Raw genomic sequence first — 57,671 nt, forward strand, 5'->3', positions numbered from 1 at the left:
CTCATCAGGAGGATCGGTCAACCGATCCTTATCTGATCTACGTTGCGCCTAATGACGGGGCGTTTTCGTTTTAGCCTTTACTCACAGCCCCGTTAAACCAAGGTTCCAGGCGGCGATAGCTGTGACTGCCGACATAGATAGTCAAGGCCGACAATATTCCTCCCAGCAGGGTCGAGGTTAATACATCGACACTCCAGTGCATTCCCAGCAACATACGGCTCAGCCCCATCAACAGCGCCCAGCAGATAAGCAGCGCCGGAAGCCAGAGATTGTTGTGCCTTAGCAGAAAGAAACTGCTGCACATAGTCAGGGTCACGGCAAATATGGTATGGCCGGAGGGAAAGGAGAACCCTGTTTCTATCTGCCAGTGGCGCTGGATCTGTGTCGAGATCGGCATATCCAGCGGTGATACCCCGGGAAGAACCTGGGCCAACAGCTCCCTGCGGGCATATTTGTCTATGCTGTAGAACTCCTTGATATCCAGATGCTGCTGGTGGGACAGCCATTCGATATAGGGCCGTGATTCGGCAAATACCAGCTTGAGCTGTTCATTGAGCAACAAACACAGCACCAAGCCCAGCGAAGTGCAGAACATCATCTTCAGCCAGCTGCCCTTTGGCAGGATAAAAAAGCTGATGGCAAACACCAACAACACAGTGCTTACGCCCCAGGGCGCTGAACCGGACACGGTTAACCAGTACCAAAACTGAGCGGCGGCGCTATCGAGGTTAAGCCAAGGGAAGAGTGGCTCTGACAGGGAAAACAGCGCCAGCGGCAAGCTGAGCAGAAACAGCCAACAAATGGCCAGTGAGGTCAAAGGGACGGCCGCATACTTCATTAATACACCCTTATCGGAACGGACAAACCGCCATTGTGCCAGAGAAAGGAAGTGCAGCAAGTACTATTCAGTGTTTGGTTAAGCTGAGTGTCATGTTGCGCTAAACAGGGGCCGAAGTTGTTTTCTGCTACCTAGGCGTGGTGGCAATGAGGGCAACGATTGATGATACTGATTAAAAACGGCTACAGAGTACCCAGAGTTTCTGATATGGCATTGTCTTGATATAGCCAATGTGACTGAAAGTTGAGTATAAAAAAGCCCCTGCGAGAGGGGCTTTCCAAGAATTCAAATACCAAGTGGATTACTTGATTTTGGCTTCTTTGTAGATAACGTGCTGACGAACTACGGGATCAAACTTTTTGATCTCCATCTTTTCAGGCATGTTACGCTTGTTCTTGTCGGTAGTGTAGAAGTGACCAGTCTTGGCGCTTGAAACCAGCTTGATCTTCTCACGATTTCCTTTAGCTTTAGCCATTTTCTATTACACCTTCTCGCCACGGGCACGAAGTTCAGCAACAACGACTTCGATACCTTTCTTGTCGATAATGCGCATACCCTTGGTAGAAACGCGCAATTGTACGAAACGCTTTTCGTCTTCTAACCAGAAACGGTGGTTCTGCAGGTTAGGTAAAAAACGACGACGAGTTGCGTTTTTTGCGTGCGAACGGTTGTTACCAACCATTGGTCGCTTGCCAGTAACTTGGCATACTCTTGACATGTCAATCTTCTCCAAAAAACAATTTTAACGCTCGAGCATTAATGTGCCTCGTATGGCCGTCGCCCGAGGCACAAAGAGGGCGCATGTTATACAGGATAACTGAGGAAAGATCAAGCGATGGATCAAACTATCCATCCGCGTTCTGCGAAGGAAACTATCTCGCAATCCCCTACAACCATATGATCCAGAAGCGAAACATCTATGGTTGCGAGCGCACATTTCAACCGCTCAGTAATTCGCCTGTCAGCCTGGCTGGGCTCAGCCACGCCGGACGGGTGATTATGGCAAACTATGACCGCCGCGGCCTGTTTTTCCAGCACCAGTCTAACCACCTCTCGCGGATAGACGGATGCAGAGTCCAGGGTGCCATGGAATAATTCCACGAATTGGATTACTCGGTGCTGGCTGTCCAGCAACAGAATCGCAAACACCTCGGTGGCACGGTCTGCTAATTGTCTCATTAAATAGTCGCGAGTCAAATCCGGATTTGTCAAAACCGGCCCTCTTTGCAGCTTTTCCCGGGAAATTCGCCTCGAAAGTTCGGCGGCGGCCTGCAATTGGGTATATTTCACCGGTCCCATTCCCGGAATTCGGGCAACTTGATTCAGCGGTGCCACCAAAAGTTGCCGCAGTGAGCCGAATGCCGCGAGCAAATCTCTGGCCAATTCGACCGCACTCTGTCCCGCCAGGCCGTTACGCAGCAAGACCGCCAGTAACTCGGCATCACTCAGGCTCTTGGCTCCCTGCTGCAGCAACTTTTCCCTTGGGCCCTCTCCTGTAGGCCAGTCTCTGATACCCATCCTTGGCTCCCGTCCCTGTGCCCTATACTTTGTTTCAATTATGGTCGAGATTTTTGAAGCTGCATCCTGCCAAGTCGGGGGAGCTTTGTGATATCTTAGCCGCCAATTACCATCAGTTGATTGTCTCTATGAGCCTGAAGCATAAAAAAATCCTCTTGGGGATTGGCGGTGGCATTGCCGCCTACAAGAGTGCCGATCTGGTGCGGCGCCTGCAGGACAGAGGTGCCGAAGTCAGGGTCGTCATGAGCCAGAGCGCCATGGAATTCATTACTCCGCTGACCTTGCAGGCGTTATCCGGCCATCCTGTGGCCTCAGATCTGCTGGATCCTGCGGCCGAGGCTGCCATGGGGCATATCGAATTGGCCCGCTGGGCCGATCTGGTTATCATTGCCCCCGCTACCGCCAACCTGTTGGCCCGCATTCGTGCCGGTATGGCCGATGAACTGATCACCACCACCTGCCTGGCAACGGCGGCTAAGGTGATGCTCTGCCCGGCGATGAACCAACAGATGTACCAAAACGCAGCGACCCAGGAGAACCTCAAGGTGCTGGCAGAGCGCGGCTATGGTATCTGGGGCCCGGATAGCGGTAGCCAAGCCTGTGGTGAAGTCGGCCCGGGGCGTATGCTGGAACCCAATGATATCGCGCAGCGAGCCGCCGCTTGCTTTGAGCCACAGCTGTTGGCCGGCCAAAAGTTGCTGCTCACCGCCGGACCGACCCGCGAAGCGATAGATCCTGTGCGTTATATTTCCAACCACAGCTCAGGCAAGATGGGGTTTGCACTGGCCTCTGCGGCGGCGCAGATGGGCGCCGAAGTGACTCTGGTCAGCGGCCCGGTTAATTTGGCTACCCCGGCAGGGGTGACTCGAGTCGATGTGCAATCGGCCAAAGAGATGCTCGATGCCGTGATGCAACGGGTGGAACAACAGGATATTTTTATTGGCTGCGCCGCAGTGGCAGACTATCGTGTCGCCGATGTCGCCGAAGCCAAAATAAAAAAATCTTCCGAAACCATGGCATTGGCACTGGTGCGTAACCCGGATATTCTGGCCACGGTCGCCAGCCATTCTATCCGGCCCTTTACCGTGGGTTTTGCGGCAGAAACCCATGAAGTGGAGACCTACGCGCGTGACAAGCTCAAGCGCAAGAAACTCGATATGATTGCCGCCAACGATGTGTCTGTTCCGGGTCAGGGTTTCAATGCCGACCGGAATGCTCTGAAAGTATTTTCTGCAACAGGTTGTGATGAACTGCCGGCCACCGACAAGTTGAGCCTGGCCAAACAGTTGCTGATCCTGATAGCGAAGCATAAAAACCACTCATGAAAACACCCATAGAACTGAAAATTCTCGACTCGCGTATTGGCAGTGAATTTCCGCTGCCAAGCTATGCGACCCCAGGCAGTGCCGGCATGGATCTGCGCGCCATGCTGGACACCAGCATCACCATAGCCCCGGGTGAAACAGTGTTGATCCCGACCGGAATTGCGGTTCACGTGGCCGACCCTTCTCTGGCGGCGGTGATCCTGCCCCGCTCGGGGCTGGGCCATAAAAACGGCATAGTACTCGGCAACCTGGTCGGCCTGATCGACTCTGACTATCAGGGCCCGCTGATGGTTTCCTGCTGGAACCGCAGCCAGACACCTTTCACCCTGGAGATAGGTGACCGCTTGGCCCAATTGGTGTTTGTGCCCGTCGTTCAAGCCCAGTTCAAACTGGTGGATGAGTTTGACACCTCGGACAGAGGCGAGGGTGGCTTCGGTCACTCAGGCACTCAATAATCCCTGCCACTGACAGAGCGAAACATGGCTGTAAAAGAAAAAATCAATCGTCGTGAACACATACTCCAATCCCTTGCCAGAATGCTGGAAACCAATCCGGGGCAAAGGATTACCACTGCCAAGTTGGCCTCGGAAGTTGGCGTGTCGGAAGCGGCGCTCTATCGCCACTTTCCCAGCAAGGCGCGGATGTTTGAAGGCCTGATTGAGTTTATTGAAGACTCTCTGCTGTCACGCATCAACCTCATCATGGATGAGGAGAAAGACACCATGAAACGCTGCCAACAGGCACTGCAGCTGTTATTGGTGTTTGCCGAGCGCAACCCAGGGATCTCCCGGGTTCTGAGCGGTGATGCCCTGCTGGGCGAAAATGAGCGTCTCAGAGAACGGATCAATCTGTTGTTTGCCAAGTTGGAAACCCATCTAAAGCAGATCCTGCGGGAAAAGTCCCTGCGAGAAGGGCAAAAATTCGCCCTGGATGAAGCCATTCTGGCAAATCTGCTGTTGGCGGTGGCCGAAGGTCGCATTGCCCAGTTTGTTCGCAGTGAATTCAAGCTCAAGCCAACGGCTCACTTCGAGGAGCAGTGGCAGTTTATTCAAAGCCAGTTATTGCAGAGCTGAATACCCTATTTTTTCGGGATAAAGGACGGTAAAAACCGTCCTTTTTTTATGGATTTAGCCTTGTCCAAACCCAAGCATTTAATTAACATTGAACAAACATAGGTTACTTATAATAAACACAAGGATGTAAAATGAAATTCCAACCTTTGTTGACCGGTATATTATTGCTGGCCCCCGCACTCGCACTGGCCCAGAGTAATCAAACGCCCACGCCGGCAGAAATTTTCAGCCAGGGGGCGCAATACACCAATGTGAAAATCTCCCCCTCCGGTGACTATCTCAGCGTGATCATGAATCACGAAGGAAAAGATAAGCTACTGATCCTGAATACTGAAGACCTCAGTGCCAAGCATATTGTTTACTTCCCGGGCAATGCCCAAGTGGGCAGTTACACCTGGGTCAACGATGAACGTGTCGTGGTCGCCAAGGAATACCTCAAGGGCTGGGATGATCGCCCGCTCTACTATGGTGAATTGATGGCGGTGAATGCCGATGGCTCCAAGGTTGCTTATCTGTTCGGTTACAATTCGGGCCAGCAACAAACCGGTTCCCACTTGAAGAAAAACACCGCCATCCAGGCCACTGCCTATGTGCTCGATCCCTTGCCGGATGATGACCGTTACATGTTGGTTAATGCCATCCCCTGGAACGGCGGTCGCAGCCTGGATTACGAACAGTTGCAGGATGTCTATCGGGTTGATGTCTACCGCGGCACTCGCAAGAAAATTACCCGTTCTCCCATAGGAATGGCCAGCTTCATGACAGATGATGACGGTGAGGTGCGCTTTGTGGCCGGTCAGGACAGAAGCAACAACACCCGTATTTTCTACCGTAATGAAGGCGAATGGATTGACACCGACAAGCTGAATATCGGCCTGAAGGACTTTACCCCAATCTCCTTCACCGAAGACCCCAACAGCGTCTATGCCGCCGCTTCCCAGGCAGATGAGCCCAAGGCCGTGTATCGGGTCAACCTGAAAACCGGTGAAAAGAAGATGATGGTCAATGACGCCAGAGTCGAGCCGGACAACTTCTGGATCAACGGCCAAAACAAACAGCTCTACGCGGTGGAGTTTGCCAACGGTTACCCAACCTACGCCTTTGTTGATCCGGAAGATCAGCATGCAGTGTATCTGAAGCAGCTGCTGGCCAGCCTGCCGGGGCATCAGGTTCGCATCATCAGCGAGACCCGTAACGCCGACAAGATGATCATTCTGGCCTTCAACGACCGCAACCCGGGTGATTACTATCTGTTTGATACTAAAACGGTCAAACTCAGACATCTGCTGCGTACCATGGAAAGCATAGATCCGGCCAAAATGGCTGAAGTGAAACCCATGGATATCAAGGTGCGTGACGGCATGACGATTCAGGCTTATCTGACCTTGCCTCCCGGCAAAGATCCCAAGCAGTTGCCTCTGGTGGTCAACCCGCACGGCGGCCCACACTATGTCAGGGACAGCTGGGGCTTTAATCCTCAAAACCAGATGCTGGCCAATCAGGGCATAGCCGTACTGCAGGTTAACTTCCGCGGTTCGGGTGGTTATGGCGAAGCCTTCCAGCAAGCGGGCTACCGCAAGTGGGGCAGTGAAATTCAGTACGACATCATAGACGCCACCCGCCATTTGATAGATCAAGGCATAGTGGACAAGCAGCGCATCTGTATCGTCGGTGGCAGTTTTGGCGGCTACAGCGCGTTGCAAAGCTCGGTCATGGAGCCGGATCTGTTCAAGTGCGCCATCGGCTTTGCCGGGGTGTACGATCTGGAAATGATGTTTAAAGAAGGTGACGTGCAGGCACGTGACTCGGGCACTAGCTACCTGCGAACTGTGCTTGGTCAGGATCAAGCCGTGCTGCGCGCTATGTCGCCCACTCGCAACGTCGACAAGCTCAAGGCCAACCTGCTGCTTGTGCACGGCGGCAATGATGAGCGCGCCCCCATAGAGCAGTTTGAAGCCCTGGAAGATGCGCTCAAGAAGCATAACTACCCCTACCAGAAAATCATCATGGATGATGAGGGCCACGGTTTCTACGATGAAAGCCACAGAGCCATCTACTATCAGAAAATGCTCAACTTCCTGAAGCAGAATCTGGGCGTTTAAGTTTAACTGCCGTAAACCAAGCCGCTCTCCAGAGAGCGGCTTTTTTCGTGCTATGGGGCTTTTCTGGTATGAATTTACAGCAAATAGCGGTATCCTCCGCTTCCCGCAGATAAATGTGAAAAGCGTCACACAGCTTGCGCGGACAGTAACAAACGGAAGGCGCTTGCTTGGCGTCTATCCGCCGGAGGAAAACAATGGCATTGAGTGAAGCAGCTTTGATGGTTCAGACCGCGCTCCTGGAGCGAGGACTCGAGACCCCCATGGTACCCTGTGGCTTGTCGGCCGAGGAGCGCAAGGAAAAAATAGAGGCCCATATGAAGGCCATTTTGACCTTGATGTCGCTGGATCTGAGCGACGATAGCCTGATGGATACGCCGAAACGTATCGCCAAGATGTATGTCGACGAAATTTTCTCCGGCCTCGACTATGCCAACTTCCCCAAGATCACTGTTATCGACAACAAGATGGGCTTCGATGAAATGGTGCGGGTGCAGGATATCAGCCTCACCAGCACCTGTGAGCACCATCTGGTGACCATAGACGGCACGGCCACTGTGGCCTATCTGCCGCGAAAGAAGATCATCGGCCTGTCGAAGATCAATCGCATAGTGCGTTTCTTTGCCCAGCGGCCACAGGTGCAGGAGCGCCTGACCCAGCAAGTACTGGTCGCGTTGCAGACCCTGCTGGAAACCAAAGATGTGGCGGTAAAAATGGATGCGGTGCATTACTGCGTTAAATCCCGCGGTGTGATGGACTCCACCAGCTCCACCACCACTACGGCTCTTGGCGGCGTGTTCAAGTCCAACCCGGCCACCCGCGCCGAGTTTCTGCATCAGGCCAAATAGCCTCTCCGTAATAAAAAAACGCTGCCAAGGCAGCGTTTTTTGTTGGACTGTACAGCAAGTTACTCAAGCTTCTTTAAGAGCTGAGATTCTATCCTGGACGGCATTAAATACCGTACTGTTCACGATAGGCGCTAACGGCGGCCAACTCCTGCTCCATCCCCGGTTTCTCGGCCAGGTAGGCAATCAAATCGGCCAGCTTGATGATGGCCACTATCTGGCAACCAAAGTCGCGCTCCACTTCCTGAATGGCAGACAGTTCGCCCTTGCCCTTCTCCTGACGGTCGAGGGCAATCAATACCCCGGCCAGAGTCGCGCCATTGGCCTGAATGATCTCCATGGACTCGCGAATAGCGGTACCTGCGGTGATCACATCATCCACCAACATCACCTTACCCTTGAGCTCGCTGCCAACCAGATTGCCGCCTTCGCCGTGGTCTTTCTTCTCTTTGCGGTTAAAGCAGTAAGGAATATCCAGATCATGGTGTTCGGCCAAGGCTACAGCCGTGGTTGTGGCGATGGGGATCCCCTTGTAGGCCGGGCCAAACAGGAGATCGTAGTCGATACCGGCATCCACCAACGCAGCAGCATAAAAACGGCCCAGGCGGGCCAGATCCCGGCCAGTGTTAAACAGACCGGCATTGAAGAAGTATGGGCTCTTGCGGCCGGACTTCAGGGTAAACTCACCGAATCTCAACACCTGACGCTCAAGGGCAAATTCAATAAACTCGCGCTGATAGGCTTTCACGATCTCTCCTCTTGTGATTATGGGTAAGCCCTTAAGGCTCACGGGTACGAACAAGTACTCTCTGGAGTACGAAAAAAAGGACCCTCATGGGGTCCTTAAAAAAACTTAACTCAATGCAGCCTTCTGCACATCGATAATCTCACGAATGCCATGCTTGGCCAGCTCCAGCAGACTCAGCAACTCTTCATGGCTGAACGGCTCGCCTTCGGCGGTGCCCTGGATCTCGATGATCTTGCCGGTTTCTGTCATCACCACGTTCATATCGGTTTCGGCGGCGCTGTCTTCGATATATTCCAGGTCACAGATAGGCTCACCTTCAAAAATCCCCACGCTCACGGCGGCGATAAGGAACTTGAGCGGATTGGCCTTGAGAATACCCTTGGCACGAGCCCAATTAAGCGCATCCACCAGAGCCACACAGGCACCAGTGATGGCCGCAGTGCGGGTACCGCCGTCGGCCTGAATCACATCACAGTCGATCACTATGGTGTTTTCACCCAGCAGCTTCATATCCACAGCAGCGCGCAAAGCACGGCCGATGAGGCGCTGAATTTCCTGGGTACGACCAGACTGCTTGCCCCGGGCCGCTTCGCGATCCATACGGCTATGGGTAGAACGGGGCAACATGCCATATTCTGCCGTCACCCAACCTTGGCCCTGGCCTTTGAGAAATCTCGGCACCCCTTCGGTAAAACTGGCGGTACAGAGTACTTTGGTATCGCCGAACTCGACCAGCACAGAACCTTCCGCATGGGCGGTAAACTGGCGAGTGATTGAAATGGGGCGGGTTTGAGCCGGAGTTCTGTTGCTGGGACGCATAGTGAATTCCTGTATTTTGTCGTCTGGACTGAATTGGCTGCATATTATAGGGCCTTGCGGCGCTTGACGCCATGACGGATCCGTATCGAACCGACAAAGTGTATACACTTCACTTTAACCCCGGGGGCAAGCTGTCTATAATCCTCTGCTACACCCGTCTTCAAGCAACTGGAATATCTGATGATCCACAGCATGACCGCCTACGCCCGTATCGAGCATAAAGCCGACTGGGGCACAGCCTCCTGGGAAATCCGCTCAGTCAACCAGAGATATCTGGAAACCTATCTGCGCCTGCCGGAACAGTTCCGCAGCCTGGAGCCTGTGCTGCGAGACAGACTGCGCAAGCGTCTCAATCGCGGTAAGGTAGAAGTCAACCTGCGCTACGAGCTGAACGATCAACAAGGTACCCAGCTGAATATGAATCAGGACTTGGCACTGCAACTGTTGCAGGCCGCCAACTGGGTAAAACAGCAAGCCGGCCAGGGTGAGCTCAATCCAGTGGATATTCTGCGCTGGCCTGGGGTCATGTCCTCATCTGAGCAAGACATGGATGCCATTGCCGCCGAACTGCTCAAAGCCTTCGACGGCGCCGTCGATCAGTTTATCGAAGCCCGCGGCCGTGAAGGCAGCGCCATCAAAGAGATGCTGCTGACCCGCCTGGATGCCGTTGAAGCCCAGATCGCCATAGTCCGCGAGCACATGCCCAAGGTGATGGAATGGCAAAGGGAAAAACTCAGTAACCGCCTGGCCGAAATCCAGGGCGAACTGGACCCGGCCAGATTGGAACAGGAAATGGTATTGCTGGCCCAAAAACAGGATGTGGCCGAAGAGATGGACCGCCTTGAAGCCCATGTGGCCGAAGCCCGCCGGATCCTCAACAAGGGTGGCAGCGAAGGCCGCAGACTGGACTTCATGATGCAAGAGTTCAACCGCGAATCCAACACCCTGGCCTCCAAGTCAATCAGCAGCGAAATCACCGCCGCCGCGCTCGAGCTTAAAGTGCTGATTGAACAGATGAGAGAGCAGATCCAGAACGTGGAGTGATGTTTTAACATTCACAAGTACAGCATAAAGCCTCATTTTTTGAGGCTTTTTTGTTTTCAGAAGATTTCAGGTCTTTGCCTCTGTTTTCAACCAACTGGTGAGTTTAGTGGTGAGTAGGATTGATCTAGTATGCCCTTAAATGGTGAGTAACTTTCCATACCTAAGGAGAACTATATGGGCAAGCTCAATGCACGCAAAGTCGCCGCTTTGGCCAAAGATGAACCACGCAAAACCGCAGATGGTAATGGCCTCTACTTCGTTGTACCCGCCTCTGGAGAACCTTTTTTGGATCTTGCGATTTTCAATCAACGGTTGTCGTCCAGAAATGACAATTGGATCTTATCCAGAACTATCCCTTGCAGATGCACGAGATGCGGCCTTCACGATCTTTTTATATGTTAATTGTAAATTGAAACGTTTGTTTGAATAAGGGCTGAATTTGAGCTCTTCTGACGACCGGCTCAGCGTTTAAATAACGCCTTGGATCTATGGTGATAAATCCCCAAAACTGTAAAAATCGCTTAATAAACCTGGATTCAAAGAGCATGCTTAAGTTTCTTTCTGGCGCGAAGTAATCATCTGTAGAGAATGCCTGTAGTAAATCGGGGAAAGCAGTCATCACCTCTTTAACAAGCTGCTCCACATTGTTGTGACACTGAATGCGCCACAGCATAAATAACCAAAATGGTCGCAAGTCGACATCGTATTCGAAACTGTCCAAATAACCCCAGTTATATTTGCTGATGGCGGCCTCTAACATAGGTTTGAAAAAGGCCTGTATGCCTAGCGCTTGATACTGCTTTTGCGCTGATTTTTTTACATGGTAGCGGCCACTGCGCCGATAAATAATACCGCTAATTTCGGCAAGCACTCGGGTGTAGTGCAAGGCATTAAATTTGTCTTCGTTGCTGCCCGAAAACTCGCTGATGCTTATACTACGTTCGAATTGAGCAACGGCAAACTCAGGCAATAACTCACTGGCCTGTTTAACCAACTTAGCCGGTAAGTTGCCTTTACTCGTGGCTTTGAATGACCCATTTTGCGCCATAGCCTCATCAAGAATAAGAGCTAAATAGCGCATCACAGGACTGGCTAAAAGCGCATCTGGTGTGCTGATTGTCACCCACTGTAATTCATCAAAAGGCGCATAAAGCCAATTGGCCATTTGCGTTGGTGTTACACCACAAAAATCGGGATGAGGTTGATTATTACGATCCTGCACTTTGTGCTGTAAAACAGTGTTGAGTTCATCAAGGCTCAAATTGGGGTTCATTGCCAGCATGGTGTCAATATCATCAAATATTTGGGCATGTTGCTTGGAGACACTGCTCATACAACAACGTTTAAACTTTTTACCACTGCCACAATGGCAAGGATCGTTTCGGCCAAGCTTCATGTTGTCCCTTCTTATTACTATAGAAAAAGCGCTTCATTTTCTTGTTTACGCTGGTTCAATGTATGGGTAATAGCAGACACTGTGATTTTACTTACCCCTTGCTGCTTTGCTAGATGAGCAAACTGACTGATGGCTTCTGCGACTTCTTCAATAACTTGCCTCACCTCATTCCAATTGGCAAAGCCTGCGCTGGCAGCCAGCTTTTGCATTAGCTTAAGCGGTGGCGCTTTGCCATAACCTCCAAAGGCAGTGGCATGTTCGTTAAATGGATGTGGGCTGTAGGTAACATCGTAAAAAGGTGCAGGATTCCATTGGCCATCGTCCGTTTGCAAAAAAGCCCAGTTTTTACTGTGATCGTCTTGGTTAGACGACAGCAGGTTAAAAATGGCACGGCGAAATTGCAGTTGCCCAGCGGCTGGAGATTTACACAGCTGTCGGCTGGCTTTGATTAAATCAATATAATCTAAACTTGGCGTTCGGAAGTCTGCATCAAGCAATCCGCAGGCGCTGTGCATATGCAAGCGGCCTGAACTGCGCTGGCTGCCTAAATTGGTCTGTTCAGCGACATAATCAAAACGCTTGAGTGCTAACCACGCAGGCGCACCGCTTGTATGCGGCGCTTCAATAAGTTGCCAAATTGGCGGTTGGCACTTTGCTTGCTCGGCCATTTGCAAATAGACCGCCTCACACAAACCTTCTTCATGCCCGAGCTCTAGATTTTTCGAGGTAAACTTAATCAACCAAGCTTCATCACCGGGCTGTGCAAAGGTTCGACAATGCCGAGTTTCCCCAGCAGGCATATAAATCTGCGCCTTTGGTCTTGCACCACCCGAACTACCTCCGGCGACTAATGCGGCCAACACGTGTTGAGTATGCCCATCTAACTCATCTTGGTTGTCGTCCATATAATCTGACATTGAAGAATCGAACAGTGTTTGTGCTTCTAAACCCAAGGTTGCTAAATCAATGTCAGCGTGCGTCGTGGCTGAAAACTCAGATACCGGAGAAAAAGAGAGCGCTCCCATACCTTTATCACCGACAAAAGCCAGTCTATCCATTGCTGTTAATTGATTAGGCAGAATGCCTTTTTGCCGGAAAATACGATCTTGTAACAGCATGCCCCAACCATCGGGCAAACAATCCCCGAATACACCATGCACACCTTGGTGTGGCTGTTTAGGTGCGGCTTGTACTTGTGTGCTTGCCTGAATAGTAAAAGGCGATAAATTGCCAAACTGCTGCAAATAGCTGTCTGCATACTGAAAAAAAACGCCTTGTCGATTCTGAGCCAAAACCCCTACAGTGACCTGCTCACCTGAGCTTAACGTACGGGATATGGTGAGTTTTTGAATGGGTTTAAAACTCATCTTTTAGCACCTCATCAATGCTAGATGGTGTAGAAACGCGTTCTTTACTTGGTAGCGTGAGCTGATAGAGCCTATCCAATGAGTCGAGGGTCTGCCAAAGCAACAGCAATTGACGAAATGAAATTTGCCCAGTCAGCTCAAACTTCTTAATAGTGGCCGCTGGGACGCAGCTTCGCTCAGCGAGCGCAGCTCGTGACAGCTTCGCTCGTTGACGTAACTCACGTAAATAAGCAGCATAGGCTTGGCTTACATCGATATCATCAAGTAAAGTAAAATTCATTTGCAATGACTTATTGGATACAGTTATATCCATTATATAGGTAAATAACCAAAAATGGCCATTATTGTATCCAATGAATTCAATGGTGTTGAAAGTTTACTCGATCAAGCCTTCCGAAACTGCTATTTTTGAACCCAACTGTAGAGTGAAAACGGCACTGTTTTTCCGTACTCATAACCAAGACGTGCTACCAAGATTTAGTAAAAGCCATAGGTTAGTGGTGGGTTGTTTGGTGGTGGAAGCAGCCATTTTTGAACGGTTTGTTTTTATAACTTATTGATTTTTAAATGGTCTGGTCCGCTACTCGATGAGCAGATCCTGAACCTAGAATAATGTTCCGCGCTGTTAAAAACGTTCAAAATTCCAGCAAATCCCATTTCAAAAAGCCCCTTCAATAAGGGGCTTTGTCATTTCTAGATCCTACCTAATAGCTGGTCGGCGCAAATGAACACTAAGACCGGAGACAAGGCCTAATAGCGCAAACTCTGCACTGAATAGTGGCCAACTGCGGCAAACTCATCAGCGAACCCGGCTTACCAACAGCGCCATGCTGCCGCAGGCTAACAGTACCCATCCCAAGTGCTGCACCACACCTGCCAGAGCCAAGCCGCTGCCGATGAGTAAGTAGTACATCAAGCCAAATAGGGCACCGGCGCTGCCGGCCTGCTGTCGGTACTGAGCCAAGGCCATGCTGAGCACATTGGGGATAGCTATTCCGAATGCCATAACCACAAGTAGCATAGGCGCCAGAAACCCGATGGTGTTCAGCGAGAGTTGTACTCCTATGGCTCCCAGAAGCAGCAGTAAAGCGGCGCCTTGCAAGAGCTTGCCTTGAGAGACTCCCTTGGAGATCAAGCGTTTATTGCTGTAGCTGCCAACCAGTGAGCCCAGGCCAAGGATTAAGCCGCTGTAACCAAACTGTTCCGGCGTGAACCCAAGCCTGGCAAAGTTGAATCCACCGAGTTGGTAGTAAGAAAACAGGGCGACGTTATAGGCAGTGACCAAGAGTGCGGATTGCCAGATTTGCCTGTCACCGAGCATACGTTTACTCAAGGCGACCAGTTGCAAACTCTGCTTGCTGGTATGGGTTTCCGGCAGCCTGATAAAACAATAGGCGAATAAACCCAAGGCCATAATAAACAAAGCCAAAAACACCGCATGATGACCACCCACCTTGACCAATTGGCCACCGGAAAACATGCCGATAACCGGGCTGATAGCAATCCCAAGTCCCATCACACTGAACACTTTCGCCAACTCTTCGCCGCTGAAGGCGTCACGCAGCATGGTTTGGGTGACGATTGAGCCGACAGCAATACCAAAAGCGCTGCAGGCTCTGGCGGCCATCAGCACGGCGAAGCTGGTTGTTGACATGGCCACCCAGGCTGCGACGCCATAGATAAAGAGTCCCAGCAACATGGCCGGGCGACGGCCGCAAGTGTCGGCCATTATGCCCCACACGGCCACGCCTAAAGCGAAAGCCAGGAAATAAACCGATAGGGTTTGCGCCGCCTGAGGGTAGGACACGGCAAATGTCTGCGAAATCGCCCCCAGGGCCGGGCTGTAAATGGTTTCCACTATTTGCGGAAACATCAGTAGCGCCAGCATCAACCATAACGAAGGTTTGGTTTTCATCTCTTATCCTTATCACAATCAAGCAAGCTGCAAACCACGCCTTGCATCCAGGCTTGATTCGCGCTTTTCCGAGGCGGCGCGCAGTGTATACTCTTGATGAAACGGCACGTTAACGACATAAAGACAAGAAACATCAAAATAGGGACATCATGGCGATTATTGAGCAGGAAACTGAGTTCGATGCGGATACCTTTCCAGCCAGCGTTATCGGCATTGCGGCCGATGTTGGCCAGCACGATTCGGGCATGCACCAACACCATAAAGGGCAACTGCTTTATGCCCCCCACGGATGCATGAGCTTTGCATTGGAGAACGCCATCTGCATCTTGCCACCCACCAAAGCCGTGTGGATCCCGCCCGGTATTTCGCACCGCGCGGTAATGACCAATGTGGTGGCCTATCGTTCTTTGTATTTTGATTGCGCCAGGTTCAACACTCCGGCTGAGCTTCGCATGATAGAGGTCAACGCCCTCTTGAAAGCCTTGATAGACAAAATGGCACTGTGGCCGTGGAACACGCCGGAGTCGGATATGGCCAATAGCAGTGCGTTATTTTGGGAAGAGTTTTATGCCGCCAAGAAACATTCATTTCAGCTGCCACTGCCACAGGATCGCAGGTTTCGCCGATTCCGCCAGCAGCTTATCAAGGAAGCGTTTCTCGCGCCTGATATAGGCCGGCTTGCTGGCAGTGTCGGCGCCAGCACCAAGACAGTCACCCGGTTATTCAAGGCTGAAACCGGTATGACTTATCAGCAATGGCGCCAACAGTGGCGCCTTTTGAAGGCCATCGAACTCCTATCCGGTGCCAGAACAGTCAGCGAGGTGGCCCACAAGCTGGCGTTTTCTTCCGACAGCGCCTTCATTGCCTTTTTTAAAAAGCAGACGGGCCAAACGCCTTTGAGCTTTATTCAGAATTCAATCAATTAAGGACGGTGTGAACAAGCCTCATGCGTACTCTGCGCCGGCTCATAAAATTGAATGCAAGGCTTGCTGCAGAAGCACAAATCCTTTGTAAACAGTGGGAATGGATGAATAACTTCCATAGGCGTTCCTTGCCAGAGACCACTGGGTATCGTTATAAATAACTCATTGACGCCAGGTCCCGCTCACGAGGCTACTGCAGGCAAGTTGTTGAAGCGTTGGCTGGCGTCAAGGTGTTAAACAAAGTCATAAGATTCGGCATGCCTGTTCGCCAGACCATCTTATGTTCCGGTGGTCAACTAAATACACTTTTGAATCCATGCACTATAGTGACCAGGATGTCATCAGAAGCGGTAGTCTACGCTCAGGTACAGTTGCTGGGTGTTGTCCAGCGCATATTTACCTGTGTCTATCTTGTTGTCATAGTCTTGCTTCAGGTAGCGATAACCTATCTCGGTATTGAGGTTGTCGTTCAACTTATACACAAGACCTGTCTGACCACCCCAGACAAAACTATTATCTGATCCCAGGGCGCCGCTGTCCGGTGAAGTGTGGTTAATACCGGCGCTGGCACCGACAAACCAGTTCAGCTTGTGGTCCTGATCCAAACCTACCAGATAGTCATAGGAAACCAGTCCCATCTGCTGCTTGGCGAAGTCATCGCTGTTGTAGCTATAAGTGGCGTACAGGCGTTGGTTCGGTGTCAGGAAGGCACCGCCGCGCACCATGTAGACGGCATTGCGATCATCATCGCTGAACTTGCCGCCATCAGTGGGCTTATGAGAGTAGTCGTTTTGCTGCGCGCCGACACCGCCGCCGACAAACCAGTCTGCGGCAAAGGAAGGGGCTGAGAAAGCGAGAGCCGCAGCGGAAGCCAGTATTAGAGATTGAATTTTCATAATTTACTCCTTGATCCGGGAAAGTCCGGATGGCTGTTTTAAGCCGGGTCAACTTGTGTTCATCGGCAGGTTAGGGCCGTTTTGCTGAACTTTGGCTGAATGAGCGCCGGAAGGGACTTTTTATCGTATAAGTTGATTTTTTGTGTTAAAAAACTTGATGTTAGAAATGGCAATTGTTGATAGCCCGTGATGGGGTTGTGGTTTGGAATGGAACTATTAACCTGAGGGAAAAGGGATGCGACTGGTATTTGTACACGGCTGGAGTGTGACGTCCACAGAGACCTACGGCTATTTGCCACAGGCATTGGCCAAGCTGGCAGACACTGAGCTCCAAGTGAGTCATCTGCACTTGGGGCGTTACATCAGTTTTCAGGATCAGGTGAAGCTGGAGGACGTTGCGCTGGCTTTCGAGGCTGCCAGACGTGAAGTGCTGGGGGATGAGCCTTTCGCGGTGATTACCCACAGTACCGGCGCCGCGGTTGTGCGCTGTTGGTTGGAGACTTTCTTCGGAGCCCAAAAGCTGGCGGCTTGTCCCGTGACTCATATGATCATGCTGGCACCGGCCAACCACGGCTCTGCCTTGGCACAGCTTGGCAAGTCGCGCCTTGCCAGGATTAAGGCCTGGTTCGATGGATTGGAACCAGGGCAGAAGATCCTTGACTGGTTGGAGTTGGGCAGCCTGGGACAGGCCTCTTTAAGTCAAGCCTGGCTTAACTATGATTTTGAAGCTGCTAGGCTTTGGCCCTTGGTGCTGACCGGCGAAAGCATAGATGCATCCCTCTATGATTATCTCAACTCTTATACCGCCGAGCCTGGCTCGGATGGCGTCGTGCGAGTCGCCGCGGCGAATATGAATTATGCTCGGTTGCAATTGGTGGAGCAGGCTCAGGAATGTGACAGCTTTGATGGTGCCTGTGTGGCCAAGCTGGTGCCGGAAAATTTCATTCAGGCTCCTGTCAGTGGCTTCGGCATTATTCCCAGGGCTAGCCACAGCAAAGAAAAAATGGGGATCATGCGCTCCGTCAGCCGTAGAAACGCCGCCAGCAAACCTGTGGTGCAGGCGATTCTTAATTGGTTGAAAGTCGACTCGGTAGAGGCTTATCGTCAGGCCTGTCAGGAGCTTGCGCAGCAAACCCATAGCCGGACTACCAAGAAGCGTTACACCATGTTGGTGATTCGGGTGTGGGACGATACCGGCGCCGCCATAGAGGATTTTGATTTTTATCTGCTCAGTGGTGAGCAATATCTGCCGGGTATTTTACCTAAGGGCTTTATGCAGGATAAACAGCGCAATCAGCTGAGCCGCAACTGCCTGACCCTGTATCTGGATGCCGCCAAGATGCAGACCCTGCCTAAGGGGAAAATCGGTTTTAAACTGGTGCCACGCCCTGATGATGGCGGCTGTTATTATCGTGCTGCTGAGTTCCAGTCAGATGCCGGCGCGGTATTCAGGCTGTTGAAGGAGGACGCCACTCTGGAAGTGGATATCTTGCTGAAGCGGCACAGGGATGCAGGGCTATTTACTCTGGTTAGCCCGGAAGAGGGCGGTGATTTTTCCCACTTACCACCTCAGGGGGAGTTGGCCGATATTTGATGGCAAAATTTTACCTTACTTTTTACAGTAATTTTTACAGAACTCTGATTGGCCGCAGACCTTGGTCCTCTTGACATTATTCCGGGTGCTCCCTAGTCTGCTTGAACAATAGTCAAGGTGGTAAGCAATGGAAATCAAGTATCAGTTAAAGCCCGCCGCAGAGCGTCGCTCAGAGCAGTTTTGTCCTGAAGGTAATGTTGGCTTTGGTCGTCTGCGCACCGACCATATGTTCATGATGGATTATTATGATGGCGAGTGGCGGGATCCCCGTATTGTCCCCTATGGTCCGTTTGAGATGGCTCCCGGCGCTATGGCACTGCATTATGGCCAGAGTATTTTTGAAGGCGCCAAGGCCTTTATGCATGAAGACGGTGAGATTTATACCTTCCGTCTCAACAAGAATGCCGAACGCATGAACCGCTCTGCCGATATCGTCTGTATTCCCAACATTGATGAAGCCATGCAGCTTAAGGCGATCAACGCTCTTATCGATGTCGACCGTCTCTGGTTCCCTATGCAGGAAGGGGCTTGCCTCTATATCCGGCCCTTTATTTTTGCCACCGAAGACAGATTGTCAGTCAGCCCGGCTAACCGCTACACCTTCTGTGTGGTGATGAGCCCCAGCGGTGCCTACTATGGTGAGAGCCTCAACGCCATTCGCCTGCTGATCAGTAAAGAATTCCACCGTGCAGTATCCGGCGGTACCGGTGCCTCCAAGGCTGCCGGCAACTATGCCGCTTCCCTGCGTGCCGGTAAGGCGGCTGCGGCTCACGGTGCTTCCCAGGTGCTGTATCTGGACTCGACCAATGAATATATCGAAGAAGCCGGGGCGATGAATCACTTCCATATTCTCAAGGATGGCACAGTGATCATCCCTGAGTTTACCGATACCATTCTCAAGTCGATCACCTCTCAGTCTATTATTGAGCTGGCGCCACTGCTTGGCTGTGATGTCCGCCAGGAGCAGGTCAAGCTGGACGATTTTATCGCCGGTGTCGAGTCGGGCGAGATTATCGAAGCCGGTGGTTTCGGCACAGCAGCCGTGGTTTCTCCGGTCGGCTCCTACATTTTTGAAGATGGCCGGGTGGTCACCGTTGGTGACGGTAAGGTGGGTGAACATGTCAGCCGCATCTATAAGGTCTTCACCGAAATCCAGAAAGGGCACAGACAAGGCCCACAAGGCTGGGTCTGCAAAGTGCCCAGGCTGGAAAAGGCATAAGCCAATAACCCCACTATTAATCAAAAACGCGGCCATTTGAGCCGCGTTTTTTACGAGCTGATTTTATTTTCGGCTGAGTAAGGCTTGTGCTTGCACTTCTGTCATCGGGCGTCCCAACAGGAAGCCCTGGGCCTGATCGCAGCCCTGGGCGGCGAGGAAGTTAAGCTGGGCCTGGGTTTCAACCCCTTCGGCCACCACCTGTAACTCCAGGCTGTGAGCCAGTACTATGATGGCGCTGGTAATGGCGGCATCGTCAGGATCTTTGGTGATATCGCGGACAAACTCACGGTCAATTTTTAAGGTATCCAGCGGGAAACGCTTGAGATAGGCCAGACTGGAGTAGCCGGTACCGAAATCATCGACCGCCAGGCTTAATCCCAGCCCTTTCAGTTGATTGAGTATTTCCACCGATTCCAATGGTTGTTGCATCACCGCTGACTCTGTCAGTTCAATCTCAAGTAGATCAGCGGCCAGACCATGCATGGCAAGAGCCACTTCTATGCTGGAAATAATGTCTGACTGCAGCTGTTTGGCAGAGAGATTGATCGCTATCGGAACTGCTTTCAGCCCTTGATTCTGCCAGCGCTCCAGTTGACTGCAGACACTCAGCAGTACCCACTGACCTATGGCGTTGATCTGGCCGGTTTCCTCGGCCAGCGGAATAAACTCTGCCGGAGAAATAGGCCCAAGCTCCTGGCTTTCCCAACGCAGCAGGGCTTCCATGCCGGTGAGTTTGCCGCTATGGACGCAGAATTTGGGTTGATACAGCAGGTAGAATTCATCGCGTTCCAGCGCCTGTTTCAGCCCGGCTTCCAGCTGCACATGGCGCACCGCATAGGCGTTGAGTTTAGCTGTATAGAACTGGAAGTTATTGCGTCCCAGTGACTTGGCATGGTACATGGCGGTGTCGGCAAACTTCAGCAGCTCCAGCGCATCTTCGGCATCATCCGGATAGAGGCTGATGCCTATGGATGGTGAAACATTGAGACTGAAGTTCTCCAGTGAGAAGGGGCGATCAAACACCGCCAGCAGTTTTTCGGCGATGACGGTCGCCGCCTCGGTTTTTTGCAGCCCTTCGAGAATGATGATGAACTCATCACCACCCAGACGGGCAACAGTATCCCCATCTCTTATCGCTTGGGTCAGTCTGGAGGAAACTGCTTTCAGCAGTTGATCGCCCACATGATGGCCCAAAGAATCGTTAATGTGTTTGAATCTGTCCAGATCCAGGAACAGCAGGGCGACCAAGTTACGGTTACGGTGCGCCTGGCGCAGGGCATGATCCAACCTGTCCTGGAACAGAGTGCGATTGGGCAGGCCTGTGAGCTGATCATAGTTGGCCAACAGGCGCAGATCTTCCTCGGCCTGTTTGCGGTCTGTGATATCGGTAAATACCACCACGAAATGGCTGGCTTCGCCCTGGCTGTTGAGCACCTGATTGACTTCCATCCACACCAGCAGCGGCTGCTTGCAGTGGGTGCGGATCTGCACTTCACCGGACCAGTGTTTTTGGTTCAGCAATTGATGCTCTATCTGTTGATAGAAGCTTCTGTCATAGAGGCCACGGGTCAGGAACAGGAAAGGCTTACAGGCGATCTGCTGTTCGCTGAAGCCTGTTGTGCTGCAAAATGCCGGATTGACCGAGATGATGCGGTAGTTGAGATCGCAAACCACCACAGACTCATTCATGCTTTCCAGTACCTGGGATGATAGTCGCAGCGCCTCTTCCTGACCGCGGCGCATACTGATATCTGTGAAAGTGCCTGCCAGGCGCAATGGCTTGCCGCTACGGTCGCGCTCGACGATCTTGCCGCGATCCAACACCCAGCTCCAGTTGGCGTCGGTGAGTTTGATACGATACTCGGCCTCGAAGAATTCGGTATCTCCCTGCAGGTAGCTCTCCAGTGCCGCTTGAACCTGGGGCCTGTCATCGGGATGCACCAGTGCCATCTGCCTACTGGCGTTGGTTTCCGCCGGTGCTTCCGAGCCTTGTTTGGGGCCGGTAACGAAGAAGCGATCATCTTCCAGCTGCCAGTCCCACATGCGGTCACCCGAGCCCCATAGCGCCAGTTTCAGCCTTTCTTCGGAAAGTTGAATGTTGGACTGGGTTTGCTGTTCGAGGCGGCGTTGAGCAAGGAAATGTCTTAGCCAGAGGCTAAACAGTATCAGTGTCAGTGTCAGGTAAAACAGATACGCCTGAGTGGTGCGGTAAAAGGGGGCCGGTACCGTGAGTTTTAGCAGTAGCTGTTCTTGTCCTTCAGGGTTGTGTTGTAACTGATGGCGGACAAACAGCCGATAGTTGCCAGGCGCCAAGTTGGTATAGCTGATTTCGTGCAGCGACTGGGCCGGGTGCCAGCTTTTGTCCCAGCCTTCAAGAAAAAAGCTGAATCTGTGGCGTTGGGGATAGGCAAAATCCAGTGCTGAGATCTCAAAGCTTACCAACTGCTCGCTGTAAGGAATCGTCAATTCGGGAACGTGACCAAGATCCAGCCGTGGGAAATAGCTGTTGCCCATGCGGTAACCTGCCAGGGCCAGTTTAGGTTGTTTACGAACTTTGGGGACTTGTTGAGGGTAGAAATGGTTCAATCCATTGATGCCACCAAACCAGATACTGCCATCCGTATCCTGCCAACTGACATTGCCGTTGAACTCCAACGCCTGTAATCCTTCATGTTCATTGAAAGTCAGCACCTTTTCCTTGTCTACGGCAAAGCGACTGATCCCTGAATTACTGCTGAACCAGAAGTCGCCACTCTCGTCTTGTTCAATGGCATAGACGGTGTTGCCCGGTAATCCCTGATTACGGTCGAAGTGCTGCAGCTCACCTTGACGCAAGCGGCTGAGACCGCCGTGAGTAGCAAACCAGATGTTGCCGTCTCTGTCTTTGAGTATGTCCCGCACCATGGGATTGACCAGACGATCACCGCGGATGATCTGCTGTTGACCTGTGTCAGGTTGCAGCCAATAAGCTCCGTTGGTAGTACCGACCCAGATGCCGTTATTGGCTGTGGTCAGACTGAGGATCATTTGCTCTTGTGGGCCATCTTCAAGATACTCGTTGACAAAGTGAGCTTGGAATCCCCTGGTTTCCGGGTTGAAATGGTATAGGGTGTTGCCGACACCGAGCCAGATATGCTCATCTGGACTGATGAGCAAATCACGAATAGCGGGTTTGTTACCCGGAGGACGATAGAGCTGCATTTCGCCGCTGTTGTTCAGGCTTATCAAGCCGCCACTGCTGGCCAGCCACAATCTTTGGTGACTGTCTTGGGCAATCGCACTCACGGTGAGATCCAAAAAGGATTCATCCTGGCCGAGCAGCTTGGCAAGCTGATTGTGGTGGGAAACAAAGCGGCCATCGGCCGTTATATGAAATAAGCCGGCCCTATCTGTGCCCAAATATAGCAGGCCGTCTTTAGCGCGGAATATAGCGCGGATATTATTGTCCCGCTGACGCTCCAAGGGTTGTTGATTGTTGTAGATATGCTTGAAGTATTGCCGGGCCAGGTTCACCTTGTCTATGCCGGAAAACAGGCTGCCAATCCACAAGATCCCGTTATTGTCCTGCAGCAGGCTGTAGACATCATTATCACTGAGGCTGTTGGGATCCGATGGGTCATAGCGATAGTGTCTGGCTTGCCACTGACCTTCTTTAAGCTGTAGTTGGATAAGTCCTGTCTGTTGCCCACCAAGCCAGATGTCACCTCTGTTGTCGAAGATAAATTCGAGAATGCCCCGATTGGGTTTGGGTAAACGATAGATAAGCTCTGGGTTGTTCAAACCCGGCGGATAACGCCAGAGTGCGTCATCAATTGCCAGCCACAGGGCGCCATCTTCGCTTTGGCGCGCCTGTACCGGATGTCCATGTTCGGCATCGGGTAAGGGCAGGGGCTTGAGTCCTTCATTACGCAAAAGCAGCAAACCATCACTCTGGCTGCCAATCAGCAAGGCATCTTTTCCTATGGGGGTCAGCACTTGGATATCTGTGCTGATATTTTGCCTCAGTGACAGCTCATGCAACTCGTCGCTGTCAGTATCCAGGGCGTAGAGTCCGTTGCCGCTACCGATCCAGAGTGTGTCTCCCACCAGAGCCAGGCGGTTAATTTTTTTGCTGCTGAGCCCCTGGTCGCGGCCAATGGAAGTGAATACGCCTGTTTGTAGATCCAGGCGGTTCAAGCCGCCATTGAAGGTGCCTACCCAAAGTTGTCCCTGGCCATCCTGTAGTATGTCGGTGACATGATTATCCGACAATGTCTGGCTGTGGTAGGGGTCATGCTGAAACAGGGTAAAGTCGATGCCGTTGTAACTGTGTAAGCCATCCTGGGTGCCAATCCACAAGATACCGGCCTTGTCCTGGTAGAGGCTGGTGATGCTGTTCTGGTTAAGGCCATTCATGCTGCTGACATGCTGAAATTTGAGCTGGGGCACAGGTTCAGCCCTGAGCTCAAACAGGCTGACAGATAACAGCAGAGCGGCGAGTAAGCAACAGATCCGCGACAAGAATCCCTCTTCTTTGGTGGCTTGGGTTAGTGATAATGTAACCATTCTCTATGGGGGAGGGCTGACAGGCGTTTCAAGGCATTATTGAAACTGTGCAGGCCAATGTTGACCTATCTTCTGCTTCCTTCCAATGTTTGCCTTGTATAAACATCCATCAGTCTCGCAGAGTCAGTAAACTCCTAATACAGAATGGTATTACTTATAACAGATTTCTTTTCTCTGTTTGGCAAACTTTATATTGCATGGTTGCAAATTGGAATGAAAAAAGGCCCCGCCGGAAGGGAGGAAGCGGAGCCTTTACAAAAGGGAAGCGGCAATCAATTACTTAACAGGGGGGATTGCCTTGAGCTAAAGCTCAACTGAATTTCAGCAGCCGCGGTCCGGGATCCGGACCTGACCTTCCATCAGAATGCGCGCCGAGCGACTCATGATGGCCTTGGTCACCTGCCATTGGCCGTCCTTGAATTCGGCCTCGGCGCCGACTTTCAAAGTGCCAGATGGGTGGCCGAAGCGTACCGAGCTGCGCTCACCGCCGCCGGCTGCCAGGTTAACCAGGGTGCCCGGGATAGCTGCGGCCGTGCCTATGGCCACTGCCGCCGTGCCCATCATGGCGTGGTGCAATTTACCCATCGACAGAGCGCGAACCAGGAGGTCTACATCGGTTTCGGCCAACTGTTTGCCACTGGAAACCTGATGCGCCTGCGGTTTGGCCACAAACGCTACCTTGGGAGTGTGTTGGCGGGTTTCGGCTTCGGATAGCTCCTTAATCAACCCCATTGCCAGCGCGCCGTGTGCCCTAAGCAGCTCAAAGCGAGCGAGCGCCTCGGGATCGCCGTTGATCTCCGGCTGTAGTTCGGTACCTTGATAGCCGAGATCGGCGGCATTGACGAAAATGGTCGGGATCCCGGCATTGATTAGCGTTGCCTGAATTTTGCCACTGGGGTGTACTTGGGTGGGAACCGTCAGCTCATCCACCAGCTTGCCGGTAGGGAACATGGCACCGCCGTCTTCTCCATCATCGGCGGGGTCGATAAATTCCAGCACAATTTCGGCGGCGGGGAAGGTGACACCGTCGAGCTCAAAGTCACCGGTTTCCTGCACTTCACCGGCGCTGACCGGCACCTTGGCGATAATGGTCTTGCCAATATTGGCCTGCCAAATCCGCACTTCGCAGATGCCGTTTTCCGGTACCCGTTCCGGGGCCACCAGACCGGCATGCAGGGCAAAGGCGCCGGCCGCGGTGGAAAGGTTGCCGCAGTTGCCGCTCCAGTCGACGAAGGGCTTATCTATGGAGATCTGACCATAGAGGTAGTCCACGTCGTGGCCGGGAACCTGGCTGGCATTCATGATCACGCATTTGCTGGTACTCGAGGTCGCGCCGCCCATACCGTCTGTGTGTTTGCCGTAGGGGTCCGGGCTGCCGATGACTCGCATCAACAAGGCATCGCGGGCCGGGCCGGGCACTCTGGCCGTCTCGGGTAGATCGTCCAGGCGGAAGAACACCCCCTTACTGGTGCCGCCGCGCATATAGGTGGCGGGAATTTTTATCTGTGGTTTAAATGCCATGGCATTGGATCCTTTGAGATAAATATTTTTATCAGTCGGCCATAACCTTGGCTATGGCCGACTTGGTCACGCATCAAGGGCCGGCTTAAACATTGCCCTGCAAGAAGTCCTGCGCGAAACGCTGCAGCACACCACCGGCTTCATAGATGGTCACTTCTTCGGCGGTATCCAGGCGGCAGCGCACAGGTACTTCCACCGTTTCGCCATTGCTGCGATGCAGCAACAGGGTCAGAGTGGCACCGGGAGTGCGCTCGCCGAGAACGTCGAAGGTTTCTGTGCCGTCTATGCCCAGAGTCAGCCTGTCGGTCCCCGGGAAAAACTCCAGCGGCAACACGCCCATGCCTATCAAGTTGGTTCGGTGAATGCGCTCGAAGCCTTCGGCCACAATGGCCTCGACTCCGGCCAGACGCACGCCCTTGGCGGCCCAGTCTCGGCTGGAGCCCTGGCCATAGTCTTTACCGGCTATGATGCACAGGGGTTGCTTGCGCTCCATGTAGGTTTCTATCGCTTCCCACATGCGTACCTGTTGCCCTTCGGGCTCGATACGGGCCAGCGAGCCCTGGATCACCTTGCCGCTGTCGTCCTTGACCATTTCGTTGAACAGTTTGGGATTGGCAAAGGTGGCCCGTTGGGCCGTCAGATGGTCACCCCTGTGGGTGGCGTAGGAGTTGAAGTCTTCCTCCGGCAAGCCCATCTTGGCCAGGTATTCACCGGCGGCGCTGGATGGCAGAATGGCGTTCGATGGCGACAGGTGATCTGTGGTGATGTTGTCACCCAGTACCGCCAGTGGCCGCATCCCCTTGAGCGCACGTTCACCGGCCAAGGCGCCTTCCCAGTAGGGTGGGCGACGGATATAGGTGCTCATTGGGCGCCAGTCATACAGAGGGTCGACCCCATCACCGTATTCCACGGCGATATTGAACATGGGCTCATACACCTTGCGGAACTGCTCCGGCTTGACCGACGACTTGACGATGGCATCTATCTCTTCGTCGCTGGGCCAGATGTCCTTGAGGGTTACGGCGTTGCCGTTCTGATCTGTGCCGAGTGGGTCTTTCTCTATGTCGAAACGCACAGTCCCTGCAATGGCGTAGGCCACAACCAAAGGTGGCGAGGCCAGGAATGCCTGCTTGGCATAAGGGTGGATTCGGCCATCGAAGTTACGGTTACCGGACAATACCGCGGTGGCGTACAGATCTCTGTCGATCACTTCCTGCTGGATTTTGGGATCGAGCGCGCCGCTCATGCCGTTACATGTGGTACAGGCGAAGGCGACTATGCCAAAGCCCAGTTGTTCCAGGTAAGGCAATAGCCCTGCCTCGCGCAGATAGAGGTCCACCGCCTTGGAACCGGGTGCCAGAGAGGTTTTGACCCAAGGCTTGCGTACCAGGCCTTTTTCCACTGCGTTGCGGGCGATAAGACCGGCGGCAATCACGTTGCGTGGGTTACTGGTGTTGGTACAGCTGGTGATGGCGGCAATGATCACAGCGCCGTCCGGCATCAGGCCTTCTTGCTGCTCTACCTTGCCGGCAATGCCTTTGGCGGCCAAGTCGCTGGTGGCCAAACGGGCATGCGGGTTGGAAGGACCGGCCATGTTGCGCACCACGGAGGAGAGATCGAACTCCAGCACCCGTTCATATTCGGCGCCTTCGAGGCTGTCAGCCCACAGACCCGTGGTCTTGGCATAGTTCTCCACCAGCGCCACCTGCTCGTCATCACGGCCGGTGAGGCGCAGATAATCTATGGTTTGCTGATCGATATAGAACATGGCGGCAGTGGCGCCATATTCGGGAGTCATGTTGGAGATGGTTGCCCTGTCACCCAGGGTCAGGCTGGCGGCGCCTTCACCGAAGAATTCCAGATAGGCACCCACCACCCGCTCTTTACGCAGGAATTCGGTCAGCGCCAGCACTATATCCGTGGCGGTAATGCCGGGAGCGGCCTTGCCGGTCAGCTTGACGCCGACTATGTCCGGCAGGCGCATCCAGGAGGCACGGCCGAGCATCACGCTTTCGGCTTCCAGACCACCCACGCCTATGGCGATCACCCCGAGGGCATCCACGTGTGGCGTGTGGCTGTCGGTGCCGACACAGGTGTCAGGGAAGGCTACGCCGTCGCGGCTCTGGACCACGGGGGACATTTTCTCCAGGTTGATTTGGTGCATGATGCCGTTGCCGGGCGGGATCACATCGACGTTTTTAAAGGCCGTCTTGGTCCAGTTGATAAAGTGGAATCTGTCTTCGTTGCGTCTGTCTTCAACGGCGCGGTTTTTCTCGAAGGCATCCGCTTCAAAGCCGGGGTGTTCCACCGCCAGAGAGTGATCCACAATCAGCTGGGTCGGCACCACAGGGTTAACCTTGGCCGGATCGCCACCCTTGTCGGCGATGGCATCACGCAGACCGGCCAAGTCAACCAGTGCTGTTTGGCCGAGAATGTCGTGACACACCACCCGCGCCGGGAACCAGGGGAAGTCCAGATCCCGTTTGCGTTCGATAATCTGTTCGAGGAAGTCGTTGAGCCTGCCGGGCTCGGCGCGGCGTACCAGGTTTTCGGCCAACACCCGTGAGGTGTAGGGCAATTTGGCATAGGCTCCGGGGCTGATGGCCTCGACTGCGGCGCGGGTATCGAAATACTCGAGGCTGGTGCCGGGCAGGGGAATTCGGTAATTGGTATTCATGAGTTCTGTCCACTGAGAAGCAACTGCAAAAAGAGCCGGGCCCCTGCTTAATTGGGTGCCCGCTCTTGCTCATTCATCTGGCGGCCCTTTGGCCACCGCCGGGATCAACGCTCGCTGAGAGGCGTCACCTTGCGTGGCTCAACCCCAACATAATCGGCACTCGGGCGGATAATGCGGTTGTTGGCGCGTTGCTCCATCACGTGCGCGGCCCAGCCGGTGAGGCGGGAGCAAACGAAGATGGGGGTAAACAGCTTGGTGGGGATCCCCATGAAGTGATAGGCACTGGCGTGGAAGAAGTCGGCGTTACAGAAGAGTTTCTTCTCTTCCCACATCAGGGCTTCACAGGCGACAGAAACGCGATAGAGGCGATCATCACCGTATTCTTGCGCCAGCTTTTCCGACCACTCTTTGATGATCACGTTGCGGGGGTCTGACTCGCGGTAGATGGCGTGACCAAAGCCCATGATCTTCTCTTTGCGCTCCAGCTTGCCCTTGAGCACTTCGCGGGCATGGTCTTCATCGCGCATATCCTGAATCAGCTCCATCGCCGCCTCGTTGGCGCCGCCGTGCAGAGGGCCGCGCAGTGAGCCAATGGCGCCCGTGATGCAGGAATGCATGTCAGACAGGGTAGAGGCGCAAACCCGGGCGGTGAAGGTAGAGGCGTTGAATTCGTGCTCGGCGTAGAGGATCAGTGACACATCCATAACCCGGGCATGCAGGGCAGATGGAGCTTCGCCGTGCAGCAGGTGCAGGAAGTGGGCGCCTATCTGGTCGTCATGGGTTTCTGTGTCTATACGCACGCCGTCATGGCTGTAGCGATACCAGTAACAGATGATGGAAGGAAATGCCGCCAGCAGACGGTCGGCCACTTCACTCTGCTCGGAGAAATCTTTTTCGGTTTCCAGGTTACCCAGCATGGAGCAACCGGTACGCATAACGTCCATAGGATGGGCATCGGCCGGGATCCGCTCCAGCACCTCTTTCAGTGCCTGTGGCAGGCCGCGCATGCCTTTGAGTTTCTGACGATAGGCCGCCAGTTGCGTTTCGGTGGGCAGTTCGCCGTAGAGGATCAGGTAGGCCACTTCCTCGAAGCTGACGTTTTCGGCCAGATCTTTGACGTCATAGCCGCGGTAGGTCAGGCCTGAGCCGGACTTACCGACTGTGCTCAGTGAAGTTTCGCCTGCGCTTTGGCCGCGTAATCCGGCGCCGCTCAGTTTCTTGTCAGTCATAATGCATTCCCTCTTCCGTTACACTCTTGTCAATTTTGTTGGCCAGCCATGGCTGGTCTGGTATGCGGTTGCCTTTTTCAGCGCTCTGGGGCGCTGTGTAGGGTGGCAACCCCGGGTGTTTCATGGGCAAACCCTGTAACCGGCGCATCTGCGCCGGTCAATCATCCCTGGATCCAGCCGTTACTTTTGGCTGAACAGCTCATCGAGCTTGGTTTCGTAGTGGTGGTAGCCGAGGAACTTATACAGCTCTTCGCGGGTTTGCATGGCATCGACCACATTGCGTTGATGACCGTCGGCCATCAGTGCCTGCATCACTTTCAGGGCGGCCAGGTTGGCGGCGCGGAAGGTGCTCAGTGGGTAGAGCACCATGTCGGCTCCGGCTTCGGCCAGTTGTTCCTTGTTGAACAGTTCTGTCTTGCCGAATTCGGTCATGTTGGCCAGGATTGGGGCGTTGACGGCCGCCTTGAATCGACGGTACTGATCCAGCTCGGTCAGCGCCTCGGCAAAGATCATGTCGGCCCCTGCCTCGATATAGGCCTGGGCGCGTTCGATACCGGCATCCAGTCCTTCCACGGCAACCGCGTCTGTGCGGGCCATGATGACGAAGTTCTCATCTGTGCGGGCATCCACGGCAGCCTTGATACGGTCAACCATCTCTTCGGTGCTGACCACGGCCTTGTTGGGTCTGTGACCACAGCGCTTCTGTGACACCTGATCTTCCATATGCACGGCGGCGACACCGGCCTTTTCAAACTCCTTGATGGTGCGGGCAATGTTGAAGGCGCCGCCCCAGCCAGTGTCTATGTCGACCAGCAGCGGCAGTTCGGTGGCCGATGTGATGCGGCCGGCATCGATCAGTACATCGTTCATTGAGGTCATGCCGAGATCCGGCAGGCCGTAAGAGGCGTTGGCGACACCGGCACCGGAAAGGTACAGGGCCTGAACACCGGATTGCTCGGCCATCAGGGCGAAATAGGCATTGGTGGTTCCCACGATTTGAAGTGGCTTGGCCTTGGCCAGAGCCTGGCGGAATCTGAGTCCTGCGCTGCGAGTCATCTGTTTGCTTCCTTATATTGAGTCCAGGGCGGCATGCTCCGCCTGAAGCTGTTTGAGTCTGAGTTCGGTATTGCGCCGTCCCTGTTCGATATGACGGCGCATCAGCAAGCCGGCCAGTTCGGCATCGCGCTGGGCTATGGCTTCGACTATGCGTCTGTGCTCGGCGATGGCTTTGACCGGGCGGTTCTTATTGGTGCATTGATAGCGATACATTCTCAGTAGGTGATACAAGCCGCCGATCAGGGTTTCTTGCAGGTGCTTGTTACCGCTGGCGCGGATGATCTGGTAGTGAAAGTCCACATCACCCTCTTCCTGAAAATAGGTATCGCCTTCTGCCAGCGCCGCTTCCTGACGGGCCAGTAGTTGCCACAACTGGCTGAGCTGCTCATCGGTTATCCGTTTGGCGGCCAGTTCACAGGCCATGGCTTCCAGCGTGCTGCGCAGCTCGTAGAGGTCGTTGAGCTCGGCCACTGTCATGGCGGCGACTCTGGCGCCCACATGGGGGATGCGTACTACCAAGCGCTGACGCTCGAGGATCTGCAAGGCCTCGCGGGTTGGACCGCGGCTGATACCGTACTTGAGTGCCAGCGCCTGTTCGTTGATCTTGCTGCCGGGGGCCAGCTCACCCTTGATGATGCTGGTTTGAATTTGCACCAGAATCTGATCCACCAGGGTACTGCTCTTCTCCGAAGTGGTTTTATCGACGCTGTTTTTGTCCAACACAGGTGCCTGAGTCACTGGTTAAGTTTTGCTCGATTGTTGACTATGGTTCGACATTAGATGTGATCCAGGTCATTGTCAACAATCTGCTTACCTAGACGTAAGTCTAATATTTTGTGGTATTTGCTCTTTAAGTTTTTACTAAACAAAGCCTTAGCTATTATTTTAAAACTTGCTGTTAGCATGGGTTTACACTTGCCATTGCAACTATTGTCGACAATCTTGTTTTAAACAGTTTTCTTAATGGGCGACTGATAGAATGCTCCTTGTCAGCGGCAGACAAGGAAAAGAGGGGGAAGCTTGGTATCCGTAACAGTGTTTTCCTGACTGTGGGACGTTGAATAGGGAGAGTCGTCCGAGTGATGAGAGAGGCAAGAATGACAAGAGTGAAAAAAGTATGAGCGCAGAAATCATCAGCACAGCAAAACCGAATCGGATATTGATAAGCGCCTGTTTATTGGGGCAAGAGGTACGCTATGACGGTGGCCATAACCTGCTCAATGATGCCAGAGTGCAGCTATGGCAGGCCCAAGGACGGCTGGTGCCTTTCTGCCCCGAGTGCGCCGGTGGCTTGCCGACACCCAGAGCACCGGCCGAACAGATACAGGGACGAGTGCTGACCTGTGACGGTGAGGACGTGACCGAGGCCTTTGAGCTAGGCGCCGAGTTGGCACTGGCCAAGGCACAGCAACAGCAAGTGGTTGCTGCCATTCTCAAGGCCCGCAGTCCTTCCTGTGGCAAAGGCCGGGTTTACGATGGCAGTTTCTCCCGCCAACTCATAGAGGGCGACGGCGTGACCGCCGCCTTGCTGATGCGCCATGGCATTCAAGTGTTCAGCGAGTTTGAGTTGGACGCCGTTGAGAAGTATCTGACTGAATGCGATAAAAGTGCTTGAGTCGAAATACTCAGTTTTAAAATAACAATGCCGGGCTTAGACCCGGCATTGCTTTGTCTTCGACAATCACTGTCAGTGGCTTTTTTGTGCCAGCTTACGGTAGTCGTCGGCAGGTTGGTATTCGGCCAGTAGTTGATCGATTTGGGCATCCTTTTGTTGCCAGATGTCATTGAGCCAACGCTGAAACTCGACCCTGTACTCTGGTTCGCTGAAGTAGCGAACAGAATCCACCTGCGGCACAGGCAGAGCCTCAATTCGCACCACTATTTTGTGCACTTTACCCTGCATCACTGCACCGAGAATATCCTTGGGAGCATCGGGATAAACCACAGTCACGTTCAACAAGGCATCAAATTGCTCGCCCATGGCCGACAGGGTAAAGGCGATGCCACCGGCTTTTGGCCGCAGCAGGTGTTTGTAGGGGGATTTTTGCCTTTGTCGTTTGTCTTCGGTGAAGCGACTGCCTTCCACATAGTTGATGATGGAAGTGGGCAAGTCTTTGAACTTTTCACAGGAGCGCCGGGTTGTTTGCAGATCCTTGCCCCTGAGCTTGGGGTTCTTCTTCAGCTTTTCCGGGCTGGTACGGTTCATAAAGGGCATGTCCAGCGCCCAGCAACCCAGGCCCATGATGGGAACATACAGCAGCTCTTTCTTGAGAAAGAACTTCAGCATGGGAATGTTGTTGCGCAGGATATAAGTCTGCGCGGCAATATCAAAGCCACTGAGGTGGTTACTGATCAGTAGATACCAACCATCCGGCTTGAGGCTTTCAAGCCCCTGCACATCCCATTCGACCTTGGCTATCAGGTGCAGTATACCGCCATTGCAACTGGCCCAGGCCCACATGAAACGGTTCATTAACCGGGTCATGGCGATACGGCCACTCTTCCAGGGCAGCAACAATTTGAACAGGCCGCCGATACACACCAGCGAGCCCCAAACGGCGGTGTTAATGATCAGCAGGCTCAGGCTGAGAATAAACAGCACTGGCCCGGGCAGGAAGTGTAACATCAGGAGTCCCCTTGAGAATGGTTTGCCTTGGCGGCCAGTCGCTCCAACACTTCATCCTTGTGCTGCCAGAGGGCGTTCAGCCGCTCCTGGAAGGCTTGTTTGAACTGGCGATCATTGGCGTAGTCACCTCGCATCCCCGGGTCTATCTCCTTGACCTCCAAGTGGAGGTAAACCTCAGGTAGACGGCCGCTGATATAGTCCCAAAAACTGGGGATCTTGCCGGGGTAGTAGATGGTGACATCCACCAGTTTATGGATCTGTTCGCCCATGGCCGACAACGCAAAGGCCATGCCGCCGGCCTTGGGTCTTAGCAGGTGTTTGAACGGTGAGTTTTGCTTCTGGTGCTTGCTGGGCTGAAAGCGGGTACCTTCGACAAAGTTCATCACGCTCACCGGCTTGTGCTTGAACTTGGCACAGGCCTTACGGGTAATTTCAATGTCTTTGCCCCTGAGTTTGGGGTTCTTTTTCAACTCGGCCGTGCTGTAACGTCGCATAAAGGGGAAATCCAGCGCCCACCAAGCCAGCCCAAGTACCGGGACGTAAATCAGCTCTTTTTTCAGGAAGAACTTGAGAAAAGGGATCCGCCGATTAAGCAGTCGCTGCAGGATCAGAATATCGACCCAGCTCTGGTGGTTGGCTACCACCATATACCACTCCTGCTCTGATAGCTCCGGAAGCTCATCTATATGCATCTTCAGCGGATGAAACAGCTTTTCTATGCCGCCGTTAACACTGATCCAGGCGCTGGCACAGATGTCCAGAAAGTGGCTGCATAGGCGTTGCAACGGCTTAATGGGAAGCAGTTTTAACAGGCTGCCCAGTAGAATTGGCAGGCTCCAAAACAGGGTGTTGATAACATAGCCGCTAAAGGCAAGACAACCTCGGATCAAGGACAACTTGGGCTCCCTCAGGATCATAAAAAAGAAAAATCGACCGACTATGTTAACCGCAGTCGCCACCAGGCTTCAATCTTAAGCTGGCGTTGACAGGGAGTTAGGGCCTGCTTACTTAACCCTGAAATAGTTGACTTAACCAATATCAGAGGCATAAGTTGCGCCATCTGTTCTTTGCTCTGTGTTGAAGATGACTTGCAATGCAGTGTCTTCCAGTATTTTTCTGAGCCTCTTTCAGTATGTTGCTTTGTGGTGAAACAGCGCCTGTATCTTCAAATCCCCGGCGCATTTTTGGTGGAAGACGGTTGACTGTCAAGCGCAACACTGATGGCGGTAAATGGGACAATCGGCGCCGTTATAGGCTAGGACGGCACGGTGATTATGGCTGGTTAATTGATAGTGGCTTGTAGGCCGGGCAAATACTTTGGTCCAGCTGCTTGACTCTGGAGCTTACTCCAAGCTTTACACTCCTTGGCAATAGCAAACGGCCCGGATAGTCACATTTGAGTTCCGCGGCATCATTTGAGCCATAGCGCGAGGCACAGTTATGAGTCATTCCTGTTGTGATCCCAAATCTACTCCCGAGACAGTGAAGGCGGGGGCTAAGGACCCGGCAAATTGCACAGATAGCCAGATAGCCGGTAATGCCGTTGGTCATTCCAACGAGCATTCTGGCTGTTATTCAGCTTGTTGCCATGATCATCATGAGTCCCATCAGGCCGACTCTGCTACCGAAATAAACACTGTCCGGCTTGCTCAAGGCGAGCAGCATCAGTGGCAAATCCTCGGTATGGATTGTGCCAGCTGTGCCCGTAAAGTCGAGACTGCGGTTTCCAGGGTGAGCGGTGTTTGCAGCGCCAGGGTGGTATTTGCCACCGAAAAGCTGCTGGTGGAACTGACGCCCGGCGTTTCACCCCAAGGCATAGTCGATGCTGTGTCTGCGGCCGGCTTTAAGCTTAAGCAGCAGACCCAAGCAGGTAAGGAAGGCCCAAAACCCGGCTCGGCGAGCCGGCTTGGCAAATACTGGCAACCCAAATACTGGCAACCTTTGTCACTGGCACTGTTAATGTTGCTGGCGGCTCTGGCGCCTGCGAGTATCAGCACCAGTCTGTTCACTCTGGCTACAGTTTGGGGGTTGTTGCCTATTGCCCGCAAGGCCTGGGCCCTTATTCGCAGCGGCACCCCTTTTGCCATTGAAACCCTGATGACTGTTGCCGCCATAGGTGCCTTGTTGCTGGGCGAAACGGCCGAGGCGGCCATGGTGTTGCTTCTGTTTATGCTCGGTGAGCAGCTCGAATCGTTTGCGGCCGGTCGCGCTCGCGCCGGAGTCAGCGCCTTGATGGCATTGGTGCCGGATAAGGCATTGAGGTTGCAAGATGGCCAGAGGCAAGAGGTGGCCGCATCAGAGTTGCGCCCAGGCGATATTATAGAAGTTGCGCCTGGGGCACGCCTGCCGGCCGATGCCGAACTGCTTGATGCCTTGGCGGCATTTGATGAAAGTGCCCTGACAGGAGAATCTATCCCGGTCGAAAGGATTAAGGGCGAACGGGTCGCCGCCGGCTGCCTGGCAGCCGACAGGCTGGTAAAAATGCAAGTTGTCTCCGAGCCCGGCAGTAACGCCATAGACCGCATCCTGCATTTGATTGAAGAGGCCGAAGGGCAGAGAGCACCGATAGAGAGATTCATCGACAAATTCAGTCGCTGGTATACTCCAGCCATCATGCTGCTGGCCGTGATGACAGTGCTGTTGCCGCCTCTGCTGTACGCCGAACCTTGGGAGCAATGGATCTACCGTGGCCTGACACTGTTGTTGATAGGTTGCCCCTGCGCCTTGGTGATTTCGACGCCGGCGGCGGTAACCTCAGCGCTGGCGGCCGCAACCCGTCAGGGAGCCTTGATTAAGGGCGGCGCGGCATTGGAAGCACTGGCACATGTCGATACCGTCGCCTTCGATAAGACCGGCACCCTCACAGAAGGTAAACCTGAAGTCACCTTGGTGGAGAGCCTCACAGAGCAGGATGCGACCAAGTGGCTCAGGGTGGCCGCCGCCATTGAATTGGGCTCACACCATCCCCTGGCACTGGCGATAGTCAATCATGCCAAAGAGCAGCGGTTGGAATTGCCAGGCGCAGAAGCTATTCGGGCTTTACCCGGGATGGGCGTTGAAGGACGAGTCGATTCGCAAAACTGGCGACTGTTGGCCCCTTCAAGGCTGCAAAACCTAGCTCCTGAGTTGCTGCAACGCGTCACAGAACTGGAACAGCAGGGGCAAACCCTGGTGGTACTGTGTGATGCCGAGCGGGAGCTACTTCTTCCTGTGGCCATTATTGCCCTCAGGGATCAGCTGCGCGCCGAAGCCGCCGAAGCCATAGCCAAGCTACGCCGTCTCGGTATCGACAGTATAATGCTGACCGGTGACAACCCAAGAACCGCCAAGGCGATTGCCGAGGAGCTGGCCATCGATTGGCGCGCCGGGCTGCTGCCGGAAGATAAAGTTTCTGAGGTGGCGGCATTGGCCAAGCACCGTAATGTGGCCATGACAGGAGATGGAATTAACGATGCCCCGGCAATGAAGCGAGCCAGTATTGGTATTGCTATGGGCGGCGGAACCGATGCCGCGCTGGAAACCGCCGATGCGGCCCTGACCCATAATCAGTTGGGAGGGGTGGCAGCAATGATCCACTTAGCCAGGGCAACCCTGAGCAATATTCGCCAGAACATAGCTTTGGCGCTGGGGCTGAAGGCGATTTTTCTGGTGACCAGCTTGCTGGGGATCACCGGCCTCTGGCTGGCGGTGATGGCCGATACCGGCGCAACTGTGTTGGTAACCGCCAACGCCTTGAGGCTGCTTAGAAAGCGCTACTGAAATGTATTGGTGTTGATAACAATAAAAAGAGGAAGGTACCCGTAGACCTGAGCACCTTTCTCTTTCAAACGGACTCAGGTCATGCCTTGGAGCATGCCATTAGGGTGTAGAGCTTGCCCTCAAAGGTATTGCTGCTGGGCCGCACTGCAGTGTCTATCCGCTGAATATTGTTGAAGCCGCACTCGTTTAACAACTGCAGATATTCCTCATCTTGCCAAGCCTGCATCCGGCTGCCGAATCGCGTCACCTTGCCGTTTTCTTCAATCACCCAAAACAGTGTGGAACTGGTTTGGAGTGCCTCGTCCCAAGCATGCTCCGTCAGCAGCAAGTGGGGAGCATCGAGAAATAGGCCCTGTGAATGCCTTTGCCAGCTTGGCTCAGCCTGTCCCTGCCGTTTGACTTCATCAAAGCTGTGAACTTCTACAACAAGCTTGCCATTCGGCATCAGCCAGTTTGCACAATGCTTGAGTAAGTTCTTGGCATCCGCTGCGCTGAAAACATTCAGCTCACCGAAGGTCATCATGATGAAGTCAAACTTCTTGGTCGGCCGGTAGCTTCTGACATCCTGCAGTTGATAGTCGATATTCAGTCCAGCCGCCTGCGCTTGTTGTTGGGCGTAGGTTATAGAGGCTGGTGAGAAGTCGACGCCGGTGCAGCAAAAGCCGCGCTTTGCCAACAATTGAGTGTAAAAGCCGGGGCCACAACCCAGATCCAGCACTTGTGCGCCAGGAGCCAGTTGGCTGTAGAGCCAATTCACCTGGCGCTCAATCACCGCCAGTTTTCTACTGGCCCAATCGTGCTCCTGGCAGAGGTGGTTTTTCAGCATTCGCTGGCTGAAATCGGCATTATTCCAGGGAATTTTGCTTTCGTTCGGCGACAGCCTTATTGGCAAATGCTGGCTGATTAGCTTATTGATATTCATACATTTCCTTGCTTTTCTAAAGCTTACTTGTGTATGCGGCCTGTCATTTTGGTAAAGTTGAACCACTGGCCGTTTTCGGCGGCCATCATCTCGCGATCCCGTACGGCATAAGGGTTGTCGCATGCCAACCACTCCTGCCATGCCTGGGTGCACTGCCCGCTCTCTTCGCACTGCTCCATCTGTAAAAATGCGCTCTGTTGCCAGAGTTGCATCCACCAGTCGACGGTGAAAAAGTTCATCCCAGGCTGCCACCAGGGGGTCAGCTCAGGGGCAACGCTTTGCTGCAGTGGAAAAGGCTTTTTCAGCCCGGGCACCACTATGGCGACCTGGCCGCCCGGCTTGATAAAAGGGGCGAGGTGGGTGTCAAAAAACGCTGAACTGGCACCAAAGTAGTGGTAGGCATCGATAGACAAGACAGCATCGAAACTGTTTTCTGCAAATGGGGCATGTCCCGGCCGCATCTGGGTTACGTCAAAGTTCACTGCCGTGATCTTGTCTTTCACGCCTGCGGCCTTGAATCTTGCCTGATTGTCTTCGGCCGCTATCCAAAGATCCATAGCGGTGACTTCGAGGTTGAAGGCCTTTGCCAGATAGATGGAGGTGATGCCTGTGCCACAGGCCAAGTCCAGCACCCGCATCCCTGGTTACAGTTGCAGTGACCGGCAGACTTCTTCGGCCAGCAGCAGGGCGTTGGGACCCATCATGTTGCTGTTGATATAGTCACGGGAAAATAGTGTATTCATCTTTCTTTCCTCAACGGTTGTCCAGTTGGGCGCGCACATTGTGCAAGCCGGTCGTGGTTATGCGATAGGGCTGACCTTTGACAGATTTGATCAGTTTTTTGGCTTTGAGCTTTTTGAAAATGGCGAGGGTACAGTCGCAAAGAACAAGCCCTTCGCGGCTATAACATTCAACGGCTGTGACGCGACCTGAAGTGTCGCGGAAATAACAAATGCGTCCGCCTTTGGCGAGGACGTGCAGGGTACGTTGTTCCTGACGGGATATATTCATACTGGATAAACTCGATAATCATCATGAGCAAAACATGCGGGCACTTGTCAGTGTCCACCTTTGATTTACGCGCATTGATAATCAGACCGGCCTTGGAAGGTCAGTTAACTGATTATCTGATGATTACAATCTCCAGCATTAATGCCTCAATGAGAGTTGAAAGTAGCTTTACTGCTTAATTTTTACCACTGAGGATGTTAGGTGTAAATCAGCCGCTTGGGGAACTGTGATTTTAGGCTATTTTTCGTTCAGGGTTATAACGGCAATACTAGGTCACTGATGAAGCTCATGTTTTGAATTGAAAGGCGCTCAGGTAAACGTGGGCTTATTCGTTTATCTGAGCGCCTTTGCATATTTGCTGCTTGGTTCAACTCTTAGGTTAAGTCCAGTGGGAACTACTCCTCGATTTGTTGGTGGCGGGTGAGGTACATAAGTATCAGCATTATCAGTACCAGCAATCCGGTTCCCATCAAGAGGGCGTAATCTTCCAGCTGGAGTATGGAGTAGAGTACACCGTAGAGACTTGCCAACATGGCGGCAACTATCGCTCCTTGGCGCCGACTACCACTGGCGCTGGCAACATACAGCGGAATGCTGAGCAGGGGAACCGTAGCTGCCACCAGATAAGCGGTTAAAAACAGCAGGTGTTCCGACAGCGACAGCAGTAATAGATAGAAGAGGCACATGGCACCACCCACCATCAGATACTGTACTGCGCTGAGGCGTGACTTGTTGCCCAGCTCGAAGATCAGCAGCAGTATGTAGGTCAGCAAAATAAAGAGTATGCCGTACTTGAGCGACCTTTCTATCTTGCCGTAGTGAGTCACGGGTTCGAACAGGGTGACACTGGCACTGATCTCGGTGAGATCCCGGCCATCACTGGCGCGGAACACCTGAGGGAAGTTGCGGCTCAGATGACTTATCTGCCAGTTGGCATCAAAACCTTCAGTGCTGAGATTACGGCTGGCGGGCAGGTAACCCTGAAAACTGGGATGTGGCCAATCGGCATGGATATCTATCTGGCTCAGTTCCGCCAGTGGCAGTACCTCCAAGCCCTCAGAACCTCTGAGGCTGAGCTGGAATGTCAGTTGGTATTCTCCTTGGCTCGGATCAAGCGCTATGGTGCGATGAAAGCCGCGGCTAAGGCCGCCTGTGTTATCCAGACCTGTACCTGACATCAAGCTGGGCATGCCTGGCTCACCAGCCAGATTAAAACGGCTGACAGTTTCAATAGCCTGGTTGGCTGAAACGCCGAACACCAAGCGGGCCTGGTTATAATCAAAGCCGAGTAGCCCTGGGATATTTATTTTAGGCAGTTCGAAGTCGGCCCGGCCTTTGACTTGGCCCAGATACACGAGTGACTGATAGATGCCGCGATGGCGGAATTCATGTTTAAGACCGGCATCGAGCGTCATGCCTTTGGGCAGGATCAAGAGTTCATCGCTGTAGACCTGACGACTGCGGTGTTGTTTGCCGTCGATATTGCTGTCGGAGATCACTTCGTAGCGAAATGGCAGTACCAAAACCGGACCGGCCAAGGTTTGGGCATCGCCCCAGGTATGGCCGATCTCACGCACCACTTGGCGATAGAGGCTTTCTCTGTCCTGGCTGAGATCCTGGATCATTCCAAGTGGGATCAATGACAACAGACCCACCATGGCCACCGCAAATAGCTTAAGAGTTAATTTGGATTTGAGTTGAGGCAGCGCCGTGTGACCATTTTGTTTCTTCATTAGGCTTTTCAGCAGTAGATAAGCCCCGAAACCTATGGCTCCAAGCAAGGTCAGCGCTATTAGCATGAGGATAACTTGAAATATCATGAGGTATGTTCCTTTAACCTACTCGTGGCAGCATTAAAGCAGATTTGGCTGGAGATATCATGACAAGTCACTGATCAATAGTGGCAAAATTATGCCTATACCAAATTGGAGAAATATTGAATTAGGTTTACTTGAATAACGCCGACAAGTGAATGGTTTTACTGTCACATTTATTGTGACAATGTGGTCATGATTGAATCATCTATAATGAGTGTGAATCGATGCTGCAGTCATTTAAAATAACCGACCATGTGAATTGGTATGATGACTCTTATGAAGTACTTCTCTAAAGCTTGTTGGTTGCCGATTTTTTTCAGTCTGCCCCTGCATGCTGAACTGGCCGATTTTGACGACTATGGGCCGCTCAGGGTCTATGCCCAGTCTCCTCTGCAGTCCAGCAGTTTGACCCCCATGTTGCGTTCGGGCTTTTCCATGGCAAAGGGACAAAAAGAGTGGTATCTGACCGGTAATATGGCCAGCGTCTGGGCCGAGACAGAAGATTATCTGGCTGACTATTATCACAACTCTTTAACCGGTGGTCTCAAGTGGCAAATCGATGACCGTTGGATGTTGGACGCCAACTATACTTGGCGTTTCAGTGGTAACAACCATTTGGATTCACTGACAATGTGGTTTCACGATGCTTTCGGTTTTGATCAGAATGGTCGTGACCATCAGCCACGAAATCAGAATCAGATCTACTCCAAGCAACATAATGTGAATATCAGCGATTTTGGTGGTGAGACCCTAAACAATGCCTTCAACATTTATCTCGGGTATCAGTTGCTGCAGAATGAGCACCATGGCCTGTCTGTTGGGGGGAGCCTGTATTACAACTATGTGGGCTCGGGGCCTTTCGCCAATGAAAACTTTGAGCAGGCGTTGCAGCTGAATTACAGCTATCGCAACGGACGGCATAATTTCCATTCAACACTTGGCTTGAGTTTCCGTGAGGACGAAGAGGTACTGTCGGACATGCCTTATAAGTCCAATGCTTTGATGCTTGGGCTGGGTTATGAATATCGTGTTGGTCGTCATGGCTGGATGCTGGAGTATCACAGGTACGAAGGAATGACAGAAGCGGATGATGACTTCTCTGAAGCTTCAAATGAAGCTGTGCTGGGCTACCGCTATTATCTGGATCGCAGTGCTATAGAGTTTACTGTGATTGAAAACTTCCTCAATATGGATAACAGCACGGATATCGCCTTTACTTTGGGCTATCGGCATATGCTTTAATTTAGCTGTGTTGAAACATAAGGCCGCTCATGAGCGGCCTTATCTATTTTGGGGTGAGATGGGTTACTCAGCCTGCTCAGCTTTGGCTTCCAGCGCTTCGACTCTGGCTTGCAGGGCTTCCAATTTTTCCCTGGTTTTCAGTAACACGTGTTGCTGCACTTCAAACTCTTCCCGGGAGACCAGATCCAGCTTCAGCAATTGGTGTTGCAGTACTTGCTTGCTGCGTTCTTCAAACTCACCGGCAAATTGCTTCAGCCCAGAAGGCAGGTTTTCGCTCAGCTGTTTGGCCATTTCTTCGATTTTCTTGGGGTTGATCATCTCTTTAATCCACTGGCAAGGTTTTAACTGATTGTAACTTATAGGCTGCATTGAACCCAAGGCTAACCTAAGGAAGATGCGAACCCGTCCCATGAGTGCTCTGCTTTGGCTTACAGACCTGGAAGCAAGAATTGGAGCTCAGCAAATGGCCCAGGTCCTTTGCCAGAAGTTTCCCTAACGGGATTTGGGGGCTGTCTCCGGCATTGATTCTGGTATGATCCCTGCTTCTAGAGTGTCCTTGTGTGAGATATCGATAACCCATGAAACTTAATCCTGCCCAGAATGAAGCCGTCCATTATGTTTCCGGTCCCTGCCTGGTATTGGCTGGCGCCGGTAGTGGCAAGACCCGGGTTATCATCAACAAAATAGCCCACCTGGTGCAGAAGTGTGGTTATCAGGCCAAGCATATTGCCGCAGTGACCTTTACCAATAAGGCTGCGCGGGAGATGAAAGAGCGGGTGGCTCAATCCATGGGCCGCAAGGAAGCCAGGGGACTGTGGATTTCTACCTTTCATACTCTGGGGCTGGAAATTATCAAGCGTGAACACAAGACATTGGGCCTCAAGGCCGGCTTCTCTTTGTTCGATGATCAGGACACCTTGGCGCTACTCAAGGAGTTAACCCAGGACGAGCTGCAGGAGGATAAAGATCTGCTGCGGGCGCTGGCGACCATGATCTCCAATTGGAAGGGGGGCTTGGTGATCCCGGATCACGCCCGCAAGATAGCCAAGGGTGAACAGGAGCAACTGTTTGCACTCTTGTATCAACGTTATGCCCAGCATATGAAGGCTTACAATGCGTTGGACTTTGACGACCTTATCCTGCTGCCAACTCTATTACTGCGGCATAATGCCGATGTCAGAGCCCGTTGGCAGGCACGGATCCGTTACCTGCTGGTGGATGAATATCAGGATACCAACACCAGCCAGTATGAACTGGTTAAATTGCTGGTGGGGGAGCGGGCGCGTTTTACTGTGGTAGGCGATGATGACCAGTCCATCTACTCCTGGCGTGGTGCCAAGCCGCAAAACCTGGTGTTGCTGGGTAAAGACTTTCCCGAGCTCAAGCTCATTAAGCTGGAACAAAATTATCGCTCCAGTCAGCGAATATTACGGGCGGCCAATATTCTGATCGCCAATAATCCCCATGTGTATGATAAGTCGCTGTTCAGTGAGTTGGCCTATGGCGAGCCGCTGCGGGTACTGTTTGCTGCCAATGAAGAGCAGGAAGCCGAACGGGTGGTGGCCGAAATCATTCGCCATAAGTTCATGGGCAAGACCAGCTATGGGGAATATGCCATCCTTTATCGGGGGAATCACCAGTCCCGCTTGCTGGAACGGGCGCTGATGACCAACCGTATCCCCTATAAGCTCAGTGGTGGCACCTCATTCTTTGCCAGAGCCGAAATCAAGGACATCATGGCCTATTTGCGTTTGGTGGTGAATCCGGATGATGATAACGCCTTCCTGCGTATCGTTAACCTGCCCAAGCGTGGGATTGGCCCGGCAACCTTGGAAAAACTCGGGAATTTTGCCAACCAGAAACATATCTCCATGTTTGAGGCGATTTTTGCTCCTGAATTGAATCATCACCTGCCTCCGGCGGCTATGGGCTCACTCTATGAGTTTGGTCGCTTCATTGTCGATACCGGTGAAATCGCTCAGCGGGGTGAGGGAGTTGATGCTATCAAGCAGTTGATCCGCAAGATAAACTACGAAGATTATCTCTACGAGACTAGCACCAGTGCCAAGGCCGCTGAGATGCGGATGAAAAATATTTCCGAACTGTATCGCTGGGTGACGGAGATGTTGGCCGGTGACGACCTGGATGAGCCCATGAGTCTGCCAGACGTGGTTAATAGGCTGACGCTCAGGGACATGATGGAAAGAAACAATGAGGATGAAAGTGGTGATCAGGTGCAGTTGATGACGCTGCACGCCTCAAAGGGGCTGGAGTTTCCTTATGTGTTTATGGTGGGGGTGGAAGAACGAATTCTACCGCATCAGACCAGCATAGATGAAGATAATGTCGATGAAGAGCGGCGTCTGGCTTATGTTGGTATCACCAGGGCTCAAAAAGAGCTGTGGTTTATGCTTTGCCGTGAGCGGCGCCAATTTGGCGAAACCATGCGCTGTGAGCCCAGTCGCTTCTTGATGGAGCTGCCTCAGGATGACTTGGTCTGGGAAAATCGCAAGCCGCAGCAGAGTGAGCAGCAAAGGATGGAAACCGGTAAGGCTAACATCGCCAATCTGCGGGATATGTTCAAGAAGTAAGGGTTAGAGCCGGTTTCAAAACACGGCTTAGGCGCAAACTTGGGTTGCCGTATCTATGGGCTTGGTGCTGTTACCCTTGCTGCTGACGGGGTTCAAGCGATTCCCAAGAGCTTGTCCCTGGCCTGAGTTAAAGCCCATTTGTGCCAGTTGCTGTTTCTGCTCTTGGGTATTGATACCATCCAATACCAGCTCAAGTTCCAATGCACCAGCACTTAGGTTTATCGCTTTGAGTAAACGCCTGTGATGTGGGCTTTGCAGATGCGACACCAGGCTGGCATCTAGTCTCAGTACGTTGACCGGCAGGAAGGATAGGCTGATCAAGGGACTGTAACCACTGCCGTAACCTGTGATCCCCAGAGTGACTTGCAAACGTTTAAGCACTTCAAAACCATTGATATGGTTTTCCAAATCCCGTGACAGAGATTGTTCGTGGAAAAACAAACATAGGTCGGTAAGCGGGAACTGACAGTTCCTTAGGCAGTTTTTCAGGCTGCGAAGTGCATGTTTATGCTTGAGGTGCTGGCTACAGATGGCCAGATGTAATTTGGTGCCTGAGTTGAGTTGCAGCTTGGGAAGTTCACTGTTCAGCGCTTCGATTGCATATCTGTCCAGCTCCAGTTGTAAGTTGGCTTGCTCTGCCAAATTGGCGAGCTGTTGTTGTTTGATTTTACCGTGTTGTGGATGGGGCCAATACAGACGCACATCCAGGGCTTGAAGCTGCCCGGTTTTAAGATCCTGCACTGGGAAGTAATCGAGCTGGATTTGCTGGGTGTCCAGGGCGGTTCTCAACTCATTTTCCAGGCTTACGTCTTGCATCAATTGCTGATGCGATTTTTCATCGAATACCACATAACAACCCTTGCCGCGGGTCTTGGCCATGTACATAGCAGTGTCGGCATCCCGCAAGATGGACTCACTGGTGTCATCCCTGTGATGGCCGCTGACGGCTATGCCGATGCTGGCGCCTGAGTTGAACTGTTTATCGGCTAGCTCATAAGGGCGTGACAGTTCCTTAAGGATCCGCTCTGCGACTTCTTTGGCATCGTCGGTTGTGCGTAATCCATCCAGCAAAATCACAAATTCATCTCCGCCCAGACGGGCGAGGGTGTCATTGTCGCGGATACAAAACTTGAGCCGACTGGCTGTTTCTACCAGAAACCTATCACCTTCCAGATGTCCTAGTGTGTCATTAATCAGCTTGAATCGGTCGAGATCGACGAACAAGAGTGCGAATTTATCTTGTAGATGACGGCGATTATGTTTAACGGCCTGGTTCAATCGCTCCATAAACATCAGCCTATTGGGCAGGCCTGTCAGGGCGTCGTGTTTGGCGTCGTGCAGCAGTTGTTGCTCAGCCTTACGGCGCTGGGAGATCTCTTTTTGCAACTCTTGGTTGGTGGTGGCCAGTTCACGGGTGCGTTCCAGAATCTTTTCTTCCAGTGCTTCGTTACTGCGTTTCAGTGCCTCTGTGGCCAGCTTACGTTCAATGGCTGTGGCGATATGCTGTGACACAAAGGTTAACAGTTCGAGATCCTTGAACTGGTAGTTCTGATGCATGCTGAAACTATAGATAGTTAGGGCACCGGCAATTTTGTCTTGAATAAATAACGGCACGCCGATCCACTGGTGCATGTTCTGTGTTTGATTCAGGTCAGGTGCCTTGCTGTAAATCTCTTTGGTGCACACCAGAGATTGGATATCGCTTTGATCCAGCAATACAGGACGTTTTAACCTGAGTAGGTATTCCACCAGTCCATCCATCAAGGGGCGACACTTGGGGGCGGTATCATTGAGTTGAGAAACATAGAAGGGAAAGTGCAGCTCAGTTGCGGTTTCATCCAGCAAGGCGATGTAACAGTTGTTGGCTGGTAGCAAATGGCAGAGAACCCGGTGCAGCTCGGTATAAAACTCGCGATCATCCAAGTTGGAGGAAGACAGTTCGGTTATCTCAAACAGGGACTTTTGTAGTCTCTCGGCTCGGCGTCTCTCATAAACTTCCTGTTTTAATCTACCATAGGCCTGGCTCAGCTCCTGGGTTCTTTGGCTGATGGCTTGTTCAAGTTGCTCATGATGCCGCAACCGTTCCATGACTCCTGCGATGTGATGGCTAATAAAAGCCATTAATTCAAACTCCATCTCGCCGTAGGAACTGGCTGGGTTGTAGCTTTGCACCACCAAGACACCAATAGCTCTGTCATTTTGTATTATGGGTACTCCAAGCCACTGATGACAGGATGACCCTAGAGCTATGATTTCGCCGGCATCGGCCAGTTGTTTTGCCTTATGTTCGTCACAAAGCAGGGGGGTGGCAGTTCGCAACACATAGCCGGTAAGGCCTTGCGTTAAAAGTTGGGATAACTCTTGTCCTGGATAGAGTTCGGAAGGGTGGGAGTCTTTTTCATCGGAGAAAAATGGTAGCTCAAGATGTTGTTTCTGGGCATCAAGCAGAGAGATATAAAAGTTGTCGGCAGGGATCAGTTGCTTAAGACATAGATGCATGCCCTGATAGAAGCCCTCCATAGAGGTAGCCTTGTTGGCAATATTGGAGATTTCCAGCAGTGCATTTTGGGTGGCTTCGGCTCGTTTATATTTGGCCGCCAGACGTTTGAGTCTGGCAACTCGTTTTTTCAGTCTTGAGATTTCCAGAGCCGAATTCTGATGGAAAGCGTCATCCCTAAACATGTTATCCGCCGAGGAACAAAATGATAATAGCTTTGTATGGTTTTTAATCAAAGGATAGAAATAACATGAAACATAGTATTATCCAAGTCAATTTTTTGGCTGGTGTCGGATATTTGTTGTACTGTTTCAGTCAAAACTTGAGCAAACAACCGAAAAAAAGCAAATCAGGTGTAGACGTGGGGGGGAAATCCACCTACTATATGCGGCGCTGACACGGCGGGCGCCCATAGCTCAGCTGGATAGAGCGCACCCCTCCGGAGGGTGAGGCCGAGGGTTCGAATCCTTCTGGGCGCACCAGTTTGATTCAAGCGTGCCAGTCAGTGAAAGAAATATCAGTGGTGATTGTAGCTCAGTTGGTAGAGCCCCGGATTGTGATTCCGGTTGTCGTGGGTTCAAGTCCCATCAGTCACCCCACTTCTTTCGTGAAGCGAGTCGGCTTCAAATCTTACGGTGATTAGCGCAGCCTGGTAGCGCATCCCGGTTTGGGAACCAGAGTGGAGCAGAGGGTGACCCTCTTCCTATCAAGGTACCCAATAAAGCAATATTTCGGTGATTAGCGCAGCCTGGTAGCGCATCTGCTTTGGGAGCAGAGGGTCAGAGGTTCGAATCCTCTATCACCGACCAAATTTGATTTATCTGACTTTACGTCGGGTAAAAGCTGGAAAGTATTCAGCAACACAGTATTTCGGTGATTAGCGCAGCCTGGTAGCGCATCTGCTTTGGGAGCAGAGGGTCAGAGGTTCGAATCCTCTATCACCGACCAAAACATTTAAGCCCCTGAGAAATCAGGGGCTTTTTGTTTTTATCTTCATAGTTTCGAACTTGTGATGACCTTTAAGATATTCTCATGGGTACAAGTGGAATTCAGTGATTAGTACAGCCTGGTAGCGTATCCTGACTTGGAAACCAGAGTGGAGCAGAGGGTCAGAGGGTCGCATCTTCTATCACCGATCAAAACATATAAGCCCTTGATAAATCAGGGTCTTTTGTTTTTTAGCATTTAAAGCCTTCCTGTTTTTATCCTCAAGGTGCGTGAGTATCTTGGAGCTTCCCTGTTTCGACGGCTTAGCCTAAAACAAAGGCTCCCCGAAGGGAGCCCTATATCTGTTATTCAACATTCACAGGTGGTGAAATAAAGCCTTGGTATGCTTGGGTCTTGAGTGGTGTAAAGCGCTCCAATTGCGCTTTTTCCTGGATGCCTGTCACTATCACATCGATTTCCAATCCTCGGGCTACGTTGACCAATGCCCGGCACAATTCGCTGTTGTGCTGATTTTCATCATATTGAGCAAAGGATTGGTCCAGCTTGACATAAGCCGGCCGCAGGCTTTGCAGATAAGACATGGAGCCGAACTGACGGCCGAAGTGGTCTATCCCTATGCTGGCGCCATTGTCGCGAATTATGGTGCACAGCGCCTGGCAGGCGTCAATATCGGTATAGATGGCGGCTTCAGGTAACTCAAAGGCCAACCGGCTTGCGTGGCGGCTGTTACGCAGGAAGTGATTGAGCCATTCGTGGAACTTGGGATCGCTGATGCTGTGATGGGTCAGGTTAACCGCAATGGCTTCGGCATTCTTCTCCAACAACTCATCTTCACTGATCTTTTCAATAAGGCAGCGGTCGAGCAAGCTACCCAGAGACAATAGCTCGACATAAGGCATGAACTGGCCTGCATGCACCAGTTTGTCACCTATTTGCAACTGACAGAAAAGTTCCCGCTGCAGTATATTGTCAGATCCTTGATAGTGCACAGCTTGCCAACGGAAACGGAATTGTTTGCGGTTAATTGCGTCGGTAAGCTTATCGCGCCACTTCTCACGACTGAACAACTGCTGTTCGTTGGTCTCCAACCAGTGATAAACCTTGCCTTCCTTGAGGGCGATTTGCAGGGCGTTATCCGAGCGCGCCAGCAGCTCGGAACTGGTCATCTGCCCGATACGTTCGGCAATACCTATGGCGTAATCTTCATTGGGTTTACAACCCGCCTTGACCATTTCCTGGTTGGTTGTACGGATCAGGGTTTGTAGATACTTACTCAATTGTTCACGTTCAACATTGGTGATCAAGAAAGCAAATTCATAGGCGGCGATACGGGCAATGACAGATTCACAGATTTCGCCCAACTCATGCTGCAGTTTTTCTGAAAGCAGCTTGATGGTTTCGTCCCGTACCTGATAGCCATACTTGCTGTGGACTTCTTCGAGCCAGTCGAACTTGACCATCATCAGAGCGCCGCTGCCGGGTTCACCTAGCCAACCGCCAACGCGGCCCATCATATACTGACGATTAGGCAGGTTGGATACCTGATCCACCAGATTCTTTTTCCTGAGTGCAGTGACTTCTTCATCCAGAGAACTGAAAATTTTCTTCAGCTGGGCTGACATGCTGTTAAAGGCGTTGACTACATCCCTGAGTTCCAGGGTTTTAGGCAGCGGCATATCCGGGCCAAATTCCCGTTTGGCAATGCTTTTAGCGTGTTCGGCAATGGAGTGCAGCGGGCTGAGGATCCATGTCAGGCCCAGGCGTGCAAACAATATGGCGACCAAAAATAGAATTGAAAAGGCTATTAAGGTATGGCTCATAATGCGCCACAGTTCGTGGTAACCAAACCCAGGGTGTGCGGTAATTTCCAGTTTGGCCAGTTGCAGCCAACCTGAAGTAATGGTGCTTTCTTTACGCAAAGGGGTAAAGATCCCCAGATTGATAAACCATTGGGGAACATCTTCGATGCGGATATTGTTATTCCAGACCTGCTGTTTGCCATCAACCAGCCAAGTTAGCTTCACCTGTTGGTAATAGCCTCCCTCGAAGATGACATTAACCATGGTTTCTGCGGTGGCGAGATCACCGGCCTCCAGTGATGGAACCAACATCAATCCCAATGAATGGCTGACATTATTGAGGTCCGACTCCATCTGCTCGGTTAGAAAGTTCTGGGTCTCATTGAATTGCACATAGCCCACACTGGCGACAACCAAGAGAAACAGCCCAAACAGTAACGAGTATATCTGTCGAAACAGTGTCATTGCTGTAGCTACTCCAGTTTTAATTTTGGCTGACGCAAGCGATCAGCCCCTAATCTGTGTCTCAGATCATTCCACTTTTCCAAGCGAGCGGATGATCCTGCTAATACACCGCGTCCTTTCTCTTTGTTTAGCCACAATTGTTTACCGTTAAAGCTGTATACCGGGATCAGATCTCCACGTTGTGTTGCCGGTTTGAGCTCGCGGTCCAGATTGTCCAGAATAAGAGGGACAGAGGAGGGCGTCTCATAATAGGCCAGCACCATATGGTACTGATTAACACTGGTTGCTTTAACCATAGTGATGCGCATCTTGTCTTCAGGGATGCCCAACTGCAGCAGTGTGAAGTATTTGGCGATGGAGAAGTCTTCACAGTCACCGCCATTTACTCCGATAAACTCCAAAGGGGTGGCCCAGTAATTAGCCATCCCCCAGAGTTTGCTATCATCTACAAAGCGAAACAGGTTAAAGAAGTTGTTTACCTTGGTGATTTTTCCCATATCGTCCAACCCTTGCGCCTCGTCCAGTATCTTGAACCAGGCTCTGGCCCTGAGGCCTGCCCGCTCGCCATAACGTGATTCCAGCGTTTTGGTAATGCTGTTGGCGTCTAGCTGTTGGGTGGATGCGGCGTACAGGCATGACACGGCCAGAGTCGATGCCAGTACTGTGTAATGGCAGACCCTTCTGAGCAGTGAATACTGGTTGAGCCTGCCTGTCATATGGGGATATCAAGGTCCTATTTCACTTCTTGATCCACAGTGTAGATGTTCCACTTCATATCGGCCATAGTATCCTCGCCTGTTACCTCGGCGATAACCCGGCGGTTACGTTTGTGGGCCAACTGAGTGTCTGTTGGATCTACAGGTTTATCATAGCTGTAACCTACTGCGGTTAGTCTATCGGCGGTAATGCCGAATTGATCTTTCAGCACTTTGGTTACGGCATTTGCCCGATTTTGCGATAGCTTCAGGTTGTGATCATAGCTACCGGTACGGCTACAGTGCCCTTCGATGGTCACCTTGGTGCTGGGATATTGCTTCATAAAGTCAGCAATGACACCAATTTGATCATAATACTGAGGATCTATGTAGAAGGAATCGTTGGCAAAAAGTATCTTCAACTCGGAGCGTTCATTGATAGGCTTGATCTTACCACAACCATAATTATCAATGTTGGCACCTTCGACAGTGCCTGAGCAGCGTTCACGGGCTTCAATAACACCGTCTCTGTCATGATCATTGAGGTCGTTGACCTGAGCCGTCGGTTGATCCATGGATACAGTGTCACGCATTGAGCAACCCGCCAGTATGGCGACGCTAAGCAGAGTGATAAAGAGTTTCATTATTTAACTCCTCCTTCATATTCACGCTCCCCTTTCCATACATCGGGGCGAGTGACTCTAAGCGAGTCGAGTAGTTGTCCTGTGGCATTGAGTACGCGGTATTTGGCAATCACTTCGTCATACTCGGCGGTCAGATAGTCTTTCCTGGCTTCAAACAGTTCATTCTCGGTATCCAGCAAGTCGAGCAGGGTACGCTGACCCAGGTTGAATTGCTGTGAGTAGGCGACTTGAGTGTCCTTGGCTGCAATGACATGATCGCGAATATATTGCTTCTGTGGTCCCAGGAACTCGTATGCGTTCCAGGCAAGGTTGGCGCCTTCAACCACTTCACGATAGGCGCGCTCACGGATCTCCTTCGCTTCACCTATCTTGTAGCTGGCTTCTTTTTCACGGGCTAAATCACGGCCACCAGCGAACAGGTTGTAACGCACTCTCACCATGGCAAGAATGTCATTGTTGTGGCCACCGACATTTTGGCTGGCGATCCGGCTAAAGCCGTCTTCACCGTCCAGGTTGTTGTTCATGTTACCTTCTACTTCCAGCGTGATCTTGGGGTAGTAGTTGGATTGAGCCGAAGACTTCTCATATTCGGCGGCGCGGATATCACTGGCGGCCGATTTGAGAATGGGATGGTGCTCCTGGGCCATCTTGATACTGGAGTCTACGTCCGCCGGCAACATATCGGCATCCGGAACCGGTACTATCAGGTCTTCCGGTTGCTGATGAGTAATGCGGAAAAACTGACTCTTGGCATCGAGGAAGTTATTGCGTGCAGACACTACGTTGGCATTGGCGCGAGCTAGACGACCCGTGATTTGTGACAGATCCGCGGTAGAGCCCAAGCCCGAATCGGTACGTTGCTTGATCTGCTCGTAGATGTCCTGGTGGCTCTTGAGGTTTTTCTCTGCCAGCGTCAACACCTGCTCGCTACGTATATAGTTGATATAGACCTTGGCAACATCCAGCGCCATATCTTCAGCAGCGGCAAACAGCGCCCATTGATCGGCACTGGCTTCGAAGCTGTACCTGTCGACTTCACTGCTGGTAAAGAAGCCGTCGAACAGCATCTGCTTGATGCTGACACCGAATTCGCCCCGTTTTAGTTCAATTTCATCATCCGTGGTGCCGGCCAAACGGCGGCGGGTAGCCGGACTGTCAGTGTATTCATAGCCATAACCACCGGTAATATCTACCGTTGGCATGTAACCGGCTATCGCCTGGTTTACCTGCTCTTCACGAGCTTTGAAACGGTTAAAGGCAAGTCGTAGTTCCGGGTTGGTATCCAATGTTTGCGCTACGGCTTGTTCCAGGGTCTGACTAAACCCTGCCGTGGGCAACATCAGCCCGGTAATCGCCAGTGCCAAGGCACTGGGTTTCACCAGCCGAGTAACTTTCTTGTTCATGCTAAACCCTCCAGGTTTATTGTGACTATGAGCCTAGCGTTCTCTTAACGCTGTTTCTTTGGCTCTTAGAATGGGATTAAGTATGTACTCAAGGACAGTTCTTTTCCCGGTAATTACGTCAACAGAGGTCAACATGCCGGGAATAATGGGCATCTCAGTGCCATCGTCTTTAATTAAGCTGGACTCTTCGGTCCGCACTTTTACCAAATAAAAGCTGTTGCCCTCTTCATCCTGAGTGGTATCTGCACTTATCTGTTCCACTGTGCCTTTTAACCCGCCGTAACGGGTAAAATCATAGGCAGTAACCTTAACTATGGCGGGCAGCCCCGGATGCAGGAAAGCGATATCCTTTGGCAAAATTCGGGTTTCGATCAGCAGTTGGTCTTCGGAAGGGACTATCTCCATGATATCGATACCAGGTTGGACTACTCCTCCAAGTGTGTTGATATTTATGGTTTTAATGGTTCCGTTGACCGGTGAGGTGATAACGGCTTTGCTGACTTTATCCTTGGTGCCTACCTGGGCTTCATTCATGCGTGCCAGCTTGGCCTGCATCTCATTCAGTTGTGCGCGGGAATCGGCGGCATAAACCAATACCGCTTCCCGACGCTTGAGAATCGCCTCATCCATGTTGGCCTTGAGTTTGGGACGCATCACCCTGAGGGTCGCCAGCTCGCCTTGAATGTCGTTAACTGTACGTTCCAGTTTCAAGAGTTCCACCTCGGGCACTATGCCTTTTTGTGCCAAAGGTTTGGTCAGTTCCAGTTCACGGCTGACCAAGCGGTAACTGGTGCTCAAGGTGCCGATTTTCGAGGTTAACTCTTCGGTTTCCTGTTGCCGCTGTTGAATTTGTCTTGCCTGGATCTCCACTTGGTTGCTGAGGTTATCCAGGCGTCCGGCGTATTCTTCCTGCTGGCGCTTGACCAGTTCGGGTTCTTTTTCTGTCAACTCGGCAGGAAATACCAGCGGGATCTTAGTGATTTTGAGCTGTTCGCGCCAGTCGTTGGTCATATCCGAGATAAAGATGCTATTCAGTTCGGCCTGAAGGCGAATAACATTGGCCTGCAGGCTATAGACCTCTTGCTCCTGCTGGGCGGCATCGGAACGAAAACGGGTATCGTCTATGCGTACCAAGGGCTCACCTTGTTTGACCAGCATGCCTTCCTGAACGTACATCTCTTTCAAAATGCCGCCATCCAGACTTTGGATGACCTGTACCTGGGAAGAGGGGATCACTTTACCCGTGCCTTTGGTAACTCGGTCGAGGGATGCAAAATAGGCCCAGGTGAGGAAGCAGAGTATCATCGCCGCCAGCGACCAGATAATCAATCTGTGGCTGGTGGGTGCATCTGTCATCATGGCGCCGTAGACATCGTCTACCATTTCCAAGTCATCAGAAGTCAGGTGCTTATTCATATTACTTGCCTCCAGCCATCAGCCCTTGGTTGAGCTTTTCGAGCACCTTGTCTTTGGGACCATCGGCAATGATGTGGCCTCTATCCATCACTATGATGCGATCCACCAGATTCAGCAGGTGCATCTTATGGGTGATGATCAGTAAGGTTCTGTCGCGGCTGACATTATGCATCGAGCGCATGAATTGCTTCTCGGCTCTGGCATCCAAGCTGGCTGTGGGTTCATCCATCAACAGCACTGGTGGGTCATTGAGTATGGCTCTGGCCAAGGCCACTGTTTGACGCTGTCCTCTGGACAGCGAATGGCCGCCTTCACCTACCTGTTGATCCAGGCCTTCTGATTCCAAGTCGGTAAACAGGTTGACTCCGGAGAGCTGTACGGCTCGGATCAACTGATGTTCTGTGACCTGACGGGTGCCGAAGAGAATATTGTCCCGAACCGAACCGTGGAACAGGGTGACATCCTGTGGCAGATAGCCGAAGTTACGGCGTAGATCGCTCGGGTGGATCTGGGCGCTATCTATGCCATCGTATCTTAGGCTACCGTTGCTGGGTTTAAACAGTCCAACCAACAGCTTGGCCAGAGTACTCTTGCCGCTGCCGTTACGGCCGATAATGGCTATCCGCTCGCCGGGACGGATCCTCAAGGCGAAGGGGTGCAATACAGGTTTTTCCGAGCCGGGGTAGCTGAAGCTGAGGTCGTCGGCTTCTATCTTGCCCATCAATCGTTGTTTGCTGACAAGGTGGCCTTTGTTTTCAAATTCATCTTCCTGGGTCATTATCTGATCCAGCTGTCTCAGCGCGCTGGCAGTTTGGTTGGCTCGGGTCATTAAATTAGCCAGCTGTGCCATAGGCGCAACGGCCCTACTGGCAAGCATCACAGCAGCAATGATCCCACCCATGGATATATCATTATCGGCAACCCGGTAAACCCCTAGAATAACGACACTGACGACGGTCAGCTGCACCACAAAGTTGGCGACATTGGCCACTGAGTTGGAGAGCTTTTTCGAGCGCAACTGCCAATTGGCTGTGTGACCTATCATCTGCTGCCAGGCTTTCTGTACCAGGCCTTCTGCCCCATAGGATTTAATGGATTCCAGAGAGGCGAGACTTTCGATCAAGTGGCCATGCTTGAGGCTGGCAAATTTATTGCTTTCCTCAATAGCGGTCTTGAGCCTGGGTTGGACAATCAAGGTATAGCCGATGATGATGAGGCTAGCGACAAGGGGGATTAGCGCCAGATCGCCTGCGACCAGATAGATAATCAACACAAACAATAATGCAAAGGGTAGATCAACCAGCGTGGTTATTGTTGCCGAGGTGAGGATCTCCCTGATGCTGTCAAACTCACCCAGCTGACGCGCCATACCACCGACACTGGCCGAGCGGTTTTCGAGGGGAATGCCGATTGCCTTATAGAACAGTCGCGATGAGACTATGATGTCGACTTTCTTACCGGCAACATCGATAAGGTAACTTCTCAGCTGCCTCATGACCAAATCAAACAGATAAGCAATACCGGCTCCGATAGCCAGAACCCACAGTGATTCGAACGCCAGGTTGGGCACCACTTTATCGTAGACGTTCATGATAAACAGCGGTGAAACCAGGGCAAACAAGTTCACCAGGATTGAGGCAATCAGTGCATCACGATAGATGGGGGCCGAGTCTTTAATGGTTTGCAGTAGCCAGTGTTTACTGTGGTCATGATGATAGACATCAAATCCCATATCGCCACGGTACTGTTGTTTCACCAGAAACAGATAGCCTACATAGAGGGTTTCCAACTCTTCTATAGATAGGCGTTGTTCGCCGCCGGTTTCCGGCAGTTGGATCACCGCATGTTGTTGTTCCAGATCCAGTTCGCGCAGGATGCAAGCTTTCTTGTCTTTCAAAAGCAAAATACAAGGAAGCTGAATGGCAGTAACCTGATTCAAGCCTTTACGGGAAAGCTTTGCCGTCAGACCGGCCCTGGCAGCAGCCTGTGGCACCAGTTCCGGTGACAAAATGGCTGAAGACAAGGGGAGGCCTGCCGCCAGAGACTCGCTGGAACAGGGGCTGCCGAAGTATTCTGTCAATAGAACCAGGCTATCGAGCAGAGGGTCTACAGTGACTCGCTGGGAAGCCGAGATAGTCCATTGTTCAGGTTTAGGTGAAGCGGATGCGGTCACAGAACGACTTATCCTTTCGTTTTATATGATTAATTCTAGTATCAGCCATGCCGGCCTATATTGCGAATTGCAATATAGGCCGGCCTTCAAATCAAAGAGCTTTTAATACACTTCGTCTGGTTTTGACTGCTCCAGCCCAGAAGAACTACTCTGGCTGACATAGGAAGCACCTGGATTGGCCGATTGAGTATCGACAAGCAGAGGACCATCGCCGTTACTTCCCAGCAGGCCATTGATAATGTCGCTTTCATCACTGCCGTATTCCGCAAACAGGTCGACACCGTCGAGCACTATATGCTGATCGAATTCACCGTCCAGATCCGCATCGATAGAGATGGTGGTATTGCCATCAGCAACACTGAACTGGAAATATTGCTCCAGTGAGTTGTGCTCTTCACCCAACAGTAGCTCACTGAGATCCAGCTTATCTTTGTTGAGTTCAAAGTCAGTGATGTGGTCGGTGCCGGTTTCTCCTGCTTTCCAGCTGAAGGTATCTACGCCTTGACCACCAGTGAGCCAATCATCACCATTGCCGCCAACCAGCAGGTCGTTGCCATTACCACCGAACAGCATGTCATTACCATTGTCGCCGTAGAGTTCATCATTACCGCCTTGGCCAAAGAGGATATCGCTGCCCTCGCCGCCGCGGATGATGTCACCCATATCATTAATGCCTGACTTATCAAACAGGTTAGGATGCTCGCTGATATAGCCGTGAATTTCAGCATCGGTTGCATCGCTTTGGCCCAACTCGCCGGCAATAAAGGCTTTGAGTGCGCTGTAACCCTGGCCTTGAATGCCATCAAAGCGAATCACATCACCGAAGATGATGTCGTTACCCGCACCGCCATCCAAGGTATCTGAGCCAGGTATATCGGTGATTTCATTGCCGAGAATAGCCTCGGCTAGTTCATCGGCAGAGACATTGGTTTGGACATTTCCATCACTGTCAAACTGTTGCAATGTGCCAGTCGAAATATTGTTACCTATCCCTATGGCTTGCACAATGACATCAT

General features: G+C 52.2%; 46 protein-coding genes, 4 tRNA genes and 1 pseudogene (1 of these 51 running past the window's edge). 19 read left to right on the top strand and 32 right to left on the bottom strand.

Annotated features, from left to right (window positions below; all coding sequences use genetic code 11):
• Positions 1-70: 70 nt before the first annotated feature.
• The 4 genes from RC73_RS14695 to radC all read right to left on the bottom strand — a co-directional run bounded on the left by RC73_RS14695 (position 71) and on the right by radC (position 2,356).
• Entirely contained in the window at positions 71-838 is a 768-nt protein-coding gene (locus tag RC73_RS14695) for a phosphatase PAP2 family protein (RefSeq protein ID WP_052248219.1), read from the bottom strand.
• A gap of 301 nt (positions 839-1,139) precedes the next feature.
• Entirely contained in the window at positions 1,140-1,313 is a 174-nt protein-coding gene (gene rpmG, locus RC73_RS14700; RefSeq protein WP_025010872.1) for a 50S ribosomal protein L33, read from the bottom strand.
• 6 nt (positions 1,314-1,319) lie between these two features.
• Entirely contained in the window at positions 1,320-1,556 is a 237-nt protein-coding gene (gene rpmB / locus RC73_RS14705) for a 50S ribosomal protein L28 (protein WP_028769274.1), read from the bottom strand.
• A 122-nt stretch (positions 1,557-1,678) separates the two neighbouring features.
• Positions 1,679-2,356 (bottom strand): RadC family protein, encoded by a 678-nt coding sequence (gene radC, locus RC73_RS14710; protein ID WP_039035359.1) that lies wholly within the window; start codon positions 2,354-2,356, stop codon positions 1,679-1,681.
• Positions 2,357-2,484: 128 nt separating this feature from the next.
• Here radC and coaBC point away from each other — a divergent pair, with 128 nt between their 5' ends.
• The 5 genes from coaBC (at position 2,485) to folE (ending at position 7,701) form a co-directional block, all read left to right on the top strand.
• Positions 2,485-3,681 (top strand): bifunctional phosphopantothenoylcysteine decarboxylase/phosphopantothenate--cysteine ligase CoaBC, encoded by a 1,197-nt coding sequence (gene coaBC / locus RC73_RS14715; protein ID WP_039035387.1) that lies wholly within the window; start codon positions 2,485-2,487, stop codon positions 3,679-3,681.
• Positions 3,678-4,136 (top strand): dUTP diphosphatase, encoded by a 459-nt coding sequence (dut, locus tag RC73_RS14720; RefSeq protein ID WP_025888140.1) that lies wholly within the window; start codon positions 3,678-3,680, stop codon positions 4,134-4,136. The genes coaBC and dut overlap by 4 nt, the downstream gene beginning before the upstream one ends.
• Positions 4,137-4,160: 24 nt before the next feature.
• A complete protein-coding gene (gene slmA / locus RC73_RS14725; RefSeq protein ID WP_025010868.1) occupies positions 4,161-4,754 on the top strand; it encodes a nucleoid occlusion factor SlmA in 594 nt (197 codons plus the stop codon).
• Positions 4,755-4,885: 131 nt separating this feature from the next.
• Positions 4,886-6,856, top strand: a complete 1,971-nt coding sequence (locus RC73_RS14730) for an alpha/beta hydrolase family protein (protein WP_039035360.1) — start codon at positions 4,886-4,888, stop codon at positions 6,854-6,856.
• Between the two features lie 194 nt (positions 6,857-7,050).
• On the top strand, positions 7,051-7,701 hold the full coding sequence (gene folE / locus RC73_RS14735) for a GTP cyclohydrolase I FolE (RefSeq protein ID WP_025010867.1): 651 nt from the start codon (positions 7,051-7,053) through the stop codon (positions 7,699-7,701).
• A gap of 103 nt (positions 7,702-7,804) precedes the next feature.
• On the opposite strand, the gene pyrE is transcribed toward folE, so the two are convergent.
• Both pyrE and rph read right to left on the bottom strand, forming a co-directional pair.
• A complete protein-coding gene (gene pyrE / locus RC73_RS14740; RefSeq protein ID WP_025010866.1) occupies positions 7,805-8,446 on the bottom strand; it encodes an orotate phosphoribosyltransferase in 642 nt (213 codons plus the stop codon).
• 105 nt (positions 8,447-8,551) lie between these two features.
• Complete coding sequence (rph, locus tag RC73_RS14745; protein ID WP_025010865.1) at positions 8,552-9,265, bottom strand: ribonuclease PH; 714 nt, start codon at positions 9,263-9,265, stop codon at positions 8,552-8,554.
• A 180-nt stretch (positions 9,266-9,445) separates the two neighbouring features.
• Here rph and RC73_RS14750 point away from each other — a divergent pair, with 180 nt between their 5' ends.
• On the top strand, positions 9,446-10,309 hold the full coding sequence (locus RC73_RS14750) for a YicC/YloC family endoribonuclease (protein ID WP_039035361.1): 864 nt from the start codon (positions 9,446-9,448) through the stop codon (positions 10,307-10,309).
• A 244-nt stretch (positions 10,310-10,553) separates the two neighbouring features.
• Entirely contained in the window at positions 10,554-10,739 is a 186-nt protein-coding gene (locus RC73_RS21495) for an Arm DNA-binding domain-containing protein (protein WP_405130433.1), read from the top strand.
• Here the strand turns inward: RC73_RS21495 and RC73_RS14755 are convergent.
• The 4 genes from RC73_RS14755 to RC73_RS14770 form a co-directional block, all read right to left on the bottom strand.
• The gene (locus tag RC73_RS14755) at positions 10,701-11,705 is read right to left on the bottom strand and encodes a YecA family protein (RefSeq protein WP_039035362.1); all 1,005 of its coding nucleotides are present in this window, start codon (positions 11,703-11,705) and stop codon (positions 10,701-10,703) included. The two genes, RC73_RS21495 and RC73_RS14755, sit on opposite strands and share 39 nt — an antisense overlap.
• A 17-nt stretch (positions 11,706-11,722) precedes the next feature.
• Positions 11,723-13,072 carry a type II toxin-antitoxin system HipA family toxin gene (locus RC73_RS14760; protein ID WP_039035363.1) on the bottom strand — a complete coding sequence of 450 codons (1,350 nt, stop codon included), beginning with the start codon at positions 13,070-13,072 and terminating at the stop codon, positions 11,723-11,725.
• A complete protein-coding gene (locus tag RC73_RS14765) occupies positions 13,062-13,352 on the bottom strand; it encodes a helix-turn-helix domain-containing protein (protein ID WP_039035364.1) in 291 nt (96 codons plus the stop codon). Before RC73_RS14765 ends, RC73_RS14760 begins: the two co-directional genes overlap by 11 nt.
• Before the next feature lie 519 nt (positions 13,353-13,871).
• Positions 13,872-14,987: a multidrug effflux MFS transporter gene (locus tag RC73_RS14770; RefSeq protein ID WP_039035365.1), complete on the bottom strand. Its 1,116-nt coding sequence runs from the start codon at positions 14,985-14,987 to the stop codon at positions 13,872-13,874.
• Between the two features lie 149 nt (positions 14,988-15,136).
• Here RC73_RS14770 and RC73_RS14775 point away from each other — a divergent pair, with 149 nt between their 5' ends.
• On the top strand, positions 15,137-15,913 hold the full coding sequence (locus RC73_RS14775; protein WP_039035366.1) for an AraC family transcriptional regulator: 777 nt from the start codon (positions 15,137-15,139) through the stop codon (positions 15,911-15,913).
• A gap of 86 nt (positions 15,914-15,999) precedes the next feature.
• Positions 16,000-16,185 (top strand): annotated as a pseudogene (locus tag RC73_RS21225) (IS5/IS1182 family transposase); the annotation flags it as partial.
• Between the two features lie 66 nt (positions 16,186-16,251).
• On the opposite strand, the gene RC73_RS14780 reads toward RC73_RS21225, so the two are convergent.
• Complete coding sequence (locus tag RC73_RS14780) at positions 16,252-16,806, bottom strand: outer membrane beta-barrel protein (protein WP_039035367.1); 555 nt, start codon at positions 16,804-16,806, stop codon at positions 16,252-16,254.
• A gap of 235 nt (positions 16,807-17,041) precedes the next feature.
• Between RC73_RS14780 and RC73_RS14785 the strand changes: the two genes are divergently transcribed.
• Positions 17,042-18,400: an esterase/lipase family protein gene (locus RC73_RS14785; RefSeq protein WP_039035368.1), complete on the top strand. Its 1,359-nt coding sequence runs from the start codon at positions 17,042-17,044 to the stop codon at positions 18,398-18,400.
• A gap of 127 nt (positions 18,401-18,527) precedes the next feature.
• Entirely contained in the window at positions 18,528-19,619 is a 1,092-nt protein-coding gene (locus RC73_RS14790) for a branched-chain amino acid aminotransferase (RefSeq protein ID WP_039035369.1), read from the top strand.
• A 63-nt stretch (positions 19,620-19,682) separates the two neighbouring features.
• Here the strand turns inward: RC73_RS14790 and RC73_RS14795 are convergent, their stop codons facing one another.
• From RC73_RS14795 to RC73_RS14820, 6 genes are all read right to left on the bottom strand, one after another.
• Positions 19,683-24,164 carry an EAL domain-containing protein gene (locus RC73_RS14795; RefSeq protein ID WP_082014340.1) on the bottom strand — a complete coding sequence of 1,494 codons (4,482 nt, stop codon included), beginning with the start codon at positions 24,162-24,164 and terminating at the stop codon, positions 19,683-19,685.
• Positions 24,165-24,485: 321 nt separating this feature from the next.
• Positions 24,486-25,685, bottom strand: coding sequence for a 2-methylaconitate cis-trans isomerase PrpF (prpF, locus tag RC73_RS14800; protein ID WP_039035370.1), 1,200 nt, complete (start codon positions 25,683-25,685; stop codon positions 24,486-24,488).
• Positions 25,686-25,770: 85 nt separating this feature from the next.
• Entirely contained in the window at positions 25,771-28,362 is a 2,592-nt protein-coding gene (acnD, locus tag RC73_RS14805) for a Fe/S-dependent 2-methylisocitrate dehydratase AcnD (protein ID WP_039035371.1), read from the bottom strand.
• A gap of 104 nt (positions 28,363-28,466) precedes the next feature.
• On the bottom strand, positions 28,467-29,591 hold the full coding sequence (gene prpC, locus RC73_RS14810; RefSeq protein WP_025889866.1) for a bifunctional 2-methylcitrate synthase/citrate synthase: 1,125 nt from the start codon (positions 29,589-29,591) through the stop codon (positions 28,467-28,469).
• 180 nt (positions 29,592-29,771) lie between these two features.
• The gene (prpB, locus tag RC73_RS14815; RefSeq protein ID WP_025889867.1) at positions 29,772-30,647 is read right to left on the bottom strand and encodes a methylisocitrate lyase; all 876 of its coding nucleotides are present in this window, start codon (positions 30,645-30,647) and stop codon (positions 29,772-29,774) included.
• A 12-nt stretch (positions 30,648-30,659) separates the two neighbouring features.
• The gene (locus RC73_RS14820) at positions 30,660-31,385 is read right to left on the bottom strand and encodes a GntR family transcriptional regulator (protein WP_039035372.1); all 726 of its coding nucleotides are present in this window, start codon (positions 31,383-31,385) and stop codon (positions 30,660-30,662) included.
• A 379-nt stretch (positions 31,386-31,764) separates the two neighbouring features.
• Between RC73_RS14820 and RC73_RS14825 the strand changes: the two genes are divergently transcribed.
• Positions 31,765-32,262, top strand: coding sequence for a DUF523 domain-containing protein (locus tag RC73_RS14825; protein ID WP_052248221.1), 498 nt, complete (start codon positions 31,765-31,767; stop codon positions 32,260-32,262).
• A gap of 72 nt (positions 32,263-32,334) precedes the next feature.
• On the opposite strand, the gene RC73_RS14830 is transcribed toward RC73_RS14825, so the two are convergent.
• Both RC73_RS14830 and RC73_RS14835 read right to left on the bottom strand, forming a co-directional pair.
• A complete protein-coding gene (locus RC73_RS14830) occupies positions 32,335-33,273 on the bottom strand; it encodes an acyltransferase (RefSeq protein ID WP_039035373.1) in 939 nt (312 codons plus the stop codon).
• The gene (locus tag RC73_RS14835) at positions 33,273-34,169 is read right to left on the bottom strand and encodes an acyltransferase (protein WP_229800130.1); all 897 of its coding nucleotides are present in this window, start codon (positions 34,167-34,169) and stop codon (positions 33,273-33,275) included. Before RC73_RS14835 ends, RC73_RS14830 begins: the two co-directional genes overlap by 1 nt.
• A gap of 544 nt (positions 34,170-34,713) precedes the next feature.
• On the opposite strand from RC73_RS14835, the gene RC73_RS14840 reads away from it, so the two are divergent.
• Positions 34,714-37,032 carry a zinc/cadmium/mercury/lead-transporting ATPase gene (locus RC73_RS14840; RefSeq protein WP_039035374.1) on the top strand — a complete coding sequence of 773 codons (2,319 nt, stop codon included), beginning with the start codon at positions 34,714-34,716 and terminating at the stop codon, positions 37,030-37,032.
• Between the two features lie 79 nt (positions 37,033-37,111).
• Here the strand turns inward: RC73_RS14840 and RC73_RS14845 are convergent, their stop codons facing one another.
• The 4 genes from RC73_RS14845 to creD all read right to left on the bottom strand — a co-directional run bounded on the left by RC73_RS14845 (position 37,112) and on the right by creD (position 40,782).
• The gene (locus RC73_RS14845) at positions 37,112-37,954 is read right to left on the bottom strand and encodes a class I SAM-dependent methyltransferase (RefSeq protein WP_039035375.1); all 843 of its coding nucleotides are present in this window, start codon (positions 37,952-37,954) and stop codon (positions 37,112-37,114) included.
• A gap of 23 nt (positions 37,955-37,977) precedes the next feature.
• The gene (locus RC73_RS14850) at positions 37,978-38,586 is read right to left on the bottom strand and encodes an SAM-dependent methyltransferase (RefSeq protein WP_200888000.1); all 609 of its coding nucleotides are present in this window, start codon (positions 38,584-38,586) and stop codon (positions 37,978-37,980) included.
• A 121-nt stretch (positions 38,587-38,707) separates the two neighbouring features.
• Positions 38,708-38,965: a YjhX family toxin gene (locus RC73_RS14855; protein WP_039035376.1), complete on the bottom strand. Its 258-nt coding sequence runs from the start codon at positions 38,963-38,965 to the stop codon at positions 38,708-38,710.
• A gap of 395 nt (positions 38,966-39,360) precedes the next feature.
• Positions 39,361-40,782, bottom strand: coding sequence for a cell envelope integrity protein CreD (gene creD / locus RC73_RS14860; protein WP_039035391.1), 1,422 nt, complete (start codon positions 40,780-40,782; stop codon positions 39,361-39,363).
• 276 nt (positions 40,783-41,058) lie between these two features.
• Here creD and RC73_RS14865 point away from each other — a divergent pair, with 276 nt between their 5' ends.
• Positions 41,059-42,024, top strand: coding sequence for a DUF3187 family protein (locus RC73_RS14865; protein ID WP_101095981.1), 966 nt, complete (start codon positions 41,059-41,061; stop codon positions 42,022-42,024).
• 63 nt (positions 42,025-42,087) lie between these two features.
• On the opposite strand, the gene ubiK is transcribed toward RC73_RS14865, so the two are convergent.
• Positions 42,088-42,342, bottom strand: coding sequence for a ubiquinone biosynthesis accessory factor UbiK (ubiK, locus tag RC73_RS14870; RefSeq protein ID WP_025010065.1), 255 nt, complete (start codon positions 42,340-42,342; stop codon positions 42,088-42,090).
• Positions 42,343-42,602: 260 nt separating this feature from the next.
• Here ubiK and rep point away from each other — a divergent pair, with 260 nt between their 5' ends.
• Positions 42,603-44,615, top strand: coding sequence for a DNA helicase Rep (gene rep / locus RC73_RS14875; RefSeq protein ID WP_039035378.1), 2,013 nt, complete (start codon positions 42,603-42,605; stop codon positions 44,613-44,615).
• Between the two features lie 27 nt (positions 44,616-44,642).
• Here rep and RC73_RS14880 read toward each other — a convergent pair whose 3' ends face one another.
• Complete coding sequence (locus tag RC73_RS14880; RefSeq protein ID WP_052248223.1) at positions 44,643-47,297, bottom strand: sensor domain-containing phosphodiesterase; 2,655 nt, start codon at positions 47,295-47,297, stop codon at positions 44,643-44,645.
• Between the two features lie 220 nt (positions 47,298-47,517).
• Here RC73_RS14880 and RC73_RS14885 point away from each other — a divergent pair.
• The 4 genes from RC73_RS14885 (at position 47,518) to RC73_RS14900 (ending at position 48,060) form a co-directional block, all read left to right on the top strand.
• A tRNA-Arg gene (locus RC73_RS14885) sits at positions 47,518-47,594 on the top strand.
• A gap of 41 nt (positions 47,595-47,635) precedes the next feature.
• Positions 47,636-47,711: transfer RNA gene (locus tag RC73_RS14890), tRNA-His, on the top strand.
• Between the two features lie 133 nt (positions 47,712-47,844).
• A tRNA-Pro gene (locus RC73_RS14895) sits at positions 47,845-47,921 on the top strand.
• Positions 47,922-47,983: 62 nt separating this feature from the next.
• Positions 47,984-48,060: transfer RNA gene (locus RC73_RS14900), tRNA-Pro, on the top strand.
• 344 nt (positions 48,061-48,404) lie between these two features.
• On the opposite strand, the gene RC73_RS14905 is transcribed toward RC73_RS14900, so the two are convergent.
• The 7 genes from RC73_RS14905 to RC73_RS14935 all read right to left on the bottom strand — a co-directional run.
• Positions 48,405-50,324 carry a bifunctional diguanylate cyclase/phosphodiesterase gene (locus RC73_RS14905; protein ID WP_039035379.1) on the bottom strand — a complete coding sequence of 640 codons (1,920 nt, stop codon included), beginning with the start codon at positions 50,322-50,324 and terminating at the stop codon, positions 48,405-48,407.
• A gap of 8 nt (positions 50,325-50,332) precedes the next feature.
• Positions 50,333-51,040 (bottom strand): transglutaminase-like cysteine peptidase, encoded by a 708-nt coding sequence (locus RC73_RS14910; protein WP_039035380.1) that lies wholly within the window; start codon positions 51,038-51,040, stop codon positions 50,333-50,335.
• A gap of 17 nt (positions 51,041-51,057) precedes the next feature.
• Positions 51,058-51,663 carry an OmpA family protein gene (locus RC73_RS14915; protein WP_039035381.1) on the bottom strand — a complete coding sequence of 202 codons (606 nt, stop codon included), beginning with the start codon at positions 51,661-51,663 and terminating at the stop codon, positions 51,058-51,060.
• Entirely contained in the window at positions 51,663-53,066 is a 1,404-nt protein-coding gene (locus RC73_RS14920; protein WP_039035382.1) for a TolC family outer membrane protein, read from the bottom strand. The genes RC73_RS14915 and RC73_RS14920 overlap by 1 nt, the downstream gene beginning before the upstream one ends.
• Positions 53,067-53,099: 33 nt before the next feature.
• Positions 53,100-54,482, bottom strand: coding sequence for an HlyD family type I secretion periplasmic adaptor subunit (locus tag RC73_RS14925; RefSeq protein ID WP_039035383.1), 1,383 nt, complete (start codon positions 54,480-54,482; stop codon positions 53,100-53,102).
• 1 nt (position 54,483) lies between these two features.
• Entirely contained in the window at positions 54,484-56,655 is a 2,172-nt protein-coding gene (locus RC73_RS14930) for a type I secretion system permease/ATPase (protein ID WP_039035384.1), read from the bottom strand.
• A gap of 102 nt (positions 56,656-56,757) precedes the next feature.
• Positions 56,758-57,671: the 3' portion of a type I secretion C-terminal target domain-containing protein gene (locus RC73_RS14935; protein ID WP_039035385.1), read on the bottom strand. 4,111 nt of this gene lie beyond the right edge of the window; 914 of the gene's 5,025 nt are visible here — the last part of the coding sequence; the start codon falls outside the window, past its right edge; it ends in the stop codon at positions 56,758-56,760.

It is taken from the genome of Shewanella sp. ECSMB14102, from assembly GCF_000813075.1.
Taxonomy (GTDB): domain Bacteria; phylum Pseudomonadota; class Gammaproteobacteria; order Enterobacterales; family Shewanellaceae; genus Shewanella; species Shewanella indica.

Excerpts from the sequence above, each read along its gene's own strand:
- RC73_RS14695 (WP_052248219.1), bottom strand. The coding sequence starts at position 838 with ATGAAGTATGCGGCCGTCCCTTTGACCTCACTGGCCATTTGTTGGCTG.
- rpmG (WP_025010872.1), bottom strand. The coding sequence starts at position 1,313 with ATGGCTAAAGCTAAAGGAAATCGTGAGAAGATCAAGCTGGTTTCAAGC.
- rpmB (WP_028769274.1), bottom strand. The coding sequence starts at position 1,556 with ATGTCAAGAGTATGCCAAGTTACTGGCAAGCGACCAATGGTTGGTAAC.
- radC (WP_039035359.1), bottom strand. The coding sequence starts at position 2,356 with ATGGGTATCAGAGACTGGCCTACAGGAGAGGGCCCAAGGGAAAAGTTG.
- coaBC (WP_039035387.1), top strand. The coding sequence starts at position 2,485 with ATGAGCCTGAAGCATAAAAAAATCCTCTTGGGGATTGGCGGTGGCATT.
- dut (WP_025888140.1), top strand. The coding sequence starts at position 3,678 with ATGAAAACACCCATAGAACTGAAAATTCTCGACTCGCGTATTGGCAGT.
- slmA (WP_025010868.1), top strand. The coding sequence starts at position 4,161 with ATGGCTGTAAAAGAAAAAATCAATCGTCGTGAACACATACTCCAATCC.
- RC73_RS14730 (WP_039035360.1), top strand. The coding sequence starts at position 4,886 with ATGAAATTCCAACCTTTGTTGACCGGTATATTATTGCTGGCCCCCGCA.
- folE (WP_025010867.1), top strand. The coding sequence starts at position 7,051 with ATGGCATTGAGTGAAGCAGCTTTGATGGTTCAGACCGCGCTCCTGGAG.
- rph (WP_025010865.1), bottom strand. The coding sequence starts at position 9,265 with ATGCGTCCCAGCAACAGAACTCCGGCTCAAACCCGCCCCATTTCAATC.
- RC73_RS14750 (WP_039035361.1), top strand. The coding sequence starts at position 9,446 with ATGATCCACAGCATGACCGCCTACGCCCGTATCGAGCATAAAGCCGAC.
- RC73_RS21495 (WP_405130433.1), top strand. The coding sequence starts at position 10,554 with ATGGCCTCTACTTCGTTGTACCCGCCTCTGGAGAACCTTTTTTGGATC.
- RC73_RS14755 (WP_039035362.1), bottom strand. The coding sequence starts at position 11,705 with ATGAAGCTTGGCCGAAACGATCCTTGCCATTGTGGCAGTGGTAAAAAG.
- RC73_RS14760 (WP_039035363.1), bottom strand. The coding sequence starts at position 13,072 with ATGAGTTTTAAACCCATTCAAAAACTCACCATATCCCGTACGTTAAGC.
- RC73_RS14765 (WP_039035364.1), bottom strand. The coding sequence starts at position 13,352 with ATGAATTTTACTTTACTTGATGATATCGATGTAAGCCAAGCCTATGCT.
- RC73_RS14770 (WP_039035365.1), bottom strand. The coding sequence starts at position 14,987 with ATGAAAACCAAACCTTCGTTATGGTTGATGCTGGCGCTACTGATGTTT.
- RC73_RS14775 (WP_039035366.1), top strand. The coding sequence starts at position 15,137 with ATGGCGATTATTGAGCAGGAAACTGAGTTCGATGCGGATACCTTTCCA.
- RC73_RS14780 (WP_039035367.1), bottom strand. The coding sequence starts at position 16,806 with ATGAAAATTCAATCTCTAATACTGGCTTCCGCTGCGGCTCTCGCTTTC.
- RC73_RS14785 (WP_039035368.1), top strand. The coding sequence starts at position 17,042 with ATGCGACTGGTATTTGTACACGGCTGGAGTGTGACGTCCACAGAGACC.
- RC73_RS14790 (WP_039035369.1), top strand. The coding sequence starts at position 18,528 with ATGGAAATCAAGTATCAGTTAAAGCCCGCCGCAGAGCGTCGCTCAGAG.
- RC73_RS14795 (WP_082014340.1), bottom strand. The coding sequence starts at position 24,164 with ATGGTTACATTATCACTAACCCAAGCCACCAAAGAAGAGGGATTCTTG.
- prpF (WP_039035370.1), bottom strand. The coding sequence starts at position 25,685 with ATGGCATTTAAACCACAGATAAAAATTCCCGCCACCTATATGCGCGGC.
- acnD (WP_039035371.1), bottom strand. The coding sequence starts at position 28,362 with ATGAATACCAATTACCGAATTCCCCTGCCCGGCACCAGCCTCGAGTAT.
- prpC (WP_025889866.1), bottom strand. The coding sequence starts at position 29,591 with ATGACTGACAAGAAACTGAGCGGCGCCGGATTACGCGGCCAAAGCGCA.
- prpB (WP_025889867.1), bottom strand. The coding sequence starts at position 30,647 with ATGACTCGCAGCGCAGGACTCAGATTCCGCCAGGCTCTGGCCAAGGCC.
- RC73_RS14825 (WP_052248221.1), top strand. The coding sequence starts at position 31,765 with ATGAGCGCAGAAATCATCAGCACAGCAAAACCGAATCGGATATTGATA.
- RC73_RS14830 (WP_039035373.1), bottom strand. The coding sequence starts at position 33,273 with ATGTTACACTTCCTGCCCGGGCCAGTGCTGTTTATTCTCAGCCTGAGC.
- RC73_RS14840 (WP_039035374.1), top strand. The coding sequence starts at position 34,714 with ATGAGTCATTCCTGTTGTGATCCCAAATCTACTCCCGAGACAGTGAAG.
- RC73_RS14845 (WP_039035375.1), bottom strand. The coding sequence starts at position 37,954 with ATGAATATCAATAAGCTAATCAGCCAGCATTTGCCAATAAGGCTGTCG.
- RC73_RS14855 (WP_039035376.1), bottom strand. The coding sequence starts at position 38,965 with ATGAATATATCCCGTCAGGAACAACGTACCCTGCACGTCCTCGCCAAA.
- RC73_RS14865 (WP_101095981.1), top strand. The coding sequence starts at position 41,059 with ATGAAGTACTTCTCTAAAGCTTGTTGGTTGCCGATTTTTTTCAGTCTG.
- ubiK (WP_025010065.1), bottom strand. The coding sequence starts at position 42,342 with ATGATCAACCCCAAGAAAATCGAAGAAATGGCCAAACAGCTGAGCGAA.
- rep (WP_039035378.1), top strand. The coding sequence starts at position 42,603 with ATGAAACTTAATCCTGCCCAGAATGAAGCCGTCCATTATGTTTCCGGT.
- RC73_RS14880 (WP_052248223.1), bottom strand. The coding sequence starts at position 47,297 with ATGTTTAGGGATGACGCTTTCCATCAGAATTCGGCTCTGGAAATCTCA.
- RC73_RS14905 (WP_039035379.1), bottom strand. The coding sequence starts at position 50,324 with ATGACACTGTTTCGACAGATATACTCGTTACTGTTTGGGCTGTTTCTC.
- RC73_RS14910 (WP_039035380.1), bottom strand. The coding sequence starts at position 51,040 with ATGACAGGCAGGCTCAACCAGTATTCACTGCTCAGAAGGGTCTGCCAT.
- RC73_RS14915 (WP_039035381.1), bottom strand. The coding sequence starts at position 51,663 with ATGAAACTCTTTATCACTCTGCTTAGCGTCGCCATACTGGCGGGTTGC.
- RC73_RS14920 (WP_039035382.1), bottom strand. The coding sequence starts at position 53,066 with ATGAACAAGAAAGTTACTCGGCTGGTGAAACCCAGTGCCTTGGCACTG.
- RC73_RS14925 (WP_039035383.1), bottom strand. The coding sequence starts at position 54,482 with ATGAATAAGCACCTGACTTCTGATGACTTGGAAATGGTAGACGATGTC.